Raw genomic sequence first — 54,803 nt, forward strand, 5'->3', positions numbered from 1 at the left:
CCTGCTCTGGCCGATGCCGCCGGAGCTGCCCCGCTACGCCTGGGAGACCACGCTGCGCTCGGTCGCCGACGTGCAGAGCGAGACCAAGGACGAGGAATTCCGGCGCAGGATGCTGGGCACGTCCCGCGCGGAGATCCTGGCGGTGGAGAAGCCCTCCTGCATCGCCGCGCGCGACGGCCGCATCTACGTCGGCGACGGGGTGCGCCGCCACATCGTCGTGTTCGATGCCGCGCGCCGGCGCGTCTTCCAGTTCGGCATCCGCCCGCCGGGCACCCTGTCCAAGCCGGCAGCGATCGCCCTCGACCGCGACGGCCGCGTGTACGTGGCGGACACCACGCTGCGCCGGGTGTTCGTGTACGACGCCCTGGGCCTGCACCAGATCACCATCGGCACCCCCGCCGAACTGCAGCGGCCGACCGGCGTGGCGGTCAGCAGGGACGGCAGCCGCATCTACGTGATCGACCGCGCCGACAACGACAGCGACCTCCACCGCGTGCTGGTCTACGGCGCCGACGGCAAGCTGCTGCAGGAGATCGGCCGGCGCGGCAAGGGCGAGGGCGAGTTCAACGTGCCCGTGCAGGCCACCGTCACGCCGGACGGCAACCTGCACGTGCTGGACGCCGGCAACTTCCGCGTGCAGAGCTTCGATGCGCAGGGGCGCTACCTGCGCAGCTTCGGCCAGGTCGGCAACGGGCTGGGCCAGTTCGCCCGCCCGCGCGCGCTCACCTGCGACGACGCCGGCCGCCTGTACGTCACCGACGGCTCCTTCGGCAACGTGCAGATCTTCACCGACCGCGGCGAACTGCTCTTGACCATCGGCCGCGCCAGCACCCGCGACCGGCCGGGGCGCTATGGCCTCATCAGCGGCGTGGCGGTGGACAACACCGGCCGCATCTACGTGGCCGACCAGCTGTACCAGAAGGTGGACGTGATCCGGCCGGTCCCCGAAGCGGAAGGCAAGGCCCTGCAAGCAAAAGCGCGCGGCTGAACCGCGCGCTTTTCCCCCTCTCGCACCTCGCGCGCGTGGCGCGAGGCGCACTCCTCATTTGGTGTGGCAGGTCAGGCAGAGATCGCTGCCCGAGTTCGACACGCGCAGGAAGGTCGGCGTGAACTGGCTGCCGCGGCCGGCGCTCGGCACGCCGTGCGGGTCGTGGCAGGAAGCGCATTCGACCATGTAGCCCTCGCCGCTGTCGTACAGGCGCACTTCGGTGGTGTCGGGCGTCTGGTCGCCGTCGTTGTCGAACCAGCTGACGCCGGTGCGCGTCGCCGTGGGGCGCTTGAAGTCGGTGTTGGTGACCGGCGGGTAGCTCACGCCGACCGGATGGTCGTTGCGCAGGTCGGTGCCGATCACGAACCGGGCGTCCGTCCGTCGCACGCGAGCCGAGCGCGCCGGCGTTGCGCGAGTGGCAGGCGAGGCAACCCTCGTTGCCCGTGGTGAGGGCCATGTGCCCCGGAGCGTCCGCCAGGTTCCAGGTGTCGAGGAAGGCGTTGCTCTGCGCGGTCTTCTGGTCCTTGTTGTAGCCGCCCGAGCCCGGCATGTTGATCACCGAGTCGATCGCGACCTGGCCGTCATGGCAGGTCAGGCAGGCGATGGAATTCGGGCCCGGCTGGCGCACGGTCTGCGTGAGCGTGGTGGTGCCCAGCTCGTTGTAGGTCGTGTAGGTGGTCGCCTTGATGGTGCGGTTCCACAGCGGGATGGCAACGGCTTCGTTGGCGCCGTGCGGCGTGTGGCAGTAGACGCAGACTTCGCCGTAGTTGTTGCGGTACGGGTCCATGGCCGTGGACATCGTGCCCTGCGTCATGTTGTGCCGGGTGTTCCGGATCGAGTCCCGGTTGGTGAACTTCGTCGGCACGTCCCCGCCGCCCATGCCGCGGCGAACGACGCCGCCAGCAGAACCAGCATCACGACCTTCACCAGCCCCTTGCTTGCCAAGCCCATGCTGTCCCTCCGGAAAACTTTTTGGTAACACGGTGCTGCAACCCGCGTGCCGGAGGGCCCCGCCAGGTTTGCTTTGCGTCAAGGTTTGCGGACTTGGAGCCTGCGCAGCAGCGGCGCTTGACATGGCGCAGTCGCGGCCGGGGCCGGCGGAACGTGGCGGCCCGGGGCGCATCTGCGGCCACGGCGACGCCTTGTCTCCTGCAAGAGAGAAAGCGCCGCTGCCGCTTTCCTGATCTCGGGAACCGAACGTAACCAGTTGCTGCGCGCCGCCCCGCCTCAGGCGTCCAGTTCGGGGTAGTGGCGGAAGATGCCTTGCGTGTTGAACGGGATGCGCCGCTCGCTCGCCAGGTAGGCGGCCAGCCGGCGCTGGCGCGGCACGCCTTCATGCAGCGCGGCGACCAGCGGGGTCTTGCGCAGCGTGCGGCGCGTGGCCTTGGGCAGGGCATACAGCAGGCCGTCGACGACCTGGAACAGGGACAGGTCGGCATACGTGAGGCGGGCGCCGACCAGGCGCGGCACCTCGCGTTGCGCATTGCCGGCATTGCGTTGCAGCACCGCTTCGCACCAGCCCAGGAACTTTGGCAGCCGGGTGCGGCGGAAGTCTTCCGAGCGGCGCAGCGCTTCCTTCTTCTGGTCCTCGTAGTAGAGGCTGCTGGCGATGGGGTGGTGCAGCTCGTGCACCTCGGCCACCAGGTCGGCCAGCGTCAGCTGGACCTGGTGCAGCCACAGGCGGTCGGCTTCGCCCGCCGGCGCCAGCTTCAGGCGCGGTCCGAGGTACAGCAGGATGGCCGCGGTCTGGCCGATCACCTTCCTGCCGTCCACCAGGAAGGGACACGCGAAGGGCGGCCGCGCCACCGATGCATCTTCCAGGTAATGCAGCATCGCCGGCAGGCCGGCGCCCTCGTCCTCGTCGCCGCGCGCGACGTCCACGTAGGGCGCGCCGGCGGCTTCCAGCGCGAGCCGCACGAATTCGCCGCGGCCCTGGATGCCGGGCCAGTAGTGCAGTTCGTAGGCCATGCGCCAGCGTAGCAGAGGCTCCGCGCACGGTGGCCGCCCCCGCCGTGCCCTTAACATGGTGGCTGCACAAGGAGTAGCCCATGAACGGTGCCAGGAGCCTGGTGGAGACCCTCATCGCCGCCGGCGTGGACACATGCTTCGCCAATCCCGGGACGAGCGAGATGCACTTCGTCGCCGCGCTCGACCAGAGCGCCGGCATCCGCTGCGTGCTGGGCCTGCAGGAGAACGTGGTCACCGGCATGGCCGACGGCTACTGGCGCATCGCCGGCAAGCCGGCCTGCACGCTGCTGCATTGCGGCCCCGGCCTGGCCAATGGCCTCGCCAACCTGCACAACGCGCCGCGCGCGCAGCGGCATCGTCAACATCGTGGGCGACCAGGCGACCTACCACCGGCCTTTCGACGCGCCGCTGACGGCCGACACCGACGCGCTGGCGCGCGCGGTCTCCGGCTGGCTGCGCACCAGCGCGCGCGCGCAGGACGTGGGGCGCGACGCGGCCGCGGCGGTGCAGGCCGCGCGCACGCTGCCCGGGCAGGTGGCCACGCTGGTGCTGCCCTCGGACGCGTCGTGGAACGAAGGCGGTGTCGTCGCGCAGGCGCTGCCGGTGCCGGCACCCGCGCCGCTCGATCCCTCCGCCGTCGACCGCGCGCGCGCGCTGCGCTTGGGCGGCAGGGTGCTGCTGCTGCTGGCCGGCCGCGCGGTGCAGGCCGAGGCGCAGGGGCTCGCATGGCGCATCGCCAGCGCCACCGGTGCGCGGTTGATGGCGGACTTCGTGAACCCGATGGTCGCGCGCGGGCGCGGCCGGGTGCAGCTCGAACGCGTGCCCTACAAGACCGAACTGGCGATCGAGGCGCTGGCAGGCTTCGAGCACATCATCCTGGTCAACGCCAAGGCGCCGGTGGGCTTCTTCGCCTATCCCGGCCTGCCGTCGATCCAGTACCCGCCCGACGCGCAACTGCACGTGCTGTCACGGCCCGAGCAGGATGCGGTCGCCGCGCTGCGCGCACTGGTGGAGGTGCTGGGCGCACCGGAAGCGGCCATCCCCGACGCCGGCCCGCGACCGCAGGCGGCCAGCGGCGAGCCCACGCCGGAGAAGCTGGCGCAGACCGTCGCCGCGCTGATGCCCGAGAACGCGATCGTCTCCGATGAAAGCGTGTCGTATGGGCGCGGCTTCTACCGGCACTCGCACGCGTCACCGCCGCACGACTGGCTGCACCTGGCCGGCGGCGCCATCGGCGACGGCCTGCCGGTGGCCACCGGCGCCGCCATCGGTGCCGGCGGCCAGCGCCGCGTGATCGGCCTGCAGGCCGACGGCTCCGCCATGTATTCGCTGCAGGCCCTGTGGACGCAGGCGCGCGAACGGCTGCCGGTCACGACCATCCTGCTGAACAACCGCAAGTACGGCATCCTGGTGGGCGAGTACAAGGGTGTCGGCGCCACGCCCGGGCCGACGGCGCTGCGCATGCTGGACCTGGGCGACCCCGACCTGCAGTGGGTGCGCCTGGCCGAGGGCATGGGCGTGCCCGCCGCGCGGGCCACCACCATGGAACAGTGCGCGGACCTCATGGCGCAGAGCTTCCGGCAGCCGGGGCCCTTCCTGATCGAGCTGATGGTTTGAGGTCCGCGGCGCTGCCGGCCCTGCAGCGTGCCCGTGCGGAGCCTCCGGCCCGAATCAGCGCGCCTTGGCCTGCAGCGCCTGCAGCGAGAACGTGTAGCTCACCTTGTCCAGCGGCTTATGACACGCCAGGCACTCCGCCTGATTCACCCCCGCCCGCGCCTTCTTGTCCGGCGTGAAGACCGCGTAGTTCCACTCGTCGTTGCGCAGCAACTCCGGGATGTCCTTGCCCCATCCTGCGGCCCGGCCCATGACCGCGTAGGCCAGCAAGCGGTCCCGCTCGTAGAAGCCATCGCCGCCGACCACCGGCTTGCGGTCGGGGCCGAGCTTCGCGGCGTGCTGCTCGAGAACCAGCACCGAGCCGTCGGGCAGCGGCTTGCCTTCACGCGCGGCCTGCAGCGCCACCGCGTTGGCGTAGAGGTAGCGCACCTGGTTGATGTCCGCCCGGTTCACGGTCTGGTACATCGTGAAGCCGTTCGGGTAGCCCTCGGGCAGGGTGGCACTGGTCTTGGCCAGGGTCGGCAGGAAGTCGGACTTCGCGCTGGACACGCCGGCCCCAGGCAGCGACGAGAAGTAGGCCGCGACGTTGGCCATGTCCTCCGCACTGAGCTGCGCCGCGATGGCCCCCATCACCGCGTTCTTGCGCGAGCCGTCCTTCAGCGCCCGCAGCTGCGACTGCAGGTAGGCCGCCTTCTGGCCGGCCAGGTTGGGGATGGTGTCGCTGACGCTGACGCCGTTGACGCCATGGCAGGCGGCGCACACTGATTCAGCGCGCGCCTTGCCCGCGGCGAGGTCTTGCGCTCCGGCCAGCGGGGCCATCGCAGCAGCCAGCACCAGCATGCCGGTGCGACCGAGGGGGACGACTTCATGGGCGCCTCCTTGTGGGTGGACGGACTGTACGCGCTCAGTCACGGATCAGGTGCGCCAGCAACGCTATGCCACGAGCCCGGAGAGGATTCTCTGCGCGACGGCACGATCATCCAGGTACGCCACGATGCCGTGGCGGTTGTCGGTGTAGTTGTCGACGTCGTTCTTGTTCTCGATGGCAGGCGTCACCGGAAAATTCGCGGCGTCGAGCGGGTAGAGGGCGACGACGTCGCGGGGATCGAACGCGTTGTACCAGGACGCGACCGCGGGCCGGGGATAGCGGATCGGGCGGAACCGGTCCCGGATCGCACGCACGCCCAAGGGGCTTCCGACCGTCACGTAGAGCGGCACCTGGAGCGCACGCCGGTCGTTGACGAGGACGCTGTAAGTGACGACCGAACCCAGCGAGTGGCCCACGACCACGGTCGGTTCCTCCGTGAGCTGCGCCGCGACCAGCCTGTCGATGGCGTCGCGCACGGCGGGCCGCGTCACATAGAGGAAGACGTCGCGGGTGAAGAGTTCCAGCGAAGCCTGGTTCATGCCCCGGCCGTTCTTGTCGATCGCCCGCAGCACCGCCTGCACCCATTTCCAGTTCAGCGGCCCGCGCTCCTGGACGGGCCCGTCGAATTCGGAGTTCACCTTTTCTTCGGGAATGCCGGCGCCCTGGCGGATCGATTCGGCCATCTCGTACTGGAACTTCAGGAACTCGTCGTTCTGCTCGCCCCGTGCCTGCACGTCCGACGTGAGCGGGATGTCCATCTGGCGGGCATAGGCGTCGAGCAGGTCGCCGTAGAAGGGAAAGGCGACCTCGACGCGCGGCGCGAGGGCCGAGCCGGATTTCGCGGCGCCGCGATGGAGGGCCGCCACCCACTCCTGCTGCAGCTTGACGGGATCCTTGCCTTCCTGCGCGCGGCCATGGACCAGCAGCAGGCGCGACGCTCGCACCGGTTGTGCGCGAGGCGCCCCGACAAATCCCGAGAGCGCCATCGCCGAGAGGCCGGCGATCACCTGCCGCCTGTTGTTCATGGCGCCTCCTCCTAGACCCGCAGCCGTCCCGACCGGAGGGCGTCCAGCAGCAGTCGGGTTCCCTGCGGCTCCAGGGTCGTCCAGAGGGCGGGCCGCAGGTGGTCGCGCAAGGCCTCGATTTCCTTGGGCAACTCGACATTGTTGACACGCAGCAGGGCCCAGCCCTGCGCCAGCATCGGGCAGAACGGCGCGCAGGTCCGCAGCGTCGCCTCCTTCTTCGCCAGGGCGCCGGAGAGCATCGCCGTGTCGAACAGATCGAAGCCGAGGTCGCCGCGCATGATGCCGCGCACGGAAGCCACGCCGCGCTGCTGGCCCGCTTCGGAGTAAGCGTATGCCGCGTAGAGCCCGAGCGTGGGATCGACATCCTTCATCATCCGCACCGTATCGGCCAGGCGTGCCCCGGCATTCCTCCCGCCGCCTTCCTCGCGTTCGATCCGGAAGACGCCGAAGCGCGCCGCCGTCGCGACCGAGGCGTGCAATTCGACCAGGCGCCTCGCGTCATAACCCCCGTGCCGCGGGACGTAGCTCACGTTGATGACGCCATTGCGAGCGACTGCGATGTTGCCCGCGAAGCCGTGCAAGGCGGCCACCAGCGTGGACGATCCGTCGGCGAACTGGATCAGCGCGCTCGCGGCGCGGCCGCGCGGCACGTTGACGGCAACGGCCTGGTCGCCGATGCGCTCGAAGGGCCGCGGCGGTCCATCCAGGATCAGGAAGGCCGAGTCGATGGGCTGGCCCGAGACCAGGAAGCCGGTCGTGAATGCGCTGGGCAGCCTGCGGGCAAACGCCTCCAGCTCGTTCATCTGGCCCGCGACCTCGGACTGGGCCTTGGAAAATCCGGTCTTCGTGTCGAGGTCTCGGGTCGCCTGCCGATACGCTGCGAGCTCGGTGTCCTTGCGCGGGCCCACCTGCACGATGCCCCGCAGGCCGACATCGCCGAGGTTGGCCGCCGCGATATGCCGCAAGCCCGTGGCCGTGCCGGTCGAAGCGGCCATCGTGGTCTTCGCGGCCTTCGCGATGTAGATGTCGTCGTCCGACGTGACCTGGGCGTCGGGCCGCTGGTTCAGCTGGATGTTGATCCGCTGCGCCCGCAGCGGGACCTCGCGCTCGAGGAAGCGCTTGAGCCGCTTGTTCGGAACGACGTCCACGCCCCCGACCTTGCTCACGATGTCCGTGGGCGCCTCGGCGAACGCGGACAGCAGCGTCGTCGTGTAGATGCCGGCGTAGTTCCTGGTGCTGTCGGTGATCGCGGCTTCGAAGGAGGGGTCGCCCACGAGCGTCGCCAGGAACTGGTCCACGTCGGACGGCTGCACTGAGCCCGAGGTCGGGAAGATGATGCCGCCCCGGATGGCCGACAGGCCGAGGCTGCGCGGGGTGGACCGGCAGGCATCGGAGATGAAGACCACATTCGGGATCCCCGAATAGAGGCGGGCCAGCTGCACGCTCTCGCGCAGGCTCACCGACTGGTTGGGATTGCGCGTCGCGTCCGACAGCAGCCAGTACTCGACGTACTCGGCGGCCAGGCCGTGCCCGGCGAAGTACACGACGAGCTGCTCGATCGTGCCCTTGCGGATGAAGCCGTCGATCGCGGCAAAGATGCGGTCGACCGTGACCGGCGTGTCGTCGTCGACCAGCGCTGCCACGTCGTAGCCCTCGGCCTTGAGCAGCGTCTCGACCTCGCGGGCCCCCGACGCGGCGGCCCGCAGCTTCGGCAGGTCGCCGGCCTTGTCCACGCCGATCACCACTGCGGCCCGCTGCCTGGGCCGCGGTTGACTCCACGCCGGTCGAAGCGGCGCAAGGCCTGCGAGCGCACCGGTCAGCACGAGCGGACGTCGTTTCATGGCGGGACCCTCCTCCTGCGCCTGCGACGCTCCCCAGGGCACGGGGCCCGGGGTCACCATCACGGGCGGGGTTCGTTTCGCAAACTACTGACCGTGCGGACGCTTGTCAAGCCGTGGCGAGGAGTCGCCCTTGTGCGCCGTAGCAAGTGCGTGCGATGCCTGCCGTCGTTGGCGCCTTCGCCGGCGCTCAGGACAGGATCCAGCGCGCCAGTTGCCGGGCTTCCCGTTGGTTGATCTGCGGCCGCTCGCTGCCATCGGGCATCCTCGCAGTGCCCCAGTGGGGACCCAGGTTGGCACTGCTGCCCATGCGGATGACATCGACGAGCTTGCGTTCGGGCGACTTCATGCGCTTGTACACGGCCTTGATGTCGCGGAAGGACGGGCCGATCACATGCTTGTCCACCGCGTGGCACTGCATGCACTGCTTCGCCTCTGCCAGCTTCGCGTTCGCAAGCGCGGGGCCGGATGCGCCCGCCGCGAGGAAGAGGGCGGGGAGCAGCATGAGCTTCATTGGTGACTCCAGCAGTGGGGGCTTGAAGGTACTCCGCGCCCGCAGGTGAGTTTGACGGTCCTCAAGGAAGCGCTGTGTGGGGAAGTCCTTTGCCTGGTTGTCAAACAGTCCTGGGACCGTTTCCCGCTGCCGATGCAGGGAGCCCGAAGACGCGATCGAAGGCCCACGTGAACACGATGGCGTAGACGAAGAAGAACACGAGAAGGCCGAGATTGGCCACGAACGCGGCTGCCGGGGAGATTTCCAGCCAGAGCGACATGACTGGAACGAGCATGAAGACCAGGCCGCCCTCGAAGCCGGCCCCGTGGGCAAGCCGCCTTGCGAACGAGCGCCCCCGCACGCTTTGCCGCGACTCCCAGCGCTCGAAGACCCAGTTGAAGGCGTAGTTCCACGTCAGCGCAATGGTGGACAGCACGACGGCCAGTCCGAATGTGGATGTCTGTGACTTGTCGAATGCAAGACTCAGGGCAGGCCCGACGAAAGCGATGGCGATGACCTCGTACAGGACGGCTTGAAGGATGCGGCGGGTTGTGGGTGACATCTTGGGCGAATCGGGAGGGCGAGCGCGTTGCGCGACGCAGCGCAGGCTGGTTCCTGCTGCAGCAAGGTTACAGGGGTTGCGGTGCAAGTGCAGTCGAAGGGGCGAGAAGCCCCGGAGTGCATGGGTGGTCGTGCGGCAACACCCGTGTCAGGGCTGCTCCTGGCCGGAAGCTGCATCCACTGCGGCCGCGAGCAGCCACGCGCTTGCCAGCTTCCGATCAATCCTTGATCAAGCCGCCCGCGAGAACCACCAGATCCCAAGGATCGCCGCACAGTGCGTCATCACCGTCGACCAATAGATTGTGCGGAAGCTCGCCTTGGCCGACTTGTGCCGTAGGACCTGCTGTGCGAACCAAGCGCCGCCCCATCCGCCGGCGAGGCTCCACAGGTGCAGGGTGACCTCCTTGATACGCCAGTGGCCGTTCTGCGCCGCGTATTTGTCGTGCCAGTAGGCAAAAAAGGCCCCGAGGTTCAGCAGGACGGACGCAGGGAGCACCCACCAAGGGACCTGCCGCTGCCAAGCGAGCCAGGTCAGGCCCGAGCCATACGTCACCATGAGCAGCAAGGCCCACCATGCACCGGAGTGCGGCGCATGTGCCGGCCGGCGGGTTGCCTGCTTTCGTGCTGCCGGTCGCGTGGCCTCGTCGCGAGCCTTGCTCGCGCGGGGTGGTGCCGCCGCTTCCACTGCTACTGCGCGCGGCCCCTTGCCGCCGACGTGGACGTCTTCGAAGGTGACGCGCAGGCCTGGGCGCGGTGTTTCACCAGCGCTGGAGCGGTAGTCGCGCACATGCACGAACACGTCCTGTGCTACCGCGCCGCTGCGGATGAACCCAAATCCCTTGGCGTCGTCCCAGCGGACGATCGTTCCTTCTTTACGCATGTGTGCAGTGGAGGAGAGTTTCCGCTGGCAATCTTATCGTTGCATCGACCGGCTGAATCCGCAGCCGGGTGCAGCCCTCGCGTCAGCGGCCGACGACTGCCGCCAGCTCCCAGGTTCCGGCCTGTTCGTCGCACCGCAGCACATAGCTGCCCTCGTCGGTATCCACCTTCCACCAGCGCTGGGTGGCGCCGTACCACCTGTCGCTGACCGTGCGCACCTCGACGCGCCGGGATCCGAACCAGATCACGCTTGGTTCGGGGTCGCTTGTCGCTGTCGTGGTTTCAACCCGGATCATGTGCTGAAGGTAGCGCATGTCCGCTTCCGACCCTCTGCTGTTCCGTCGCTGCGCCTACCTGAGCGGCAGCAATGCAGCGGTTGCTGCCCATCGTCGCCCACGCCTGAACTCACGCTTTCGGTCATATTGCATTCATTCGCGGCGCTGCGGTGCATCCCCCACAGCGAGCGGTATCGAGACTGCTGACTTAGCCCTGCGCATCGGTGGAACGAGGGATCTCGAGATGCCGCTGGCGCACGGCTCAAACGGGCACTCTCGACTCACAGCTGCCGTCGTCCACGAAGAACTGGAGTGGCCAACCGCCGGAGTATCAATCCGTCGTTCGTAGCAGTGCCAGCTTTCCGTGATCAGCGGTTTTGAGTGGAACAGCGCATTGCAGCAGCAACTTTGGATGCCATAGGCACCAGCCTTCGGAACCCCGGATCATGCCGGGCACTCCGCCTCCGTGTTTGATCGCTCCACCGTTCAGCACAATAATTCGCGCATGGCGAAGCCCCCACGTCTCTACAAGTACCAGCCCTTTTCCCCGCGGTCCATCGAAAACCTGAAGAACCAGGTTGTCTACTTCGGTTCACCGCGAGCCTTCAATGATCCTTTCGATTGCGCACTGTCGCCTCAATTAAAGGTGCCAACTGACGACGATCTGCGAAAGCTTCGTGACCATTGGCTAGCCACCAAGCCGTTCGACGAATCACAGCGAAACGCGCTCAAAGCAATCCCATTCGACGAACTCCGAAGCAATGTCACACAGACAGTACGAAAGACGCTGAGGGAGAGTGTCGACAAGTTTTCAACGACGCAGGGGGTCACCTGCTTCGCCGAACGACCGAACAACTTGCTCATGTGGTCGCACTATGCAGACCACCATCGCGGCTTCTGTCTTGAATTTCGCACGGACGTTCCCGACTTCGGCAAGCTGCGTCAGGTCACCTATTCGGACCAAATGCCAGAGATTGATCCCGTTCGAATGCTCATTGATGACGAGTACGAAGAGTTCCTGAGCCTCTTTTGCACGAAGGCACAGGACTGGCAGTACGAACGGGAATGGCGGGGATGGCACAAGGAAGCTGGAACCGCGTATACCTATCCCGCAGAAGCGCTCACAGGCGTTTACTTCGGCGCAAGGGCATCGTTCACCTCTTTCGAAATCGTGGCACTGATCTTGGCCGGCCAGAACGAGGAGGTAGGCCTATGGGAGGGCTCCCGCAGCGAGGACTCTTTCTCGATTGTTTTCGAGCAAAAGACGTACACGTCGTACTTAAACGCAAAGCGCCGTGGACTCATTCCGTGATGAGACTGCGCACGCGGCACCTCGCTTCCGAAGAAGCCGTGCCAGTAAGTCAGCCAGAGGTGAAGAAGCGCCCATATGCGACTGAAATTGGATGATCTGCGGCAGATCACCGCAAGAGGCGAATGGAAGGCATTGGCCGCGTCCGTCGCCGCGACGGACACAGCCGTGTTGCGACGCGAGGACTTCGAAACGTACTGGATCGAAGCCGGGCACCAGATCCGCGAGCAAGTGGACGATGATCGGGCGCTGATCCGCCTACTTCGGAAGATGTTGCCTCCGTACTCCGGCCCTGGTTTAGACCTTTATAGGGGCGAAAACGTCAACAGATGGCGTGCGGGGCGCCTAGGCTTGGCATGGACGCTCGACGTGGAAACGGCGCGCATGTTTGGGCGCGGGCTCAATGCATTTTACGGCGGTGGAGTCTTACTACGAGCGCGGTTTGAGGCTCCCGCGATCCTTAGCGCGCCATCCGAGCACAGTCGATACCTCGACGAAGGTCAATTCACCGTGGACCCATTCGCTGGAACGGGTATGGTGGTGATAGAAGTCTACCCAGAAGTCACATAGGACAAGACATGCCGCATCCTGGCTTTCGCATCTTCGTTTTGGGTGCAGGCTTTTCAAGGCCAGCAGGCCTGCCGCTGGCCAGCGAACTTTTCCCGCTCGTCAAGAACTCCATCGAGGAACGCCATGGGCGGGACACCAAGTTCCATAAGGACCTGGCGGACTACATTCGATACAAGAAATTGGCGGACGGCGAGGAAGTACATGAGAGCGCAGTGGACCTAGAGGCGCTGCACTCGCATTTGGACATTGAGCACTTTCTTGGTCTCCGCGGCAGCGACACTTGGAGTAAGGAGGGCAACGAATCACAACTCATGATCCGCCGTGCGATCGGGGAAGTCATTCATCGGCACACGCCAGCGCTAGACAAACTGCCGTCCGCCTACTATCGGTTCGCGGAGAATCTTTCTTTGCACGATTGGGTGCTGACGCTCAACTACGACCTCGTTCTCGAACGTGCCCTGGAACATGTCGGAAAACCCTATCGACTGTTCCCACACCGGTTCGTGGACGTTGGAGAGCACTTGAACGTGGTTGATTCGAGCAAGGAAGAGGTCATCTTGCTCAAGCTGCATGGCTCCGTAGATTGGTTTCATAACGCGAGCTTCCTCGAACAGCGTGCCTCGTTAGGGCCTCGAACTGCTGCGGGCCCAGTAGTACACGAAGTCTTTGATTTCCCGGAGCGCTTCGGAGTGTCTCCGCTCGTCGAGGGCCCCCGCCAACCGGATGATCCGCTTCGGCATGTGCAGCGAATCAAGAACTGCGATGCGTTCTACCGATCCTCTCGCGGCTTCGACGCCCCTTTCATTCTTTCTCCGTCACACGTCAAATTCGTGTATGCGCAGCCCTTGCTCAGCTTTTGGCATGGGATGGGACAGTCAGGAGGTTGGAACCTAGGCCTGAATGTGATCGGCTTTTCCTTGCCACAGCATGACGAGTACATCCGCGTTGGTCTGTACCAGATGATCCGAAACTTCCAGTTTTACTCATGGGACACGAACTTCTTCGGGCACCACAAAGATTACGTGAAGTTCGTGGACTTCCAAGCTTCGAGGGATGGGATGAACAGGTACCTCAAACGGTACGCCTTCTCCGAACCAAGTAGGTCCGCCTTTCTGTTTGCCGGGTTCGGTGACGATGCCGTTGAATTTCTGTTCACCCAACAGCGGCCCGCACCAACGAACATCGTAACCGGTGCAATCGGTTGACGCCGCATTGCGAGGCCCCCGGATGTCTCAGCCGCTCTGCATGCACGCCTGCAGGGCGGCTGCGCGTGCCTTCGGTCCAATTGACGGCCAATTGGCTTGCGGAAGCCGGCTGCCAGGGTGCGCTTGCCGCGCGCCGTTCGATGCCCGGTATCGATTGCACGTCAACAACATTGTTGCCGCGCACCACTTAGGTGATTGTCGGGCGGCTTATTCCAGCCAATAATCCGCGACAACGGAGGGGACTGCCATGGTGCGAGGTTGGACCGCAAAGGCCCATGTTGCGTTGGTACGCGCAGCGTGAGCGACTTTACTTGGCACTACTTGTTGCCGCTGACGCCACTCGTAAGCCGCTTCTTGGTGGCTGCATCGTGGCACAGGCTCATGGCGAAAGCTCTCCCCGAAGCCGCGCAGGAACGCGATTTCCAGCGCGCGACGATTCTCAGCCTCGCGGGATTTAGTTTCACGGCCGCCGCTGGACTAGCAGTGCTGGATGCGCGAACCCGGTTGGGGCTCCAGCTTCCCATTTGGTTCGTCGCGGTGAGCTTTGTGGCTTACCTCAGCGCTCACAACATGCAGGCATACAAGGCGACTTGGCTTCAAGACCAAGTGGCGACAGCGCTGTCAGAGGCAGGGAGCCTCTCCTTGAACTTGGCGCTTATAAGTCTGCTGCTCAGTGCGAACAAGCCCGATGAAGGGCTCGCCTCCTGGTTCAAATGTCTGGTGACGGTTGTCGCTCTAAGCGCATGGGCCGTGGATCACATTGCGAGGCTATACATCGAATGCACGTACTTCGGCGCGGCAGCTGAGGAGGGCTCCAATGAGCACGCGTAAGCCACCGTCAGAAGGAACGGGTGCGAAGAAAGCGCCAGCGAAGAAGGCAGGAGCGAAGCGCCCTGCGGCGAGGAAGACGACAGCGAAGCGTCCGGCGGCCAAGAAGACGACAGCGAAGCGTCCGGCGGCCAAGAAGACGACAGCGAAGCGCCCGGCGGCCAAGAAGGCAGCAGCGAAGCGCCCGGCAGCCAAGAAGGCAGCCGCAAAAGGTTCCTCATGGGGAATGGCTTCGGGCCGAACACCGGCGAAGCGCTCCAATGGGGGCATTTCGTTGGGCCGTTCGGAGTCAATCGCAACTTTCGTGAGGTGTGACGTGTGCGGGCTTCGTTTTCCGCGAGGTTTGTCATGTCCGCGGTGTGCTTAGCGTGTTCGTCGCGGTGTTGGCCCAAGAGCCCATCTTCGGCGCCTACGCCATGGACTGCCAATTCAAAGAAGACCTGACGCGCGCGCGTGCTAGCAACGTGGTGAGGGACGCTCGGACATGACGCCCAGCTTCGTCTTCTTGGATACCAGCGTGCTGGATGGACAGCAGTACAACTTGAATTCCACCGCGCTGGTTTCGTTCATCCCAGTCGCGAAGAAGCACAAAATTACCCTCTTGCTCCCGCACCCGACCGAACAGGAAATTCGGCGGCACATCAAAGAACGGGCGAGGGAGGCGCTGACTCGCCTTGGCACGGCCTTCCGCGAAGCGCGGAAGAGCGCACCGTTCCTGACAGGGTGGGAACACTTCCCGGAAGACGTGTCAGACAAGGTGGATGAGGCGGTGCGCGTCGCCCTTTATGAGTGGAGACTTTTTCTCGGCAGATTCAATGTAGAACGGCTTGACTACGAAGCCATCAACTTGCGTGATGTGATGCACTGGTACGACACGCTCACGCCCCCTTTTCGGGAGGGCAAGAAGCGGAAGGAGTTTCCCGACGCCTTTGCACTTGCCATTCTTGCGGCACATGCCGCTGCGACGGGAAAGATCATTGCCGTCGTTTCCGAAGATGCTGACTTCCAACTGGCATGTGATCGCTATCACTCGCTGCTCTACTTCAAGTCCCTTCCTGCCCTGACTGAAGTACTGCTGGCTGACCCCTCGGAGATTGAAGCACTTCGCGCGGCAGTGCTGGGCGATCCGTCCCTCTTGGAAATCGGCATTGCAATCCACGCCACGGAGAGCTTTCTTTCCTTCCACATTGACAATCGCTATGACGTGCATGAATGGAAGGTGGCCCAAGCCAGGATCACCGACATGCGGGTCGTGGCACTAGGCGTTGGAGAATGCAAGGTCACCTTCGAGGCGGAGATTGATTTTGAAGTCCATCTTGGATGGAGCGAGTGGGATGAGGCGACTGAGGAAACTACTTCCGAAAGCGACTGGTTCATCGAAACGCATCCCTTCAGCGGCGCAGCGAAATTGGCACTTGAGGCGAACAAGCACATTCGAAGTGTTCCCTTGGTGTCCCTGAACGAACACCTTGTCTCTTTTGAAGAAACACCGCGCAGGCGATAGATGCATCAGAGCGGCACCGATCATCGGACGAAAGTAGTGCAGGCGTTCTGCAATGAATGCGTTTGGGCCTGCAGCATCCGCACGCACTTCGCCGACTTGTTTGAGTTCAACGAGGCCAGAAGATCGTTGCTCAGGGAAGCTGCCAATACGTTCTTTGGCGACTTGAACATCCTGCTGGTTGAATACATCATTCTTCAGCAGTGCAAGTTGACGGACCCTGCAGACTCCGGGAAGGGCAAGGAAAATCTCACAACCGACTACATCCTTTCTCTCGGATGGATGCCCTCCACGCAGGCTCGCCTTCAGACCGCGAACACACGCCTCCGCGCGTATCGAGACAAGATTGCTGACGCTAGGCGAAAGCTTATTGCGCACGCGGACCTTCGCTCGCATTTGCTGGAGGTGGGGCTCGGTATGGTGACGCAGTCCGAAGAGACTGCGTTTTGGGACGATCTTCAGGAATTTGTCGACGCGGCTCACGGCGAGGCAGTGGGCGGACCGTTTCCCATTCATGCGAGCATGCCGGATGGCGATGTGGCTAGTCTTGTGCACGTTTTGCGCGATGGGGTGGACTACGATGACATCGTGAAGGAACGCCCTGACCTGAGCATCTCCCGTTATGGAAAGCGCCGCTATGGCGATGTATAGCCGGTGCTGTATAGGTGTTGAAGCCCGCCCGCAAGGGTTCCTTGTTCCTGACGACCCCCGCATGCCGACGAATCCCCCGGCGGGGTCCTTCGACAACCGACTGTCCAGTGTCCGCAGCGCCGACCGGGCACACCGCTATGTCGGTGTTGGTCCCTGCATCAACTCAAGGGACTTCTAGTGCCAATCACACCCCAGTGGTGTCTCGCCTGCGAGCTAGCTGGTGTGTGGCCGTCTCATTGGCATTGTGTGGTCAAACCCGCAGTTCGCCTCTAGCAGGACTGCGCGGATTGACTCACAGCCCCAACTGAGAGGCGCAAATTGGCACCAAGGTCCAGCGCTGCTCAGCACAGCCAGCTTAAGGCAGTCAGCACCCTGTGGACTCGCAATCCGCCGGTTCCAGGCGTCTGCTTCTGGCAGCAGCTGACATTCGGCGCCCAAAGCCCGACTGGCAGCACTCAGTCTCAAGTGGTCCACTGGACAAGGTCCACCGCGCAGCGGGAGCAGCCCTCGGCAGGTGCAATCGCCCCGTCGACTTTCGAGCCATGGGCGTCCTTGGAATGCGGGCCCGGGAAGTGGATCGCGAGGCCTTGGTTGATGGCGCGGCCGTGGGCGGCGCGGAAGGGGCGGTAGGTCGCTTCGCGCGGATGGAGCGCGCGGCCGTCGAGGCGGGCGAACATGCCCGCCTTTCTCAGTGTAGCCGGACCGTCGCGTCGACCAAGGCATGCACCAGCATGCGTGACTGCCGGTCGCTCGTGTAGCGCTCGCCGGCGGCGAGCACCGTGTCCTTGCAGTCCCCGTCGTGGGTTATCCAGACGTCGCCGCGCACGACTTCCAGCCGCAGGCCCTGCGGCTCCGGCAGCACCATTGTCGCCCCCTTCTGCAGGTGCTGCACCGCCGCGGGTGCCGGCGTGATGCTGGCGCGGCCCGGCGGCAGGAAGGCCTCAAAGGCATGGAGGACATGGAACAGGGAGGTCTGGGCGGCTCGCATGGCTTTCTCCGGCGGGTTGGCGATGGAGAAAGTCTGGTCGGCCGGGCAGCTCTCCGATAGTGTCAGGATTACGGTAGGTCGCCTCGGCGGCTACGGTGGCCGTACCGTAGTTGCTAGCGGGCGAGCAGCCCGGCGCCTGTGGCCCGGTGCACCGCTTCCGCCCGGGTCCCGCAGGCCAGCGCCTTGAGGGCCCCGGCCACGTGCATCTCCACTGTGCGCGGGCTGAGCTGGAGCACGCGGGCGATCTCCTTGTCGGTGCGGCCCGCCGCCACCAGCTGCAGCACTTCGCGCTGGCGCTCGGTCAGGCGGGCCGTTTCGACGGCCGCGCTGCCCAGGAACTCGTGCAGCGCGGCCTTGACCGTGGGCCAGCCCGGGTCCCCAAACAGCGGCAGGTGATTGTCTCCCTCGACGGGCAGGAAACGCGCTCCCGGGACGAGGGCGGCCAGACTGCGGCCCTGTTCGAAGTAGATCAGGCGATCCCCGCGCATGTGGAACACCAGGGCGGGACAGCGCACGCGGGTCGCGTCGCCCTTGACGTTGATGGAGAACATCGCCCGCAGGCAGCGCACCGCGGTCTGCGCATCAGCAGTGAGGTGCTGGTAGTCGTCGAAGGCATTCTTTGCCTCGGACGAGGCGTGGGGCATGAACTTGTTGACAAACACCTGCCGGAACTCGGGCGAGGCCCCACCCCAGCCCAGTTCCGCCACCTTGAGCAAGGTCTCCGCTTCCTCGCGGATGCGCGGGTCAGGCTTGCCGGTGGTGAAGTAGGAGGTCGCGAAGCCGCCGAACAGCACCAGCCGGCTGACCCGCTCCGGATGGCGCGCCGCATAGGCGACCGCGATGGCGGCCCCCTGCGAAATGCCCAGCAACGGGAAGGTCGGCAGGCCCAGCGCATCCACCACCGTCTCCAGGTCGCGCACCCAGGCGTCGAAGGAGATGTCGTCCACGCGCCGGGCGGACAGGCCGCAGCCCCGCGCGTCGTAGGTGACATAGGTGTGCGAGCGCGCAAGCTCCTCGATCCAGTGCCGGTTGAAGGGACTGGTGGCATCGGCCTCGATGTGGGTGAGCCACGTTGCCGCCTTCACCAGCGGCGGCCCGGTGCCGTAGAGCCCCATGGCCAGCTGTACGCCGTCGGGCGTGGTGCAAAAGCGGATGTCCTGGGGGGTGTCACGGCCGCAGTGTCGCGCCAATCAAAAAGGGCCGCAACTGCGGCTAGCCGCGCTCAAAAATAGTTGGTAGGGCGCCGACGGCCTTCGGCACCCAGATGCGTCTTGTGGCCCCTACGGCCTCTTGACATGGCTGACCCTGTGCCCTGGATGGCGCCGCTGGCCATGGCCGCATGCAGATTGCCGTCCGGGCCGAAGGCCAGGTGTTCGGGGCCGACCTGCTTGCCGATGTCCATGGCATGGCGGGGATCCCTCCAGCGAGACCGCGCATTGTTCAGCAAACCGCGGTTGCCGGCAAAGGGCGATGCGCCCCCGAACCTTCCGGCCCGCATCTTCTGTCAGGACTCTCCTACCGCAGCCTCAGCCATTGGCGCGCGACCGGGCCGTGGCCCCTCCCCATACGATTTCCGTCTCGCAGCATGCCAGTCCGGGTGCGGCATTCCAGTTCCCCGCGTTTCGAGAGATGGAGCATGAGCAAGCAATCGCCCACCGAACTTTTGTCCACCGGAATTCCCGGCCTCGACGTGGTCCTGGGCGGCGGCCTGGCGCCCAACCGCATCTATCTCATCGAAGGTGAACCCGGCACCGGCAAGACGACGACCGGGCTGCAGTTCCTGCGCGAGGGCGTGGCCCGCGGCGAGACGGTGGTCTACATCACGCTGGCCGAAACCGGCGAAGAGCTCAGTGCGGTCGCCGCCTCGCACGGCTGGACGCTGGACGGCATCCTGCTGCACGAGGTCCTGCCCACCGAGGACCTGCTGCGGGACGACCAGCAGTACACGATGTTCCACCCGTCCGAAGTGGAGATGGCCAACACCACCCAGCTGATCCTTTCCGCCATCGACAACAACAAGCCCACGCGGGTGGTGCTCGACTCGTTGTCCGAGCTTCAGCTGCTGGCCGACACCCCGCTGCGCTACCGCCGCCAGGTGCTGGCCCTCAAGCAGTTCTTCGCCAAGCGCAATTGCACCGTCATGCTGCTGGACGACCGCACGGCCGCTTCGGCCGACCTCCAGGTGCGAAGCATCGCCCACGCCGTGATCCAGTTCGACCTGGCCGTCAAGGACTACGGGGCCGAACGCCGCCGCGTGCGCGTCATCAAGTACCGCGGCCGCAACGCCATCGGCGGCATGCACGACTACAACATCACCCAGGGCGGCATCGTGGTGCACCCGCGCCTGGTCGCCGCCGAGTCGCGCGTGCTGCGGGCGGCCGGCCAGGTCACCAGCGGCCTCGAGCCCCTGGACAACCTGCTCGGGGGCGGCCTGGAGCAAGGCACCAGCACGCTGATCGTCGGCCCGCCCGGCACCGGCAAGTCCTCGCTGGCCGCGCAGTTCGTCTCGGCCGTCAACAAGGAGGGTGGCAAGGCCGCGATGTTCCTGTTCGAGGAGTCCAAGAGCAACCTGCTCAATCGCGCCGACGGCCTGAACATGGACCTGCGCGGAGCCATCGCCGCCGGCCAGCTGACCATCCAGCAGGTCGACCCGGCGGAGCTGTCACCCGGCCAGTTCAGCGCCGCCGTGATCAAGGCGGAGCGCGACGGCGCCAGGATCGTGGTGATCGACAGCCTGAACGGCTACATGAATGCGGTGCCGGACGAGAGGTTCCTCACCACCCACATGCACGAGCTGCTGACCTACCTGGGCCAGCGCGGGGTGGTCACCATCCTGGTGGGCATCCAGCAGGGCATGCTGGGCGGCCCCATGTCCAGCGCCATGGACGCCAGCTACCTGGCCGACAACGTGCTGATGCTGCGCTATTTCGAGGACGACGGCGAAGTCAGGCAGGCGGTGTCGGTCTTCAAGAAGCGCGGCAGCATGCACGAACGCACCATCCGCCGCTTCAGCATGTCCAGCAAGGGCATCGAGGTCGGCGAGGTGCTGCGCGGCTACCGCGGCATCCTGACCGGCGTGCCGGTGCCGCGGGCCATGGCGGCGAACACCGACGAAGCGCTGAAAGCCAGGTAGTGGAGCGGCGCATCCTGATCTATCCCGCGGTGGCGCAGGACGGCCTGCTCGCCAGCAAGGTCCTCACGTCCGTCGGGCTCGAGACGCTGGTCTGCAACGGCAGCGAGGCGGTGTTGGCGGCGCTCGCCGAAGGGGCGGGCGCCTTGCTGGTGGTGGAAGAGGTCATCGCCGGCGCCGCCATCCAGCCGCTCAAGCGCTTCGTCGAGGCGCAGGCCGCCTGGTCGGACCTGCCGATCATGGTGCTGACCAAGCGTGGCGCCGATTCGCTGGAGGCGCAGCGGGCCGTGGAGCACCTGGGCAACGTGACGCTGCTGGAGCGGCCGGTGCGCACCATCGCCCTGATCAGCGCCGCGCATTCCGCCCTGCGGGCCCGCGAGCGGCAATACCAGGTGCGGCTGGCGGACCAGCGCAAGGACGAATTCCTGGCCACGCTGGCCCACGAGCTGCGCAACCCGCTGGCGCCGATCCGCACCTCGATCTCGATCATCCGCCGCCTCGAGCCCGTGGCCGAAGTGCAGAAGCTGACCGAGATCGTGGACCGGCAGGTCGTCCACCTCACGCGACTGGTCGACGACCTGCTCGACGTGGCGCGCATCACGACCGGCAAGGTGGCCCTGAATTCCACGCACACGACGCTCTCGGCGTCGTCATCACCCATGCGCTGGAGATCGCCACGTCCTCGGTGCAGGAGAAGCAGCACCAGCTCGAGGTGGCCAAGCCGTCCGAAGACTACGCCCTGGACGCCGACCACGCGCGGATCGTGCAGAGCGTGGCGAACCTGCTGGTGAACGCGGCCAAGTACACGCCGCCGCACGGCCACATCAGGCTGGCCGCCTCGGTCGAGGGCAAGGTGGTGACCTTCCGCGTGCGCGATGACGGCCGCGGGCTGGAGCCCGCCTCGCTGACGCGCATCTTCGAACTGTTCGCCCAGGCCAAGTCCCCCGACGAACCCCTGAGCGGGCTGGGCATCGGGCTGAACCTGGCGCGCAAGTTCGCCGAGATGCATGGCGGCAGCATCTCGGCGACCAGCGAGGGGCTGGGCCGGGGCAGCGAGTTCATCCTGACGCTGCCCGTGGTGGTGGGCGTGGAGCAGCAGGAGCCGGTGGGCGCGCCGCAGCCGGTCGACGATGGCGGCGCCGGCCGCCGGGTGCTGGTGGTCGACGACAACAAGGACGCCGCCGACACCCTGGAGGCCTTCCTCACGATGGAAGGCTTCAGCGTTGCCGTGGCCTACGACGGCGAGGCGGCGCTGGAGAAGATGCAGTCGCACGTGCCGGACGTGGTGCTGATGGACATCGGCATGCCGCGCATGGACGGCTACGAAGCGGCGCGCAAGGTCCGCGCCGCGGGCCGGCCGGTGCGCCTGATCGCCCTGACCGGCTGGGGCCAGGCGCTGGACAAGGTCAAGGCGCAGGAGGCCGGCTTCGACCACCACTTCGTCAAGCCCGTGGATCTGGCGACGATCATCGACGTGCTGAGGGCTTGAAGCGCTACCCAGCCGGAACCGTTCGGGGCGCTCCGCGATGAACATGCTGATACCGAATGGATTCGGCGTCCGGCAAGGAGAAGGGCGGTTTCGGCGAAAATTTCGGCCTTTGGGAACGAACACGGGCACATGAACACTTCAATGATCAAGGGAATGGCCGTCGGTGGCATATGGTGGTGCTCGGCGCCGGTGCCGTCAGCGGCTACAAGGCGATGACGAAGCCGCAGTTTGCCGAAGTCGTCGCCGTGAAGGATCTCGTCGAGACAGTGGTCACGCCACGGCAGAAATGCGAAGACGTCCAGGTGCAGCATCAGGCCCCCGTGAAGGATCAGCACCGCGTTGCTGGAACGGTGGTCGGCGGACTGGCGGGTGGACTGCTGGGAAGCACCATCGGAGGCGGAAGTGGCAAGACGATCGCTACCGTTGCGGGAGCCGCCGCGGGCGGCTATGCCGGCAACCAGGTCCAGAAGACCATGCAGGAGAGGGATGTCGTCACGAAGACCGAGCGCCGCTGCAAGACCGTGAACGAAAAGTCGCAGAAGGTGGTCGGCTACAACGTCACGTATCGCCTCGACGGCAAGGAGGGTGTTGCGCGGATGTCCTTCAAGCCCGGCCCGAAGCTGCCGGTGAAGGACGGGCACGTGGTCACGATCCGCCCTCCGGCGGCAAGTCCTAGTCAGGCAGAACGGCTCGACTTCTCGAGCCGGCTCGCCACGTCGCTTCCGCGGCGCGCGAGGCTGACCCAGATATCTCGGCCACCGCGTTGTCACGGCAGTTGCCGCGCCGGGTGCTCGGGGCTCCTCCACGCTCCTTCAGGAAGTCGACCGGCAGCCCTCACCGTCGCGTTGCCGGTGGCCGTACAGCCGAGCTTCACTCTGATCCTGGGGCGCTCACCGCCCCACCTTGATCCCTTTGCATCTTGTAGAAGCCAGCGCGATGTGCTTAAGTACTGCAAGACTTTTCCCCGATGTACGCGGTATAAGAATTCGCGTCGGGGACGACCAGATGTAAAGAGCATGGAAGCCAAGGTGGGCGGCGTCGGGGGTTCGCAGACCACGAGGAGGCAACCCATGCGCGCGCAAGTAAGAACTCTTGAGAATGGCGAGCATTTCTCACCGCGGCGATCGTTTCTCCAGATGCTCGCCGCCCAGGGGGTGGCGATCCCCGCGGCCTATTTCGCCGTGCAGCGCGATGCGCGCGCGCACCAGCCGGGCGAGATCTACAGCACCGAGCGTGCGAGCGCAGGCCAACGCCACATCGTCCGCGAGTTCGCCGAGCCCTACATCGAGCTGATCCGCCTGCTGCGGCAGGCCGCCGAGATCGAGCACGCCCTGATGGTGCAGTATCTCTACGGAGCGTTCTCGGTGAAGCCTCAGTACGCCGGGATCGTCGGGTCCGGCCTTCCGAACTCGAGCGACCTGCTCGGCGTGGCAGCCATGGAGATGCAGCACCTGCGGGATGTCAATTACCTGTTGATCGCGCTTGGCGCCGGTCCGGTCCTGGAGCGCCAGGGTTTCCCGTTCGAGCCGGAGGTGTATCCCTTCGAATTCAATCTCGAGCCGCTCACCGAGGCAAGCCTCGCGAAGTATGTGTACTGCGAAGCTGCGTCGGGCAGCCTCGATCCCGAGCGGGCGAACGATGCCGACCGCCGCTTCCTGGCGAGCCTCGATCGCGCGCTCGGCGGGAATGCCCGGCCCAATCACGTGGGCAGTCTCTACGACGCCGTCATCCATACCATGGGCGAATACATCGCTTCCGCGCCAGGCACGGAAGCCAAACTCACGCCTTGGCTCGGGAAGCTCGAGAAGATCAAGGTCGAGGGAGAGGAGGGCCACTTCCAGTTCTTCCGCAGCGTCTTCATGGCGACGCACGAGGGCTTCAAGGGGCGCCGCGATGCCTGGAGCCACGCCAGGAACGACGCCGCGTATCCGTCCTATCCCTTGCCGGTCAACCCCACGGCATTTATCGGGGAACAGAACCTGATCCGCAACCCGGAGGCTCTCGGCCTCGCGTGGCTCGCAGATCTGCACTACTGGCTGATCCTGCTGCTGGCCGAGGCGTCGTACGCAGAAGACACCTCGGACTACGCGGCGCTCGCCAGGATCCAGATGCTGGGCCCGTTCCTGTCGTTGGCGCGGCACCTGCCCAAGCTCGGCGCCGGGATTCCCTTCGATCCCCTGGTCACCGGCTACGGCCCCTGCCCTTCCGGCCCGGGGCGCATCGACTTCCTCTCCTGCATGGTGCGCGAGACCGATCGCCTGGCAGCCCGGCTGAAGGAGCGGCTCCCCGACGACTACCCGGTCGGACTGGGTCAGATGATGCTCGGCGCCTTGAACGACAAGCGCGCTGCCTACGCCAGGCCCCCGGGCCGTGGCTCCTGAGGGGCCGCGATGCCTGCAGAGAGCAGCCGCTTCATGCGCAGATGGTGGATCGACGAAGCGACGGTCCTGGCCGGGAGCAATCCGAACGACGGTGACCTCTCGGCACTGCGCGCCGAGGGATTCGGCATGGCCGTGTCATTGCTCGACGCAAGCCAGCAGCGTCCGAATTTCGATCCGGGGTCGGCCGCCGGCAGGGGCTGGATGCTGTACACGATCCCGATCGACCAACGGGCTGCCGCGCCGACGCTGGTCCAGGCCTGTGAATTCGCTGCGTTGCTCGGCGCCGTGTCGAACGTGACGAAGAGCCTCGTGTTCTGCAGCGACGACGTGGGGCGTCCGGCCTTCATGGGGGCGGTCTACTGGATCGCGAAAGGCATCCCGGTGAGTGCGGCCATGGCCCGCGTCACCCTGAGCGCACGCGTGGACATCACGTGGCACGAGAGCTCGGAGGAAGTTCTTCGCAGCTTCGGAAAGCTTGGCTGGCGCATCCGTTCCTGAGAGGGGCGTGTCTCAAAGAAGACCTTCGTGCTGATTCGGGGTGCCTCGGTGCAGGAGAAGGAGCACCAGCTCGAGGCGGTCAAGCCCTCCGAGCGCGATCGCGTCGCTGTCAGGTGCGTGCCGCCAGCCTGATCACGGGCTTGTCGTCCTCGGACGATGCGGCCGCAGCAGTCCCCAAGGGTCGCAACTGGCCCAGGATGGTCGCGCCATTCTGCATCTCCAGTGCTGCGTACTGCACTTCGCCTTCGATCCTGGCCTTCGGCTGCAGCTCCAGCAGTTCGCGGGCTTCCACGGGCCCCTTGACCGTCCCGTTGATGATCACATGATCGGCCTTGAGGCCGCCTTCCACCACGGCGCCTTCGGAAATGACCAGGAGGGTGCCGCCCTCGGAGTTCGCGTGGATGGCACCGTAAACCTCGCCGTCGACCCTCAGGCCCTCGCCGAACTTCATGTTGCCGTGAATCTGGGTGCCCTGGGCGATCAGGCTCTTGATGACGGCAAGGTCTTTCTTTCCAAACATGGGAGCGCTCCTCGGGGATGTGGGCTACACAAGCAATGGGAAGAATGCTGCCGAGGCGGCATGGTGCGTGGGGGTGGTCGGCTGCGAGAGTTTGCGTCGGACGGCTGCCTGCGTGAGAGCAGGCGGACACGCCCAGGCCCACCCAAGGGTCTCCCCGCTGCCGTCAACACCGATTGACGCCGCGCCGCGCCTGTCGGTAGTCTCGCCCGGTCCCAACGCACCCACTCAGGAGACACGATGCGTCTGTTGTCCAAACTCGTCCCCGGGCTCGTCCTGCTCTGCAGCGTGATGGCCTTCCCGGCGGCCGCGCAGTCCGACTTTCCGAACAAGCCCATCCGCTGGATCGTTCCCTATCCGCCCGGCGGCACCACCGACCTGCTGGCCCGCCTGATGGGGCAGCACCTGTCGCAGAAGCTCGGGCAGACCATCGTCATCGACAACAAGGCCGGCGGCGGCAACAACATCGGCACCGAGCTGTCGGTGAAGGCACCGGCCGACGGCTACACATGGCACCTGGTCAATCCGGCCAACGCGATCAACGCCACGCTCTACCCGAAGCTGAACTTCAACTTCCTGGACGACATGCAGCCGGTGGCCGGCATCATCCGCGTGCCCAACGTGATGACGGTGACCAAGAACTTCCCCGCCAAGACGGTGGCCGAGTTCATCGACTACGCCAAGAAGAATCCCGGCAAGGTCAACATGGCGTCCTCAGGCGCGGGCACCTCGGTGCACCTGTCGGGCGAGCTGTTCAAGTTCATGACCGGCATCGACATGAAGCACGTGCCCTACAAGGGCGCAGGCCCGGCGATCAACGACCTGATCGGCGGCCAGGTCGACGTGCTGTTCGACAACATGCCTTCCATCATCGGCCACATCCGCGGCGGCTCGCTGCGCGCGCTGGCCGTGACGAGCGCGCAGCGTTCGCCGGCGCTCGACGTGCCCACCGTCGCCGAGACCGTGCCGGGCTACGAGGCGAGCGCCTGGTTCGGCGTGGCGGTGCCCAAGGGCACGCCGCGCGCCATCGTCGACCGCATCAACCGCGAGGTGAATGCCGCGCTGGCCGACCCCGCCATGCGCGCGCGCCTGGCCGACCTGGGCGGCGTGCCGATCGCCGGCACGCCCGAGCAGTTCTGGGCCATCCACCGCATGGAAACGGAGAAGTGGGCGAAGATCGTCCAGTTCTCCGGCGCCAAGGCGGACTAGGCCGCCTGCCAGAGCTGCCGCATCGCCTGCACGAAGCGGGCGGTAGGCAGCGCCGACTGTACGTCGCGCCCGGCGACCACCACGCGCTGCATGCGCGCGCCGGGTGAGGAGAACACCAGGGCGTCCAGCAAGTGCTCGTTCCCGACGCCCGCGAGAGCGGGCGTTTCCATGTCAGGCACGATGAAGTCCGCGCGCTGGCCCACGGCCAGCCCGCCCAGCGCCAGTCCCGCCGCGGCACTCGCGCCACCCAGTGCGCCCTGCAGCAGCGTCGCCGCCGTGCTCTCCTGCGCACCGCGCGCGCCGCCACGTTGCGCTGGCGCAGAACGAGCCGCTGCGAGTATTCCAGCAGGCGCAGCTCCTCGCTCCAGCTGCGCGTGACGTGGCTGTCCGATCCGATCGTCCAGGTGCCGCCCGCGGCCAGCCAGGCCGGCAGGTCGAACACGCCGTCGCCCAGGTTCGCCTCGGTGGTGGGGCACAGCACGATCGATGCTCCGCTGCGCTGCACGGCCTGCAGTTCCGCGGCGCTCGCCTGGGTTGCATGCACCAGGTTCCACTGCGCATCGAGCGAGGCATTGCGCAGCAGCCATTCGATGGGCCGCAGGCCGTGGTGCTGCAGGCAGTCGTGCACTTCCTGCTGCTGCTCAGCGACGTGGATGTGCACCGGCATGCCCGCGGCTCTCGCTTCGGCCGCGCATTCGCCCAATGCCGCCTCGTCCACCGCGCGCAGGGAATGCAGCGCGATGCCGGCGGTGAGCCGCGGCGTGGCGGACCGGCGCACGGCCTGCGCGATGCGCAGCACCGACTCGGGTGTCGAGGCGAAGCGGCGCTGGTCCGGGCGCAGCCCAGGGGCACCGAAGCCGGACCGCATGTACAGCGTCGGCAGCAGGGTCAGGCCGATGCCGGCCTGCTGCGCCGCGCGCACCAGGGCCTGCGACATTTCCATGGGGTCGGCATAGGGCTTGCCGCCCGGCTCGTTGTGCAGGTAGTGGAACTCGCAGACCTGCGTGTACCCCGCGGCCAGCAGCTCCGCGTAGAGGAAGGTCGCGATCGCCTCCAGCTGCGGCGGCGTGATGCGCAGCGCCACCGCGTACATGCGGTCGCGCCAGCTCCAGAAGTCGTCGTGTCCGGGGACGCTGCGTTCCGCGAGGCCGGCCATCGCGCGCTGGAAGGCGTGGCTGTGCGCATCGACGATGCCGGGCAGCGCGGGCCCGGCCAGCGTTTCCGCGCCGGCGCGCCCGGCGGCGGGACAGTCTTCGCGCACTTCCTGCCAGCAGCCGTCGGCGCCGGCGACCAGCAGCACGTCGCGCGCCCAGCGTCCGCCGACGAAGGCGAGCGGCGCATGGAAGCGGCGGGCTTCAGCCATGGAGCTTGCGGCAGGCTGCCAGCGCGGCTTCGACCATCGCGCGCACCACCGGCTGCACCTTCGCCGCCTGCGCCTCTTCGTAGTTCCACGGCGGGGCTTCGCGCATGTACAGGTACTGGCACATCTCCAGCTGCACCGCGTGCACGTGGTCGGCGGGGCGTCCGTACTGGCGCGTGATGTAGCCGCCCTGGAAGCGGCCGTTGACCACGTGCGTGAACTGCGGATGGTGCGCGCCGCCGCCGCGGCCACGGCCTGCGTGATGGAGGGATCGGCGCTGCGGCCGTCGGCGGTGCCGATGTTGAGGTCGGGCAGGCGGCCTTCGAACAGCCAGGGGATCTCGGCGCGGATGCTGTGCGCGTCCCACAGCAGCACGAAGCCGTGCGCCGCCTTCAGGCGCGCGATCTCCTCCTGCAACGCCTGGTGGTAAGGCGCCCACCAGGTCGCGCGCCGCTGCGCCTTCTGTTCCGGCGAGAGCGTGAAGCCCTCGCGGTAGAGAGGATCGCCGGTGAAGAAGCGGCTCGGGCACAGCTCGGTGTTGGAGGCGCCCGGGTACATCGGCGTGTCGTCGGGCGGCCGGTTCAGGTCCACGACGTAGCGCGAGACCGTGGGTTGCAGCACGCTGCCACCGAGATCGCGGGTGAAGGCGTACAGGCGGTCGAGGTGCCAGTCTGTGTCCTCCACCTCCAGCGCGCGCTCGACGAAGTCGGAGCGCAAATCCGCGGGGATCTCGGTACCCATGTGGGGGATGCTCACGAGCAGCGGCACGCTGCCGCGGTGCAGGTGGAAAGTCATCGCAGGCGTCCTTGAACGTAGGTCGAGCGCACGGGATTGGCGCCCAGCGCGTAGGCGAGCTGCGCGGGGCTTTGCACGTCCCACAGCACGAGGTCGGCCCGCAGGCCGGGCGCCAGCGCGCCGCGATCGGCGAGGCCCAGCGCGCGGGCCGCGTTGCGGGTGACGCCGGCGAGCGCCTCTTCGGGGGTGAGGCGGAACAAGGTGCAGGCCATGTTCAGCATCAGCAGCAGGGAAGTGCAGGGCGAAGTGCCGGGATTGCAGTCGGTCGATACCGCGATGGGAACGCCGTGGCGGCGCAGCAGGTCCACCGGCGGCACGCGCGTCTCGCGCAGGAAGTAGAAGGCGCCGGGCAGCAGCACCGCCACGCTGCCGGCCGCGGCCATCGCGCGCGCGCCGTCCTCGGACAGCCATTCGAGGTGGTCGCTGCTCAGGGCCTGGAAGGATGCGGCGAGGGCGGCCCCGCCGCTGTCGCTCAGTTGCTCGGCGTGCAGCTTCACCGGCAGCCCGAGCTGGCGTGCCGTGTCGAACACGCGGCGGGTCTGCGCGGCGCTGAAGCCGATGGTTTCGCAGAAGGCATCGACGGCGTCCACCAGCCCTTGCGCATGCAGGCTCGGCAGCATCGCGCACACCGCGTCGACGTAGTCGTCGGAGCGGTCCTTGAATTCGGGCGGAAGCGCGTGCGCCCCGAGGAAGGTGGTGCGCACCGTGAGCTGCTCCAGCTCGCCCAGGCGGCGCGCCACCCGCAGGCACTTGGCCTCCGCTTCCTCGGACAGGCCGTAGCCCGACTTGATCTCGAGGGTGGTCACGCCCTCCGCCAGCAGATCGCGCAGGCGGCGGCGCGACTGCGCGAGCAGGTCCTCCTCGCTGGCGGCGCGCGTGGCCTTCACCGTAGAGACGATGCCGCCTCCGGCGCGCGCGATCTCCTCGTAACTCGCGCCCTTCAGGCGGGCCTCGAACTCGCCCGCGCGGTCGCCGGCCCAGACCAGGTGGGTGTGGCAGTCGATCAACCCCGGGGTGATCAGCGCGTCCTGCGCGTCGTGTTCGACCGCGCCGGCGCGCAAGGCCGCCGGGAGATCGCCGCGCGGGCCGACCCATGCGATGCGGCCGTCCTCTTCCACCAGGGCGCCGTCCTCCACCAGGCCGTACGGTGCCTCGGCACCGGCCTGCAGCGTCGCGATCCTGGCGTTCACCCACAGCTGCCGGCTCATGGCGAGACCTCCATCCACAGGGCATGATCGGAGACCAGCGTGCCGGCCACAGCCTGGTCCAGCTGCACCCATGCCAGGTGGCGCGGCGGAACCTCGAAGCGCTGGCCCGCCGTTTCGAGCTGCGCGAGCTCGCGGTGGCAGTACACGGCCAGCAGCTGCCCCTCGCTGGCGCTGAAGCTGCGCCGGCCGCGCACCCGCCACATCTGCGCGCGGCCCGGCGGCGCCATCAGGTTGAAGTCGCGCGTGCTGTCGACGAACAGGGTGCAATGCACCGGGCTGGCGCCGTCGAAATTCAGCGGCGGGTCGGCGCGCGTGAGCAGCCGCTCCTTGCCCTGCGTGTGCAGGACCACGCCACCGCCATCGACCACCGCGAACCAGCGCTCCACGCCGTCGAAGCGCGAGAAGTTGCAGGCAGCGGTGATGTCGGCCACCGACATGCGGATCCTCCAGCTTTCCGCGTCGGGCAGCGCCAGCAGCTCGCGCGTCATGCCGCGGCCGTTGCGCCAGGGCTGCGGCACGATCGCATCGAGGTCGACCAGCTGCCAGTTCATGCCTGGAACTGCCCGCTGAAGCTGTAGCGCGAGCCCGGATAGAGCTGGCGCGCCACGCTGGCCACGTGCGCCCCGCTGACGGTGCGGCGCATCATCACGAGGCAGGGATCGCCGTTGCCGATGTCGAGTGCGCGCGCTTCCTCCGGCGTGGGCAGGGTCGCCTCGATGGTGTAGCTGGCCTCGGTCAGCGGCGCATGCTGCAGCAGGTGCGAGGTGGGCGACACCTGGGTGAAATCCGTCTGCAGGTAGCCGGGCGCCGCCTGCGGATTGACGTAGCGGTCCTCGTACTGGATGGGCACGCCGTTTTCCAGGTGCACCAGCACGGTGTGGAACACCGGCGCGCCCTTGCGCACCCCGAGCGAATCGGCCAGGGCGGCCCCGGCCTTTTCCTGCGCGGCCTTGACGACGCGCGTGCTGTGCACGTGGCCGCGCGCCGCCACCTCTTCGTGGATATCGCGGATGACGAGCTGCGAGGAGATGCGGTGCAGCTCGGCCACGCGGGTGCCGGAGCCTTGCACGCGCGTCACCAGCCCTTCCGTGGCCAGCTCGCGCAGGGCGCGGTTGGCCGTCATGCGGCTGATGGCGAAGCGCTCGCTCAGCGCGGCCTCGCTGGGCACGGCGTCGCCCGGCTTCCACTCGCCGCGCGCGATGTGCTGCCGGATCCAGCCCTTGACCTGCTCGTAGGCAGGCCGTTCGTCCTTTGCCATGGCTGCGAGCATACCCCCGTTGACACGGCTTGTATAGACAACTATGCTGCGCCGGCATCGTGGGTTGTATAGACAACTCGACCGCGCCGCATTCCAGGGGAAACCGCCATGTCCGACCTCTCGCAAACCTCCTTCCTCGGCGCCGGCCCGCGTCCGGTGCGCGCGCCGCAGGGCACGGCCCTGAGCTGCGCCAACTGGCAGATCGAGGCGGCCTTCCGCATGATCCAGAACAACCTGGATCCGGCGGTCGCCGAGAACCCCGACGAGCTGGTGGTGTACGGCGGCATCGGCAAGGCCGCGCGCAACTGGCCGGCCTTCGAGGCGATCCTGGCCACGCTGCGCACCATGCAGCCCGACGAGACGCTGCTGGTGCAATCGGGCAAGCCGGTCGGCGTGTTCCGCACCCACCCGGGCGCGCCGCGCGTGCTGATCGCCAATTCCAACCCCTGGTGCCCAAGTGGGCCACCTGGGAGCACTTCAACGAGCTCGACCGCAAGGGCCTGATGATGTACGGGCAGATGACCGCGGGCAGCTGGATCTACATCGGCACCCAGGGCATCGTGCAGGGCACCTACGAGACCTTCGCGGAAGCGGGCCGCCAGCATTACGGCGGCGACCTCGCGGGGCGCTGGGTGCTGACGGCGGGACTGGGCGGCATGGGCGGCGCGCAGCCGCTGGCCGCGTCCTTCGCCGGCGCCTGCTCGCTCAACATCGAATGCCAGCAGTCGCGCATCGATTTCCGCCTGCGCACCAAATACCTGGACAAGCAGGCGAAGGACCTGGACGAGGCACTGGCGCTGCTGCAGCAGCACACGGCGCGCAAGGAGGCCGTGTCCATCGGCCTGTGCGGCAACGCGGCGGAGATCGTGCCGGAGCTGGCGCGGCGCGCCCAGGCCGGCGGCCCGCGGCCCCACATCGTGACCGACCAGACTTCCGCGCACGACATCATCAACGGCTACCTGCCGATCGGCTGGAGCGTGGCGCAGTGGCAGGCCGCGCAGAAGGACCCGGCGCAGCACGCCCGCCTGAAGCAGGCGGCCGGTGAATCCTGCGCCGTGCACGTGCGCGCGATGCTCGCCTTCCACGCGATGGGCGTGCCCACCGTGGACTACGGCAACAACCTGCGGCAGGTGGCGCAGGACTTCGGCGTGGCCGAGGCCTTCGCCTATCCGGGCTTCGTGCCCGCGTACATCCGGCCGCTGTTCTGCCGCGGCGTCGGCCCCTTCCGCTGGGTGGCGCTCTCGGGCGACCCGGAAGACATCCGCAAGACCGACGCCAAGATGAAGGAGCTGTTCCCGCAGAACCGCCACCTGCACCGCTGGCTGGACATGGCCGGCGCGCGCATCAGCTTCCAGGGGCTGCCGGCGCGCATCTGCTGGATCGGGCTGGGCGAGCGCCACCTCGCGGGGCTGGCCTTCAACGAGATGGTGAAGAGCGGCGAGCTCAAGGCGCCCATCGTCATCGGCCGCGACCACCTGGACAGCGGCTCGGTGGCTTCGCCCAACCGCGAGACCGAGGCCATGCAGGACGGCAGCGACGCCGTGAGCGACTGGCCGCTGCTCAATGCGCTGCTGAACACCGCCAGCGGCGCGACCTGGGTCAGCTTCCACCACGGCGGCGGCGTCGGCATGGGCTATTCGCAGCATGCCGGCGTGGTGATCGTGTGCGACGGCACGGACGAAGCAGCCGACAAGATCCGGCGCGTGCTGTGGAACGACCCGGCCACCGGCGTGATGCGCCATGCGGACGCCGGCTACGACATCGCCCGCGAATGCGCGCACGAACACGGCCTGAAACTGCCGATGGTGGGCTGAGCGTGACTGTGGAGGTGCTCGTCCCCGGGGAACTGGACATCGCGCAGCTGCGCCGGCTGGTGGACACGCCGGAGCTGGCCGTCAAGCTCGATCCGCGCTGCCGCGGCGCGATCCGCGCCAGCGCGGAGATGGTGCGACGCGCCACCGAAGGCGACGCCCCGGTGTACGGCGTCAACACCGGCTTCGGCAAGCTGGCCACGCAGCGCATCGCGCGCGAGGACCTCGCGCTGCTGCAGCTGAAGCTGCTGCGCTCGCACGCCGTCGGCGTGGGCGAGCCGCTGCCGCAGCGCGTGGTGCGCCTGATCCTGCTGCTGAAGGCGGCCAGCCTGGCGCGCGGCTATTCCGGCGTACGCGAGGAGGTGGTGGACGGCCTGATCGCGATGCACAACCGCGGCGTGCTGCCCGTGATCCCGGCGCAGGGCTCGGTGGGCGCCTCGGGCGACCTCGCGCCGCTGGCGCACCTGGCGCTGCCCCTGATCGGCGAGGGCGAGGCCTGCTTCGAAGGCGTGCACATGCCGGGCGGCCAGGCGCTGGAGAAGGCGGGCCTCAAGCCGGTGCAGCTCGGCGCCAAGGAGGGGCTGGCCCTGATCAACGGCACGCAGGTCTCCACCGCGCTGGCGCTGGACGCGCTGCTCTCGGCCGACAAGCTGTTCGAAGCCGCGGTGATCACCGGCGCCCTGACGCTCGACGCCGCGCGCGGCAGCGACGCGCCCTTCGATCCGCGCATCCACGCGGTGCGCGGGCAGCCGGGCCAGATCGACTGCGCTTCCGCCTACCGTGCACTGCTGGTGGGCAGCGAGATCCGCCGCTCGCACCTGGAAGGGGACGACCGCGTGCAGGACCCCTACTGCCTGCGCTGCCAGCCGCAGGTGATGGGCGCCTGCCTGGACCAGATGCGCTACGCCACGCAGGTGCTGGTGCGCGAGGCGAATGCCGTCACCGACAACCCGCTGGTGTTCGCCGACCCCGGATCCAGTCCGGGGCAGGCTTCGGGCCACATGGTCTCGGGCGGCAATTTCCATGCGGAGCCGGTGGCGCTGGTGGCCGACGCACTGGCGGTGGCGATCGCGGAGATCGGGGCGATCTCCGAGCGCCGGGTGGCGATGCTGGTGGACACCGTGGTGTCGCGCCGCCGCCCTTCCTCACGCCCGAGCCGGGGCTCAATTCCGGCTTCATGATCGTGCACGTCACCGCGGCGGCGCTCGCCTCGGAAAACAAGTCGCTGGCGCACCCGGCCAGCGTCGACAGCCTGCCCACCTCCGCCAACCAGGAGGACCACGTGAGCATGGCGACCTTCGCCGCGCGCCGGCTGCGCCCCATGCTGGCGAACAGCGCCCACATCGTGGCGATCGAGCTGCTCGCCGCCGCGCAAGGCATCGAATTCCTGCGGCCGCTGGCCAGCGCGCCGGCGCTGGAGGCCGTGCTGCGCCTGGTGCGCAGCGTGTCGCCCGCCATGATGTCCGACCGCAGCCTGGCGCGCGACATGGAAGCCATGCACCACCTGGTGGCGGCGGGCGACATCGGCCACGCCACCGAGCGGCAGATCCCGGAGCTGCAGGCCTTGCGCCTGGCATGAGCCCTGCATAGAGTCACACCCATCCCATCCCCGAGGAGCATCCCATGAAGAAGCTGTTCACCGTCACCTTGCTGGCCTTCGCCGCCGCAGCGTCGCAGGCGCAGGAAACCAAGGTGGCCATCGGCCTGTCCGGATGGACCGGCTTCGCGCCGCTGACGCTGGCCAAGGAAGCCGGCATCTTCAAGAAGAACGGCCTGGACGTGACGCTGCGCAAGATCCCGCAGAAGGACCGCCACCTGGCCATCGCCTCGGGCGACGTGCAGTGCGCCGCGACCACGGTGGAGACCTGGATCGTGTGGAACGCCAACGGCGTGGCCACCACGCAGATCTTCCAGCTGGACAAGTCCTACGGCGCCGATGGCATGGTGGTGCGGGGCAACATCGCCAAGATCAGCGACCTCAAGGGCAAGACGGTCGCCGCCAGTGCACCCGGCACGGCGCCCTACTTCACGCTGGCCTGGATGCTGAAGAAGAACGGCCTGTCGCCCAAGGACGTGAAGGTGGTGAACCTGGAACCGCAGGCAGCGGCCAACGCCATGATCGCGGGCACCGCGGACCTCGACGCCGCGATGACCTACGAGCCCTATCTCTCCGCCGTGCGCGCCAAGCCGGAGGCCGGCAAGATCATCGCCACCACGCTGGACTACCCGATGGTGATGGACACCTTCGGCTGCACGCCCAAGTTCCTCACCGAGAACCCGCGCGCGGCCAAGGCGCTGGCCGACAGCTACTTCGAGGCCCTGGAGATGATCAAGCGCGAGCCGAAGAGGAGCTTCGAGATCATGGGCGCCGACGTGAAGCAGAGCGCGGACCAGTTCGAGGCCAGCCAGAAGTTCCTGCGCTGGCAGGACCGCGAGGCCAACCAGAAGTTCTTCGCCGGCGAGCACGCGGCCTTCAGCAAGGAAGCCGCCGACCTGCTGCTGGAAGCGGGGATCATCCGGCAGATCCCGGACCTGACGAAGCTGGCCGACACGCGTTTCCTGAAGTGACATGAAGCCGCTCGCGCCCGTCGAACCCGGTACGCGCGTCGCGCTCGGAGTCGCCTTCTTCGTGCTCTTCTTCCTCGCCTGGGCGGCGGTCACCTTCGGCGGGCTGGTGCCCAAGACCTTCCTCGCCGACCCGGTGCAGATGGTCCGCTCGGGGTGGACGCTGCTCACCGAGCACGGCTTCCTGCGCGACATCGGCATGACCGTGTGGCGCGTGCTGGGGGCTTCGTCATCGCGGCGGCCCTGGCCGTGCCGCTGGGCGTGCTGATGGGCGCCTACAAGCCGGTGGAGGCCTTCTTCGAACCCTTCGTGAGCTTCGCGCGCTACCTGCCCGCCTCCGCCTTCATCCCGCTGCTGATCCTGTGGGCCGGCATCGGCGAGGCGCAGAAGCTGGCCGTGATCTTCATCGGCTCCTTCTTCCAGCTGGTGCTGATGATCGCGGTGAGCGTGGGCAACACGCGGCGCGACCTGGTGGAGGCGGCGTACACGCTGGGCGCGCTCGACGCGGGCATCGTCAAGCGGGTGCTGCTGCCTTCCAGCGCGCCCGAGATCGCCGAGACGCTGCGCATGGTCCTGGGCTGGGCCTGGACCTACGTGATCGTCGCCGAGCTGATCGGCGCCTCCAGCGGCATCGGCCACATGATCACCGACAGCCAGTCGCTGCTGGCCACCGACCAGATCATCTTCGGCATCATCGTCATCGGCCTGATCGGGCTGGTCACCGACTTCGCCTTCAAGGCCTTCAACCGGAAACTGTTCCCATGGGCCCAGATCGGACGATGAGCATCCTGCAGGTCTCCGGCGTCGCCAAGACCTTCCCGGGCCGCGCGGGCGGCACGGTGGCCCTGGAGGCGACCGACCTGCTGGTGCAGGAGAACGACTTCATCACCATCCTCGGGCCGTCCGGCTGCGGCAAGAGCACGCTGCTGCGCATGGTCGCGGGCCTCGACACGCCGACCACGGGGATCATCTCGCTGGACGGCAAGCCGGTGCACGGGCCCGGTGCGGACCGCGGCATGGTGTTCCAGAGCTACACGCTGTTCCCCTGGCTGACGGTGCTGCAGAACGTGTGCTTCGGCCTGCGCGAGAAGGGCATGCCGCTGCGCGAGCAGCAGGACATCGCCCGCCGCTTCCTCGCCAAGGTGGGGCTCTCGGGTTTCGAGAACCACTTCCCCAAGCAGCTCTCGGGCGGCATGCAGCAGCGCACCGCGCTGGCGCGCGCGCTCGCCAACGATCCGCGCATCCTGCTGATGGACGAACCCTTCGGCGCGCTGGACCACCAGACGCGCGAGCTGATGCAGGAACTGCTGCTCGGGATCTGGGAGTCCGAACGCAAGACGGTGCTGTTCGTCACGCACGACATCGACGAGGCCGTGTTCATGGGCAACCGCGTCGTCGTGATGAGCGCGCGGCCCGGCCGCATCAAGTGCGACCTCCCGGTGCCGCTGCAGCATCCGCGCCATTACGCGATGAAGACCACCCCACCCTTCATGGAGCTGAAGGCGCGGCTGACCGAGGAGATCCGCGTCGAGGTGCAGCGCGCGGCCGGCCTGGTGCCAACGGCCTAGGCGCCGACGGCGCGCTTCGCCTGCGCCACCGCCTCGCGTTCGGCCACCTTCACTTCGACCACCGGCGCGCCGGTGGCGTCGAAGAAGGGCGTCTGCCGGTAGGCGCCGCGCGCGCGGGCGGCCAGCAGGCGCAGCATCAGGCGCGCCAGCCGCGCCATGCCGGCGAGCTTGCCCACGCGCGGCACGGGCCCGTGCGCCGAGCCGGTGTTCACCTGCAGCTGCACGGCGGGGAAGGAGGTCTCGATCGGCTGCGGCCGCTCCAGGCAGCTGTGCACCATGCCCGCGTAAGGCAGCTTCCAGTCGCGCGGCGTGTTGGCGATCGGCGTGCGGCAGCAGCCCGCGTACCAGCGCAGCAGCCCGCGCGGCGACAGCGACAGGCAGGCCAGCCACTCCTGGCCGGCGGTCAGGCGCACATTGTTGGATTGCATGGCGACGATGTCGGTGCCGCCCTGGGCATCGAGCACGCGCTGCGGCTCGCCCAGCAGGTGCGCGTAGGCCTGGCAGTCCCGGCAGTAGCACACCGCGCGCAGCACGGGCGCGGGCTGCGCGATCTCGCCCTGCAGCTTGCCGCAGCGGCACTGGAAGCGGTGGGCCATGGCGCGCTCAGGCGCGGGCGCGCGCCTTGTCCAGGATGCGCGACACCCGCCGCGGCCCGCCCTCCACGTGCTCCACGAGGTTCAGCCGGGCGTAGCGGAAGGCATCGAGCACCGCCAGCATGTCGTCGCCGATGTTCTGGTCGAGGCCGCGCAGCGTGACCAGGGGCAGGGGCTTGTTGTTCCAGATCGCGGTGACGAAGGACACCACGTCGCGCGAATGGCGCGGGGTGCGCTCCTCGGCCAGCCGCAGCAGCCGGTCGAGCGCGGAGAGCCCGAGCTCGGTAGCGCTGTGCGCGCTGATCTCCTCGGACATCAGGCGGGCCCGTTCGAGCAGGGTGCCTTCGTGGTCGACGCGCATCCGGTCGCCGCGGCCGACGACCAGCTGCACCCGGTTGATGCGCTCCAGGCTCGCCTGGTGCTGCCGCTCCCGTTCCGCCTTGCCCATGGCACATCCCCTTGCTGGGCGGGCCTGCCGGCGCGGGCCCGCGGTGTTCCCCTTGTACTTCAGCCGGGCCGAAAGCGTAAGCGGAGATGCCCGCAGTGCGTTGCGCCCGGCTCACGGCGCCGCATCGAAACCGAGCCGGCGGTAGCGGATGCGATGGCCGCGGACGTGGTCCACGCCCGTGAATTCGTTGGCCGACTCGAACGAGATCTGGAAGGTGGCGAAGGGCAGCCGCAGCCGCGAGGGCGGCTCGCCGTTCATCGAGGTGTATTTGCGCTTGAGGTTGGTGCCGTCGTAAAGCCAGGTGCCCTCGTGCGCCTGCCGGGTCAGCCGGCCGGCGGCGTCGACGATCTCGACGTCCTCGCGGAAGGTGCCGCGCGACTGCAGCGAGAGAACGCGCCGCACGCGCACGCCCTCGTTGCCGTACTCGCGCTCCCAGGTGCCGCGCAGGAGGGCGGTGTGTCTTCGGCGGGCTGGTCGGGCACCGGGTCGTGGAAGCGCGCGAACAGCGCCCCCAGCGCCAGCAGCGCGATGGCGGCGAGGACGGGCAGGGACACACGGGGCATGGCGGCACGGCGAGCGAAAACCAGTATGCACGACCCCCGACGGCAGAGCATGCGCGGACGCTCGCGTCACAATGGCACGCGCCATGAACCACTTCGCTCCCGTCGCACTGCCACACGCCAGCCGCCTGGTGAACCACGGCCCCACCGTCCTCGTCACCAGCGCGCACGGCGGCCGCCGCAACGTGATGGCGGCCGCCTGGTCGATGCCGGTGGAGTTCACGCCGCCGCGCATCGCGGTGGTGATCGACAAGAAGACCTTCACCCACGAACTCGCGATGGCCGCGGGCGGCTTCGGCCTGTGCCTGCCCTCGCAGGCGCTGGTGGACCTGACCTACGCCGTCGGCAGCACGAGCGGCCGCGACGGCGACAAGTTCGCCCGCCACGGAATCGAGGCGCGCCCCGGTCCGGTGCTCGGCATGCCGGTGATCGAGGCCGGCTGCGCCGCCTGGCTGGAATGCCGGCTGATCCGCGAGCCGCACGCCGAGGACGCCTACGACACCTGCTTCGCGGAAGTGGTGTCCGCCGCGGCCGACACGCGCGTCTTCACCGGCGGCCACTGGAACTTCCGCGTGGACAACGCCGGCCTGCAGACCATCCACCACCTCGGGGCGGCCACTTCGTGCGCTCCGCCGGTTCGGTGCGCGCGCAGCCGCTGCAGGACGCGCGCTCTTGAGCCGCCACCGCATCTACCTCGCGGGCCCCGACGTGTTCCGGCCCGACGCCGCGGCCCACGGCCGCCGGCTGGTGGCGCTGTGCGCGCAGCACGGCTTCGACGCCGTGTTCCCGCTGGACGAATCCCTGCCCGCGGGCCTGCCCGGGCCCGAGGCGGCGCGGCGCATCTACCAGGCCAACCTCGCGCACATCGAGGCCTGCGACGCGGTCGTCGCGAATCTCGACTTCTTCCGCGGGCCGGAGCCTGACAGCGGCACCTGCTTCGAGCTCGGCTACGCCGTCGCGCGCGGCAAGCCCGTGGTCGCCTACCTGCCCGAACAGGGCAGTTTTGCCGAACGCATCCGGCGCCGCCATCCGCAGGCGGTGCGCGAAGGCCTGCTGGATGCGGCCGGCTGGCAGCTGGAGGAATTCGGGCTGCCCCTGAACCTGATGCTGGCGGTGCCCGCGCGCATCGTCGTCGGCGACCTGGGCGCCGCGCTGGCGGTGTTGCGCACCACACTGGCCGCGCCGCCAGGCCCCTAGAACGCGACGTTCGTCGGCGCGCGCCGGCCATGCGACGACGCGCGTTGCGTGCCCCGCGGGCCTCCTCCTATAAGGAACGTTCGTCGTGCGGGAGGGGCACACATGCTGCGTAGAGCATCCGTTCTGCTGGGGATGGCGGTCCTGCTGTCCCTGGTCATTCCGCTGGAGGCCTTGCTGAAGCACAGCGGCGTCGACGCCGCGCTGGGCATGCGCGACCTCGAACTGGTCGCCACCTGCGTGCTGCTGGCGCTGCTTCCGGCGTTCGCGCTGTTCCACGACGCGCAACTCGCGCGGCGCATCCCGCGCTGGAACATCTGGGTCGCCGTGCTGGCCTTCTGCTCGGTGCTGTTCCTGCTGCTGCACCTGCCCTGGACGCTGGGGCTGGCCGCCGTCTATGCGAAGCAGGCGCTGCCGCCGACGATCCCGCATGGCGCGGTGATCAGCGCCATCGAACTGGCCGCGCGCCTGGGCGTGTTGGTCTCGCTGGTCGGCGTGCTGGTGAACCTGGACTCGATCCCCGACGAGGACGCGCCGGTGAAGCGGAGGAAGAAATGAAGCGCCTGTTCCTCGCCCTCACGCTGCTGCTGATGTCCTTCCTGGCCGCGCTCGACCACCTCGACGCCTTTCATGCGCTGGTGGCGCGCATCGGCATCCAGCGCTGGATGACCGAGCTGGTGCTGGCCGCCGCCGCCGTCGCCCTGTTCGTGAACGCCACCCACCTGCACCGCCGGCTGCTGTTCCCGCGCCGCGGGCTGCGGCTGCTGGCCGCCGGCCTGGGCGTGTACGCGATCGCGCTGGTCGCGGCCACCGGATGGCTGTCCCGGGCCGTGGACTTCTTCGTGATCGACACCAGTGGCGCATGGTCGGCCGTGGCCGACGTCGTCGCCGACCTGGGCGCGCAGCCCGTGTTCCTGACCGCGCAGGTGCTGCTGGTCGTCGGCGCGGTGCGCGCCCTGAGCAACCTGGTGCCGCCGGCGGAATTCGAAGCGGACTACTGATCCCAGGCTGCTAGGGCAGGAGCACCGTGCGGCCGCGGACGCGGCCGGCCGCCAGTTCGTCCAGCACCTCGCTGGCCTGCCGCAGGTCGCGCGTGGTCACCGGCATCGGCGGGATCGCGCCCTGTTTCGCGATCGCCAGCAGCTCGCGCAACTCCTCCAGGCTGCCGACGTAGGAACCCATGAGCGTGATCGCCTTGAGCGACAGCATCGCCGGCACGATGGTGGTGGCGCCCCCGAGCAGGCCGACGCAGACCATCCGGCCGCCCTTGCGCAGCGAGCCCATCCCGAAATCGAAGCTGCTGGCGGAGCCGACGAAGTCGACGACCGCGGCCGCGCCACCTGAAGTTGCCTTGAGCAGGGCCTTCTGTGCGCCCTCGGCCCGCGGGTCGATCACCTCGCGGGCGCCCGCGGCGCGCGCCAGTTCCCACTTCGCCTGGTCCGGCTCCGCCACGATGGGCGCGACGCCGCAGACCTGCGCCGCCAGCCGCACGCCGGAGAGGCCGACGCCGCCGGCGCCCACCACCAGCAGCGGCTCGCCTTGCGCGAGCCGGCCCACCTTCTTCAGTGCGCTGTACGCGGTCAGGCCCGCGCAGGCGAGCGTGCAGGCCTGCGTGGGCGGAATGTCGCCGAAGTCCAGCAGGTAGCGCGGATGCGGCACCAGCACGTGCGTGGCGAAGCCGCCGTCGCGCGCGACGCCCAGCGCCTGCGGCGCGGTGCACAGGTGCTCCTGGCCCGCAGCGCAGAGCGCGCAGGCGCCGCAGCCGATCCAGGGATAGACCAGGCGGTGCGCGCCGATGGCAACGCCCTGCGCCTGCGGCCCGCAGGCGACCACGGTGCCGGTGATCTCGTGGCCCAGCGTGCGCGGCGGCTGCACCGTGCGCGCCAGGTCCAGCCGGTTGCCCTTGCCCAGGTCGAAGTGGCCATCGCGCATGTGCAGGTCGCTGTGGCAGGCGCCGCAGCCGCTCACGCGCAGCAGCACTTCCGGTCCCACGGGGACCGGTTGTTCGCGGATCGCCTCCACGAGGGGCTTGCCGAACTCCTGGACCTGGTAGCTGCGCACCCGCTCCACTAGAGGCCCTGGTGGCAATTCCCCATGCCCGCCTTGGACGAGCCGGTCACGGTGGGCACGCCGTCATCGGGTGCGAGCGAGGTGTCGCCCGCTGGCGCGCCGGGGTGGCTGTCGATGTCGCCGCGACCGGGATCACCGCCGCGGCCTGCGCCGGTTCCGCAAGGGTGCTGGTGGGCGAGGGCTCGACGAAGGCCGCGAGCGCGAACCCGCCGACCAGCGCCGCGCCGGCGGCCGCGACCCAGCGCGATCGCACCCTGTCGATGATGGGCGGCACGGGCGCGCCACCGGGTTCCGCTGCAGCCTGCTGTTGACGAAGCATGTAGCACATCGCCAGCTCCTTCCGTATGCGTGGGGGCAGTATCGGACCGCCCCGCCGGCGATGCAAGGAGTTCGTCCGGTTCAGGTGGCTTGCGGCGCCGCGTCCTCGCCCGGCGCGCCTTCGTCCTCGAGCTGCTGCAGCTGGTAGAGGCGCTGGTACAGGCCGCCGGGAATGTCTATCAGCTGGGCATGGGTGCCCAGTTCCGCAGCCCGGCCATGGTGCAGCACGACGATGCGGTCGGCGTCACGCACGGTCGAGAGGCGGTGGGCGATCGCGACCACCGTCACCTTGCCGCGCAGGGCGGCCAGCGCGCGCTGCACCACCTGCTCGGTGTCGGAGTCGATGTGCGAGGTGGCCTCGTCGAGCAGCAGGATGCGCGGCTCGCCCGCCAGCGCCCGCGCGATCGCCAGCAGCTGCTTCTGCCCGACCGACAGCCGCGCGCCGCCTTCGCCCAGCGGCGTGTCGTAGCCGCGCTCCAGCCCGGCGATGAAGCCGTGCGCGTGCGCCGCGCGCGCGGCCGCCTCGACCTGCGCGTCGCTCAGCGCCCGGCCCATCGCGATGTTCTCGCGCACCGTCGCCGCCAGCAGGAAGGGCTCCTGCGGCACCAGCCCGACGCTGGCGCGGAAGGTGTCCTCGGCGAGCGCCTCCAGCGGCACGCCGTCGATGCGGATGCTGCCCACCGGCGCGGAATAGAAACGCAGCAGCAGCGACAGCAGCGTGGTCTTGCCGCTGCCTGTGTGGCCGACGATGCCGTGGAAGCTGCCGGCGGGGATGCGCAGGTCGATGTCGTGCAGCACAGTCCGCCCCGGCTGGTAGCCGAAGGACAGCTGCTCGATCGCGATCTCGCCGCGGCCCACGCGGCCCTGGTCCGTCGCCACCGGCGCCTCCGCTTCGGCCAGGAGGGCCTGCACGCGGGAGGCGCCCACCAGCGCCTGCTGCAGCTGCGAGGACTGCATGGTGATCTGGATCAGCGGCTCCACCACGCGCGAGATGTAGCTGATGAAGGCGTACAGGATGCCGACCTCCATCGCGCTCAGCGCGCCGCCATTGGCGCGCAGCCCGAACACGCCCAGCACCACCGCGAGCAGCAGCACGTTGAGGAAGTCGAGCACCGGCCGCAGCAGCCAGGCGTTGGCGCGCAGCTCTCGCTTGCGCGAGCGGTAGTGCGCCATGTTGAGCGAGCGGAAGCGCTCGACGAAGCGCTCCGTGGCATTGGACGCCTGCAGCACCGGCATGCCGGCGATCGACTCGGCCACCTGCGCGTTCAGCTCGCTGCGCAGCTCGCGCGTGCGCGACACCGCCGGCGCCGACAGGCGCTGGTAGGCGAACACGATCAGCGCCACCGCGGGAACGAGCGCCATGACGATCAGCATCAGCCGCCAGTCCAGCCAGAGCATGGCGGCCATCGCGCCGGCCAGGATGATCAGGCTGTCGAGGATGACGAACAGCACCTGCACGTACAGCGTCTTGACCGCCTCGGTGTCGTTGGTGACGCGGCTCACCAGCTGGCCGGTGATGGCGTGGTCGAAGAAGGGCATGGGCAGGCGCAGCACGTGCCGGTACACCTCCTCGCGGATGCGCTGCACCGAGCGCATCGCCACGCCGGCCAGCCGCACCAGCTGCCGGTAGCGGACCCAGCTGGCCAGCGCGCCGGCGAGCAGGGCGCCGAGCAGCAAGCCCGCAATCTGCGGCAGCGCCGCGTCGCGCGGCAGCAGGTAGTTGTCGATGAAGTACTTGCCGGCCAGCGGCCCCAGTGCCTCCAGGCCGGCGGCCAGCAGCAGCCAGGCGATCCCGTGCAGCACGTGGCGGCGCTCGGGCGCGGCGGCGCGCAGCAGCAACGCGGCGGCGGCGGACAGGAAGCGGCGCGGCGCGGTCGCGGCAGCGGTGCGCGCCTTGGCGATGGCCTCAGTCCGCATCCAGGCTCGCCTGCAGCTGCTGGTAGCGCCACTGGCGCGCGTACCAGCCGTGTCCCGCGGCCAGCGCCGCGTGCCTTCCTGTTCGGCGACGTGGCCCTCGCGCAGCACCACGGTGTGGTCGGCGTCGGCCACCGCGCTCAGGCGATGGCTGACGATCACCACGGTGCGACCCACGCGGGCCTCGCGCAGGTGCGCCAGGATGCGCGATTCGGTGTCGGTGTCGACGGCGGACAGCGCGTCGTCCAGCAGCAGGAGCGGTGCGTCGGCCAGCAGGGCGCGGGCGATCGCCACGCGCTGGCGCTGGCCGCCGGACAGGGTGACGCCGCGCTCGCCCACCGGCGTGTCGTAGCCTTGCGGCAGCCGCAGGATGTCCTCGTGCACCGCGGCCAGGCGCGCGACCTGCTCCACTTCCGCGCGCGTGGCAGCCGGCCGCGCCAGCGCGATGTTCTCGGCCACCGAGGCGGAGAACAGGAAGGCCTCCTGCGGCACCCAGGCGATCGCGGCGCGCAGCGCATCCAGGCGGTAATCCTGCAGGTCGACGCCGTTCCAGCGCAGCGTGCCGGTGCCGGGCGCGTGGTGCCGCATCAGCAGCCGCAGCAGCGTGGACTTGCCGGCGCCCGTGGGACCCACCAGGCCCAGCGTGCGTCCCGGTGCCAGTTCCAGCGACACGCGGTCCAGCGCGGGCCGCGCCTGCGGGCCGTAGGCGAAGCGAACGTCCTCCAGCGCGATCGGACCCGGGACCACGCGCTCCACGGTGCCGTGGTCCTCCACGCTCAGCGGCGTTTCCAGCACCGGTTCAAGCCGGGCCCAGGCGGCGCGTCCGCGCTCCACCAGCGACAGCACCCAGCCGGCCGCGAACATCGGCCACACCAGCTGCCCCAGGTACAGGCTGAAGCTGGTGAGCTGGCCCACGGTCAGCTCGCCGCGCCACACCAGCCAGCCGCCGCCGGCCAGCACCAGCGCCGTCGCCGCGGAGAAGGTGATGCCCACCGCCGGTTCGTACGCCGCTTCCCAGCGCTGCGCCGACAGGCTCGCCTGCGCCGCGCCGGACGCCAGCTGGCCGAACTGCGCTTCGCTGCGCGCCTGCAGGCCGAGCGCGCGCACGGTGCGCACGCCGGCCAGCGTTTCCTGCACGTGGTCGTTGAGCGCGCCGAAGCGCTCCAGCGACTGCCGCGAGGCCTCGTGCACGTGGCGCGAGATGCGCCAGAAGGCCAGCCCCATCAGCGGGAAGGGCAGGATCGCGACCAGCGCCAGGCGCCAGTCCACGCCGAGCGACATCATCGCCAGCACGAGCACCAGCGTGAGCGTGCCGTCGAAGCCGGCCAGCACGCCTTCGCTGGCGGCCATCTCCACCGCGTCGATGTCGTTGGTGGCCAGCGCCATCAGGTTGCCGGTGCGCCGCTCCTGGTAGAAGGACGCGCCTTGCAGCGCCAGCCGCGCATACAGGTGGTCGCGCAGCTCCACCCCCATGCGGTAGGCGGCGGAGTAGAGCTTCAGCCGCCAGCCCACGCGCAGGAAATACACCGCCGCGCCGGCCGCCAGCAGCCAAGCCAGTTCGCGCAGCAGCGCATCTCGCGGCAGGCGGTTGGCCACCAGGCCGTCCACCACGGCGCCGATCTGGCGCGGGATCCAGACGATCATCAGCGCGATTCCGAGCAGCATCACCGCCGAGACCGCATAGGCCCCGCGGTGGCGCAGGATGAAGCGGCCGATCAGTCGGTAGAGGGACATCGGAAGAAGGCGTTCAGCTCCGCGCCCGACGCCGCGCCGGCAAAGCCGTCGAAGCTGCCTTCCTGCGCGATCATCTGCGCCGCGCGCATGAAGCCGGCCCAGGCGCTGCGGGCCAGCGCGCCGCCGACGCTCACGCGCCGCACGCCCAGCTGCTCCACGTCGTGCAGGGTGAGGTCGGTGGTGAAGCCGATCAGCAGGTTCACGGGCTTGGGGGCGACCGCGGCCACCACGGCGGCGATCTGTTCGCGCGTCCGGATGCCCGGCGCATAGAGGCAGTCGGCGCCGGCTTCGGCATAGGCTTTCAGGCGCCCGATCGCGTCGTCCAGGTCGGGCCGGCCGACGATGAAGTTCTCCGCGCGCCCGACCAGCAGGGTCTCGCCGCCGGTCTCGTCGATCGCGGCGCGGGCGGCGCGGATGCGTTCGACGGCGGTCGGGATGTCGCGCAGCGGCTCGTGCGGGTCGCCGGTGGAGTCCTCGATGGACAGGCCGGCCACCCCGGTGTCCACGGCCAGCCGCACGTAGCGCGCCACGCCGGCGGCGTCCGTCCCGAAGCCGTCCTCGAAGTCGGCGTTCACCGGCAGTTCGGTCGCATCCACCATCTCGCGCAGGTGCACCAGCACTTCCTCCGGGCTCATGTCACCGTCGGCCTTGGCGTGGCGCCAGGCGGCCCCCGAACTGGTGGTGGCGAGCGCCTTGAATCCCAGCTTCTCCAGGTAGCGCGCGCTGCCGAGGTCCCAGGGATTGGGGATCGCGAAGCAGCCGGAGGCATGCAGCTGGCGGAAGGCGCGCCGGCGGGCGGAGATGTCGTGGGGCGAGGGCATGGATCCTCCGGGGCGGGTGCGGACGAGGACCGCATTCTGCTCTGTCCGCGATGTCCCTGCGCCGTGCGTGCGGCCCCGGCCGACGGACACCGGCGCGCAGCGCCGACGCGGACCGCACAGCTTCCCGCTTACCGTGGAGCATGGATCCCAGGCGCGGCCTCCTGCTCGTGGCATTGTTCGTGCTGCTGCATTCGTCCACCGACGAACTGCTTCGGCCGCCGCCTGCCGCGCCCGCTTCGCCGCCCGCCGCGGTGACCGATCCGCAGCCGCCGACGCCCGGCGAGTTGCTCGCGCGCAGGCGCCTCGTCGTGCCGGTGGCGGGCACGCCGCCTGCGAAGCTGCAGGACAGCTTCGGCGCGCGCCGCGGCATGGGCCGCAAGCACGAGGCCATCGACATCATGGCGCCCTGGGGCACGCCGGTGCTGGCCGCGGACGACGGGCGCGTCGAGAAGATCACCAGCAACCGCGGCGGCGGGCTGACGATCTACCAGGTCGATGCCTCCGGACGTTTCGTCTATTACTACGCGCACCTCGCGGGCTATGCGGAGGGCCTGAAGGAGGGGCAGCCGGTGCGGCGCGGCGACGTGATCGGCTACGTGGGCGCGACCGGCAATGCGAGCCGCAATGCGCCGCACCTGCACTTCGCGGTGCTGCTGCTCACCACGCAGAAGCGCTGGTGGGGCGGCGAGGCGATCAATCCCTATCCCGCCCTCGCGCAATCCGCGGCCGTCACCACCGCCAGGCGCTGAGCTTCTTCGCGACTCAGCAGCGCGACACGCGGCGCAAACGGGTATTTTTCGACCTGCGCGCGAACGATCGTGTAAGACACTGAACTCTTTCGGGTAGGAGGGCCTCCTACCACTTCATGTTTGATGGAGGCCCTGCTCAGATGTGGAAGTCCGGTGTCATCGCCCTCATGGCGGCTGCTGCGTTCAGTCCTTCCTTCGCCCAGAACGATGAGTTCGAGAAGGGCATGAACACGATGTGGGAAGTGCTGTGGCACCAGAGCGGCACGCCCACCCGGCTGGTCCGCTGGGAGCAGGACCTCAAGGTCCGCGTCTTCGGCGTGGACGTCGCCAGGCACCGGAAGTCCACCCTGCAGGCGCTGCGCAACGCCGCCGACGTGGCCGGCGTGAAGGTCATCGACGTGAGCGACCAGCCCGATGCAGCCCAGCAGGCGAACGTGAGCATCGAGATCACGCCCGACACCGCGCTGGCCGACAACCAGCCCTGCGAGACGCGGCTGAACTTCCGCACGGAGACCCGCCTGGACTCCGTCACCATGCAGATGCGCACCAGCGAAGCCTGGCGCTGCGCCTACCACGAGTCCATGCACGTCATGGGCGTGCGCGGCCACCCGGAAGGCGACACGGTGCTGAGCTATTTCGCCAAGTCGGTGGACTCGCTGCAGCCGCTGGACAAGGCCATGCTGCGCGCCTGGTACTCGCCGCGCGCCCGCGGCGGCATGACGCCCTTCGAGGTGCTGCCCATCCTGGCCGACGAGCTGGTGAAGATCATGCCGGACAAGGCCAGCGCCATGAAGTCGCGTGATGCCTTCCTGAGCCGCACCGTCGCCGAGATGCGCGAGTTCGCCGACGGCCGGGGCGACGTGCCCACGATCGTCAAGCAATCGGGCAAGTCCTCCGCCGAGGCCATCCGCTACGGCCGCATGGAGATGAGCTACTTCCTGGGCATCGCCTACCAGGAAGGCGTGACCGTCAAGCAGGACCCGAACCAGGCCGTGCAGTGGCTGCAGCGTGCGGCGAGCATGGGCAGCCGCACGGCGCAGGCACGCCTCGGCGCCGGGGCCTTCGCGCAGCGCTGATCAGCGCCGCGCGCCGGCGCCCTTGCGGCGCGCCGTCTTCGCCGCACTCTGCAGGAAGCTCGCCAGCGCCGGGTTCTGCAGGGCCGGGTTCCACACCAGCAAGGCCGGCGCCGCCACCGGCGCGCCGGCGAAGGGCACGAACTTCACGCCGGCCACGCGCGAGCTGCCCAGCGTGCGCGGCACCAGCGACACCCCAGACCCTGCGCCACCATCGCCACGATGGTCAGCCACTGGCGTGCCGCATGCACGGTGCGCGGGTGGATGCCGGCGCGGCTGAAGATCGCGATCACGTTGTCGTAGTTGGCCGGCGAGACCTCGCGCGAGAACATCACGAAGCTCTCTTCCGCCAGGTCCTTCAGCTGCACCCGTGCCTGCTTCGCCCGCGGATGGTCCTGGGGCAGGCACAGCACGAACTCGTCGTCGGCCAGCGCCAGCGATGCGAGCTGCGGCGGCACCGTCGCGGCGTTCAGGAAGCCGGCGTGCAGCTGGCCGTGCAGCAGCGCCTCCAGCTGCTCGGTGGTCGAGAGCTCGCGCAGCACGACCTCGATGCCCGGCGCGGCCACGGCGAAATCCCGCACCACCCGCGGCAGCTCGCGGTACAGCTGCGAGCCCGTCATGCCGATGTCCAGGCGGCCGCGCATGCCCTTGGCCACCGCCTTGGCGACGCTGCCGGCCCGTTCCACCCGCTCCAGGATCTGGCGCGCCTCCTCCAGGAAGGCGGCGCCGGCCGGCGTGAGTTCCACGTGCTTGCTGCTGCGCAGGAGCAGTTGCACGCCGAGCTCCTCCTCCAGCGCCTTGATCGCGGAACTCAGGGGTGGCTGGGTGATGGCCAGGCGGCCGGCGGCGCGGCCGAAGTGCAGTTCCTCGGCGAGCACCGTGAAGTAGCGCAGGAAGTGCAGTTTCAAGGGCTTGGGGCGATGGGCGTGGGACGGCAACGATTCTAGGAAAGGATCGTCCGAGCCGGAAAATGAATTGGACGCGAATGGTCGGCCGGCGCACGATGCCTCCTGCCGGCCCCCGTCCCGGCAAGGCATTCCGAGGAGACAAACCCATGAGATTCATCGCCCGCACGCTGGCCGTGCTCGCCCTGGCCGCTTCCACCGCCGCCGTGGCGCAAGGCTATCCCGCCAACCCGATCACCCTGGTGGTTCCCTTCGCCGCCGGCAGCGGCACCGACGCGGTCGCCCGCATCGTCGCCAAGCGCCTGAGCGAGCGCGTCAAGCAGCCTGTGCTGGTGGACAACAAGGCCGGCGCCAGCGCGCAGATCGGCGCGCAGTACGTCGCCAAGGCGAAGCCGGACGGCTACACGCTGTTCATGACCACGAACACTTCGCATTCGGCCAACCCGGCGCTCTTCACCAACCTGAAGTACGACCCGATCAAGGACTTCACGCCGGTCACGCGCGTGGGCGAGCTGCCCTTCGCGCTGCTGGTGAACGCCGGCTTCCCCGCCAGGAACCTGAAGGAACTGATCGAGCACGCGAAGGCGAATCCCGGCAAGCTCTCGTACGCCACGCCCAACAGCACCTCGCTGGTGGCCTCCGAAACCATCAAGCGCATCGCCGGCCTCAACGTGGTCGCCATCCCCTACAAGTCCAGCCCGCAGGCGCTGACCGACCTGGTGGGCGGCCAGGTGCAGATGTACGTGGCCGACCTCGGCTCCACCATGGGCATGATCAAGGGCGGCAACGTGCGCGCGATCGCGGTGACCACGCGCGCGCCGCTCAAGAGCATGCCGGGCGTGCCGCCGGTGGCCAGCGAAGTCCCGGGCTTCGACCTGACCTCCTGGAACGGCATCTTCGGTCCCGCCGGCATGCCGCGGCCCATCGTCGACCGCCTCAATACCGAGCTGCTGCAGGTGCTGGCGGAGAAGGACGTGCAGGACCAGCTGGCGCAACTCGGCTTCGAGGTGTGGCCGAGCCGGGACGCCGACGAATTCGCCAAGTACGTGGCCGACCAGCTCACGCACTGGACCACGCTGATCAAGCAGGCCGGCATCCGGCCGGAGTGAGCATGGCGCAGCAAAGCAGCCCGCCGCGGCCGGGGCCGCTGGCCGGCGTCCGTGTCCTGGACCTCACCTCGGTGATCATGGGGCCCTTCGCCACGCAGATCCTGGCGCAGCTCGGCGCCGACGTCATCAAGGTCGAGAGCCCGGAGGGCGACAACATGCGGCACGTCGGCCCCATGAACGGGCCGGGCATGGGGCACATCTTCCTGCATGCCAACGGCGGCAAGCGCAGCATCGTGCTGGACCTCAAGCGCGAGGCAGGACGCGAGGCGGTGCTGAAGCTGGCGGAGAACTGCGACGTCTTCATCAGCAACGTGCGGCCGAACGCGCTGGCGCGGCTGGGCCTGGACTACGAGGCGCTGCGCGCGCGCAACCCGCGCATCATCCACGTGAGCTGCTGCGGCTTCGACCAGGAAGGGCCGGACGCCGCGCGCCCGGCCTACGACGACCTGGTGCAGGGTGCCACCGGCGTGCCCTGGCTGATGCAGCAGTACGGATCGCCCGAGCCGGCCTACGCGCCGACCACGCTGTCGGACCGCGTGACCGGCCTGCATGCGGTCTACGCGGTGACGGCGGCGCTGTACGCGCGCAGCCAGAGCGGCGAGGGGCAGGCGGTGGTGGTGCCGATGTTCGAGGCGATGGCGCAGTTCATCCTGGGCGACCACATGGCGGGCCTGACCTTCGAGCCGCCGCGCGGCAACGCGGGCTACGCGCGGCTGCTGACGCCGCACCGCAAGCCCTACGCCACCGCCGACGGCATGCTGTGCGTCCTGATCTACAACGACAAGCACTGGCGCAGCTTCTTCGCGGCCATCGGCGAATCCGAGGGCCTGGGGCGCGACCCGCGCTTTTCCACCCACAGCGCGCGCGCGGCGAACATCGACGCCGTCTATGCCGAGGTGTCCCGCATCATGCGCACGCGCGGCACGGAGCAATGGCGCGAGCTGCTGGACGCCGCCGACGTGCCCAACATGCCGATGAACAGCCCGGCCGACCTGCTGGTGAACCCGCAGCTGCGCGCCACCGGCTTCGTGCAGGACGCTGTGCATCCTTCCGAAGGCGCGATCCACGTGCTGGCGCATCCCACGCGCTGGTCCGCCACGCCGCCGGGGCGCAGCTTCGAGCCGGCGCCGCGCCTCGGGCAACACACGGTGGAACTGCTGCGCGAGGCCGGCTACCCGCAACGGCGGATCGACGACATGCTGGCCAGCGGCGCCTGTGCCGCGGGAGACTGAAGATGAAACCGAAATACCTGGTGCGCACGGCCGACGTGCCGAGCTACACCCCCGCCAACCACCACCACACCTTCAACCAGCGGCTGGTCGGCCCCGAAACGGTGGGCGCGAAACAGATGGAAGTGCTGCTCGGCACGCTGCACAAGGGCGGCGGCGCGCTGCCGCATGCGCACCCGGGCATCGAGCAGGCCTGCCACCTGCTGGAAGGCACGGCGCACGTGCAGGTGGCCGGCGAGTCCTTCGACATGGTGCCGGGCGACACCTGCTTCTTCCCGGCCGACCAGATGCACGTGTTCACCGTCACCAGCGACACCCCCGTCAAGCTGCTGGTGATCTACAGCCCGCCCTACGGCGAGTCGCCCGACAAGGTGATCCGCCCGAAGCAGGCCTGAAGGAGGCGCCATGGACTTCAGCCTCGGCGCCGAGCAGGAACAGATCCGCGATGCCATCACCAAGGTCTGCGCCCCCTTCGATGCGGACTACTGGCTGCGCAAGGACCGCGAAGGCGGCTTCCCCGACGACTTCCACCAGGCGCTGGCGAAAGCAGGCTGGCTGGGCATCGCGATGCCGGAGGAGCACGGCGGCGCGGGCCTGGGCATCAGCGAAGCCGCGCTGATGATGCACACGATCTCCGCGACCGGCGCCGGCCTGTCGGGGGCATCGGCGGTGCACATGAACATCTTCGGCCTGCACCCGGTCGTGGTGTTCGGCACGCCCGAGCAGCGCAAGCGCTGGCTGCCGCCACTGATCCAGGGCAAGGACCGCGCCTGCTTCGCAGTCACCGAACCCAACACCGGCCTCAACACCCTGAAGCTCAGGACCCGCGCCGTGCGCGAGGGCGACCACTACGTGGTGCACGGCCAGAAGGTGTGGATCAGCACGGCGCAGGTGGCCAACAAGATGCTGCTGCTGGCGCGCACCACGCCGGTGGAGGAGGCGCGCGGCACCGAGGGACTGAGCCTGTTCTACACCGACCTCGATCGCAGCAAGATCGAGGTGCGCGAGATCGAGAAGCTCGGTCGCAAGTGCGTGGACTCCAACCAGGTCTTCATCGACGGCCTGCGCATCCCGGTGGCGGACCGCGTCGGCGAGGAAGGCAAGGGCTTCAGCTACATCCTGCACGGCATGAACCCGGAGCGCATCCTGATCGCCGCCGAGGCCGTGGGGCTGGGCCGCGCCGCGCTGCAACGGGCCGCCAACTATGCCGGCGAGCGCGAGGTGTTCGGCCGCCCGATCGGCAAGAACCAGGCGATCCAGCACCCGCTGGCCAGGTCCTGGATGGAACTGGAGGCGGCCCACCTCATGGTGCAGAAGGCCGCCTGGCTGTACGACCAGGGCCTGCCCTGCGCCGCCGAGGCGAACAGCGCCAAGTACCTGGCCGCCGAGGCCTGCTATGGCGCCTGCGAGAACGCGATCTTCACGCACGGCGGCATGGGCTACGCGAAGGAATACCACGTGGAGCGCTACCTGCGCGAGGCCTGGATCCCGCGGCTGGCGCCCGTCAGCCCCCAGCTGATCCTGTGCTTCATCGCCGAAAAGGTGCTCGGACTGCCCAAGTCCTACTGAGCGGCTGGCGGAAACGTAGAATCCAGCTCCCTCCCGAAGTCCCCGCCGCGCCGCGCGGCGCGCCACCGCCATGACGATCATCCTGTCCCACCAAGTGCTCGACGAGCTGCTGCAGAAACACCGCGTGAAGCCGAACGACCTGGCCGGGATCGATCGCCTGTTCGGCGGCGCCGACGGCTACTACTGGTACCACACCATGCGGCACATGTGCCCCAAGACCGAGGTGATGGCCTGGGCGAACGAGGAGGACATGCGCAAGGCGGTGCAGGCCTACGAGAACCGCAGCGCCGAGGAGGACGAGGTCAAGCCGCAGGAGCTGAAGGAGGCGCACGTCGCCGCCATCTCCAGCCTGATGTCGGTGCCGCGCTAGCCGCGCGGCCGGCCGCATTGCCCGCGATGCGGCACGTCGTCCCCGGGCACGAGGTCGAGTTCAGCGCCATCCGCGCCCAGGGCCCGGGTGGCCAGAACGTGCACAAGGTGTCCAGCGCGGTGCACCTGCGCTTCGACATCCGCGCCTCTTCGCTGCCCGCGCACGTGAAGCACAGGCTGCTGTCGCTGGGGGACCAGCGCATCACCAAGGACGGCGTGGTCGTGATCAAGGCGCAGACCGCGCGCAGCCAGGAGCAGAACCGGGCCGAGGCGATGGCGCGCTTGCAGGAGCTGGTGGACCAGGCCTCGCACGTGCCCCTCGTGCGCAAGGCCACCAAGCCCACCTACGGGTCGAAGCAGCGGCGGCTGAAGGAAAAGAGCGTCCGTTCCCAGGTGAAGGCCGGGCGCAGGAACGAGCCGCCGTGAGCGATCAGGGCGCGGCCAGGCCGTGCCCCTTGAGCACCGCCTGCGTCTCCTCGCTGGCCAGCAGGATCAGCAGCGACAGCGCCGGCTGCGAATTCGACGCCGTGGTGGACACCGCCGCCGCATACATCCCCGCGCTGCGCGGCACCGCCGGATCGCGCGCCACCGCGATGATCGAGCCGTCGGACACCGCGCCGTCGCTGCCCAGCGCCTCCAGCAGCGCCGGCGGCAGCACCGCCAGGTCGAAGGTCTCGCCCGCGCGGATGCGCTGGGCGACCGCGTCGACCGGCGCGCTGATCACCACCATCTTGTTGCCGGTGCGCTTCTCGAAGACGGGCGCCATGGCGGCCAGCACCGGCTTGAGCGCGGGCGCGG

Annotated in this window: 55 protein-coding genes and 8 pseudogenes (2 of these 63 cut by a window edge); 32 read left to right on the forward strand and 31 right to left on the reverse strand. The window is 68.5% G+C overall.

The features are described from left to right. Positions 1–988 carry the 3' portion of a 6-bladed beta-propeller gene (locus tag HK415_RS21850; protein WP_171562856.1) on the forward strand. 110 nt of this gene lie to the left of the window's left edge, so 988 of the gene's 1,098 nt are visible here — the last part of the coding sequence; its start codon lies beyond the left edge, outside the window; it ends in the stop codon at positions 986–988. A 54-nt stretch (positions 989–1,042) separates the two neighbouring features. Here HK415_RS21850 and HK415_RS26700 read toward each other — a convergent pair whose 3' ends face one another. Together HK415_RS26700 and HK415_RS21860 are read right to left on the reverse strand one after the other, a co-directional pair. Continuing rightward, entirely contained in the window at positions 1,043–1,351 is a 309-nt protein-coding gene (locus HK415_RS26700) for a cytochrome c3 family protein (RefSeq protein ID WP_216369854.1), read from the reverse strand. An 864-nt stretch (positions 1,352–2,215) separates the two neighbouring features. Beyond that, the gene (locus tag HK415_RS21860) at positions 2,216–2,956 is read right to left on the reverse strand and encodes a glutathione S-transferase (RefSeq protein ID WP_171562859.1); all 741 of its coding nucleotides are present in this window, start codon (positions 2,954–2,956) and stop codon (positions 2,216–2,218) included. An 80-nt stretch (positions 2,957–3,036) separates the two neighbouring features. Here HK415_RS21860 and HK415_RS21865 point away from each other — a divergent pair. After that, positions 3,037–4,573 (forward strand): annotated as a pseudogene (locus tag HK415_RS21865) (acetolactate synthase large subunit). 54 nt (positions 4,574–4,627) lie between these two features. Here HK415_RS21865 and HK415_RS21870 read toward each other — a convergent pair. From HK415_RS21870 to HK415_RS21900, 7 genes are all read right to left on the reverse strand, one after another. Then, a complete protein-coding gene (locus HK415_RS21870; protein ID WP_171562862.1) occupies positions 4,628–5,410 on the reverse strand; it encodes a cytochrome P460 family protein in 783 nt (260 codons plus the stop codon). Positions 5,411–5,503: 93 nt separating this feature from the next. Continuing rightward, positions 5,504–6,463: an alpha/beta hydrolase gene (locus tag HK415_RS21875; protein ID WP_171562865.1), complete on the reverse strand. Its 960-nt coding sequence runs from the start codon at positions 6,461–6,463 to the stop codon at positions 5,504–5,506. Between the two features lie 11 nt (positions 6,464–6,474). Next, positions 6,475–8,304 carry a caspase family protein gene (locus tag HK415_RS21880; protein WP_171562867.1) on the reverse strand — a complete coding sequence of 610 codons (1,830 nt, stop codon included), beginning with the start codon at positions 8,302–8,304 and terminating at the stop codon, positions 6,475–6,477. A gap of 187 nt (positions 8,305–8,491) precedes the next feature. Continuing rightward, complete coding sequence (locus tag HK415_RS21885; protein ID WP_171562869.1) at positions 8,492–8,815, reverse strand: c-type cytochrome; 324 nt, start codon at positions 8,813–8,815, stop codon at positions 8,492–8,494. A 100-nt stretch (positions 8,816–8,915) separates the two neighbouring features. Continuing rightward, on the reverse strand, positions 8,916–9,356 hold the full coding sequence (locus tag HK415_RS21890) for a PACE efflux transporter (RefSeq protein WP_171562871.1): 441 nt from the start codon (positions 9,354–9,356) through the stop codon (positions 8,916–8,918). Positions 9,357–9,584: 228 nt separating this feature from the next. Continuing rightward, positions 9,585–10,235, reverse strand: coding sequence for a DUF1294 domain-containing protein (locus HK415_RS21895; RefSeq protein WP_171562873.1), 651 nt, complete (start codon positions 10,233–10,235; stop codon positions 9,585–9,587). A gap of 82 nt (positions 10,236–10,317) precedes the next feature. Then, positions 10,318–10,548, reverse strand: coding sequence for a hypothetical protein (locus tag HK415_RS21900; RefSeq protein ID WP_171562875.1), 231 nt, complete (start codon positions 10,546–10,548; stop codon positions 10,318–10,320). Between the two features lie 466 nt (positions 10,549–11,014). Here HK415_RS21900 and HK415_RS21905 point away from each other — a divergent pair, with 466 nt between their 5' ends. The 7 genes from HK415_RS21905 (at position 11,015) to HK415_RS21935 (ending at position 16,573) form a co-directional block, all read left to right on the forward strand. Continuing rightward, positions 11,015–11,821 carry a DUF2971 domain-containing protein gene (locus HK415_RS21905; protein ID WP_171562878.1) on the forward strand — a complete coding sequence of 269 codons (807 nt, stop codon included), beginning with the start codon at positions 11,015–11,017 and terminating at the stop codon, positions 11,819–11,821. A gap of 75 nt (positions 11,822–11,896) precedes the next feature. Further along, on the forward strand, positions 11,897–12,388 hold the full coding sequence (locus tag HK415_RS21910; RefSeq protein WP_171562880.1) for a hypothetical protein: 492 nt from the start codon (positions 11,897–11,899) through the stop codon (positions 12,386–12,388). A gap of 8 nt (positions 12,389–12,396) precedes the next feature. Next, the gene (locus HK415_RS21915) at positions 12,397–13,593 is read left to right on the forward strand and encodes an SIR2 family protein (RefSeq protein ID WP_171562881.1); all 1,197 of its coding nucleotides are present in this window, start codon (positions 12,397–12,399) and stop codon (positions 13,591–13,593) included. 381 nt (positions 13,594–13,974) lie between these two features. Beyond that, the gene (locus tag HK415_RS21920) at positions 13,975–14,424 is read left to right on the forward strand and encodes a hypothetical protein (protein ID WP_171562883.1); all 450 of its coding nucleotides are present in this window, start codon (positions 13,975–13,977) and stop codon (positions 14,422–14,424) included. Beyond that, positions 14,411–14,788 carry a histone H1-like repetitive region-containing protein gene (locus tag HK415_RS27320; RefSeq protein ID WP_171562885.1) on the forward strand — a complete coding sequence of 126 codons (378 nt, stop codon included), beginning with the start codon at positions 14,411–14,413 and terminating at the stop codon, positions 14,786–14,788. Before HK415_RS21920 ends, HK415_RS27320 begins: the two co-directional genes overlap by 14 nt. Before the next feature lie 117 nt (positions 14,789–14,905). Beyond that, on the forward strand, positions 14,906–15,925 hold the full coding sequence (locus HK415_RS21930; protein ID WP_171562887.1) for a PIN domain-containing protein: 1,020 nt from the start codon (positions 14,906–14,908) through the stop codon (positions 15,923–15,925). Beyond that, complete coding sequence (locus HK415_RS21935; RefSeq protein ID WP_171562890.1) at positions 15,926–16,573, forward strand: AbiU2 domain-containing protein; 648 nt, start codon at positions 15,926–15,928, stop codon at positions 16,571–16,573. It abuts the gene before it with no gap. 461 nt (positions 16,574–17,034) lie between these two features. Here the strand turns inward: HK415_RS21935 and HK415_RS21940 are convergent, their stop codons facing one another. The 4 genes from HK415_RS21940 to HK415_RS21955 form a co-directional block, all read right to left on the reverse strand. Then, positions 17,035–17,250 (reverse strand): hypothetical protein, encoded by a 216-nt coding sequence (locus HK415_RS21940; RefSeq protein ID WP_171556307.1) that lies wholly within the window; start codon positions 17,248–17,250, stop codon positions 17,035–17,037. Between the two features lie 11 nt (positions 17,251–17,261). After that, on the reverse strand, positions 17,262–17,561 hold the full coding sequence (locus tag HK415_RS21945; protein ID WP_171562892.1) for a DUF2917 domain-containing protein: 300 nt from the start codon (positions 17,559–17,561) through the stop codon (positions 17,262–17,264). A gap of 113 nt (positions 17,562–17,674) precedes the next feature. Beyond that, positions 17,675–18,676, reverse strand: coding sequence for an alpha/beta fold hydrolase (locus HK415_RS21950; protein WP_171562894.1), 1,002 nt, complete (start codon positions 18,674–18,676; stop codon positions 17,675–17,677). Positions 18,677–18,783: 107 nt separating this feature from the next. Continuing rightward, entirely contained in the window at positions 18,784–18,963 is a 180-nt protein-coding gene (locus HK415_RS21955; RefSeq protein ID WP_171562896.1) for a hypothetical protein, read from the reverse strand. A 234-nt stretch (positions 18,964–19,197) separates the two neighbouring features. Here HK415_RS21955 and HK415_RS21960 point away from each other — a divergent pair, with 234 nt between their 5' ends. The 5 genes from HK415_RS21960 to HK415_RS21975 are packed head-to-tail and all read left to right on the forward strand — an operon-like array spanning position 19,198 to position 25,059. Beyond that, complete coding sequence (locus HK415_RS21960) at positions 19,198–20,694, forward strand: ATPase domain-containing protein (RefSeq protein WP_171562898.1); 1,497 nt, start codon at positions 19,198–19,200, stop codon at positions 20,692–20,694. Then, positions 20,694–21,482 carry a histidine kinase dimerization/phospho-acceptor domain-containing protein gene (locus tag HK415_RS25720; protein ID WP_309246791.1) on the forward strand — a complete coding sequence of 263 codons (789 nt, stop codon included), beginning with the start codon at positions 20,694–20,696 and terminating at the stop codon, positions 21,480–21,482. The genes HK415_RS21960 and HK415_RS25720 overlap by 1 nt, the downstream gene beginning before the upstream one ends. Continuing rightward, positions 21,377–22,180, forward strand: coding sequence for a hybrid sensor histidine kinase/response regulator (locus tag HK415_RS25725; protein WP_309246792.1), 804 nt, complete (start codon positions 21,377–21,379; stop codon positions 22,178–22,180). The genes HK415_RS25720 and HK415_RS25725 overlap by 106 nt, the downstream gene beginning before the upstream one ends. 56 nt (positions 22,181–22,236) lie before the next feature. Beyond that, positions 22,237–24,561: a ferritin-like domain-containing protein gene (locus tag HK415_RS24125; RefSeq protein WP_216369855.1), complete on the forward strand. Its 2,325-nt coding sequence runs from the start codon at positions 22,237–22,239 to the stop codon at positions 24,559–24,561. A gap of 9 nt (positions 24,562–24,570) precedes the next feature. Beyond that, on the forward strand, positions 24,571–25,059 hold the full coding sequence (locus tag HK415_RS21975) for a hypothetical protein (RefSeq protein WP_171562901.1): 489 nt from the start codon (positions 24,571–24,573) through the stop codon (positions 25,057–25,059). A 109-nt stretch (positions 25,060–25,168) separates the two neighbouring features. Here HK415_RS21975 and HK415_RS21980 read toward each other — a convergent pair whose 3' ends face one another. Further along, positions 25,169–25,579 (reverse strand): bactofilin family protein, encoded by a 411-nt coding sequence (locus HK415_RS21980; protein WP_171562903.1) that lies wholly within the window; start codon positions 25,577–25,579, stop codon positions 25,169–25,171. A gap of 237 nt (positions 25,580–25,816) precedes the next feature. On the opposite strand from HK415_RS21980, the gene HK415_RS21985 reads away from it, so the two are divergent. After that, positions 25,817–26,785 carry a Bug family tripartite tricarboxylate transporter substrate binding protein gene (locus HK415_RS21985; protein ID WP_171562904.1) on the forward strand — a complete coding sequence of 323 codons (969 nt, stop codon included), beginning with the start codon at positions 25,817–25,819 and terminating at the stop codon, positions 26,783–26,785. On the opposite strand, the pseudogene HK415_RS27325 reads toward HK415_RS21985, so the two are convergent. The 6 genes and pseudogenes from HK415_RS27325 to hutC all read right to left on the reverse strand — a co-directional run bounded on the left by HK415_RS27325 (position 26,782) and on the right by hutC (position 31,406). Beyond that, a pseudogene (locus HK415_RS27325) lies at positions 26,782–28,148 on the reverse strand (formimidoylglutamate deiminase). The gene HK415_RS21985 and the pseudogene HK415_RS27325 overlap by 4 nt on opposite strands. Further along, entirely contained in the window at positions 28,141–28,512 is a 372-nt protein-coding gene (locus tag HK415_RS27330) for an N-formylglutamate amidohydrolase (RefSeq protein WP_373684666.1), read from the reverse strand. The pseudogene HK415_RS27325 and the gene HK415_RS27330 overlap by 8 nt, the downstream one beginning before the upstream one ends. Next, positions 28,437–28,940: pseudogene (locus HK415_RS27335) on the reverse strand (N-formylglutamate amidohydrolase); the annotation flags it as partial. The pseudogene HK415_RS27335 and the gene HK415_RS27330, both read right to left, overlap by 76 nt. Then, positions 28,937–30,148 carry an imidazolonepropionase gene (hutI, locus tag HK415_RS22000; protein WP_171562906.1) on the reverse strand — a complete coding sequence of 404 codons (1,212 nt, stop codon included), beginning with the start codon at positions 30,146–30,148 and terminating at the stop codon, positions 28,937–28,939. The gene hutI and the pseudogene HK415_RS27335, both read right to left, overlap by 4 nt. Next, on the reverse strand, positions 30,145–30,699 hold the full coding sequence (locus HK415_RS22005; protein ID WP_171562908.1) for a HutD/Ves family protein: 555 nt from the start codon (positions 30,697–30,699) through the stop codon (positions 30,145–30,147). The genes hutI and HK415_RS22005 overlap by 4 nt, the downstream gene beginning before the upstream one ends. Further along, positions 30,696–31,406 (reverse strand): histidine utilization transcriptional repressor HutC, encoded by a 711-nt coding sequence (hutC, locus tag HK415_RS22010; RefSeq protein WP_171562910.1) that lies wholly within the window; start codon positions 31,404–31,406, stop codon positions 30,696–30,698. Before hutC ends, HK415_RS22005 begins: the two co-directional genes overlap by 4 nt. Before the next feature lie 108 nt (positions 31,407–31,514). Here hutC and hutU point away from each other — a divergent pair. From hutU to HK415_RS22035, 5 genes and pseudogenes are all read left to right on the forward strand, one after another. Continuing rightward, a pseudogene (hutU, locus tag HK415_RS22015) lies at positions 31,515–33,220 on the forward strand (urocanate hydratase). Then, positions 33,178–34,796: pseudogene (hutH, locus tag HK415_RS22020) on the forward strand (histidine ammonia-lyase). Before hutU ends, hutH begins: the two co-directional pseudogenes overlap by 43 nt. 44 nt (positions 34,797–34,840) lie before the next feature. Further along, entirely contained in the window at positions 34,841–35,785 is a 945-nt protein-coding gene (locus tag HK415_RS22025) for an ABC transporter substrate-binding protein (RefSeq protein WP_171562912.1), read from the forward strand. A 1-nt stretch (position 35,786) separates the two neighbouring features. Further along, positions 35,787–36,565: pseudogene (locus HK415_RS22030) on the forward strand (ABC transporter permease). Next, a complete protein-coding gene (locus tag HK415_RS22035) occupies positions 36,562–37,350 on the forward strand; it encodes an ABC transporter ATP-binding protein (RefSeq protein ID WP_171562914.1) in 789 nt (262 codons plus the stop codon). Before HK415_RS22030 ends, HK415_RS22035 begins: the two are co-directional and overlap by 4 nt. Here the strand turns inward: HK415_RS22035 and HK415_RS22040 are convergent. The 3 genes from HK415_RS22040 to HK415_RS22050 form a co-directional block, all read right to left on the reverse strand. Beyond that, a complete protein-coding gene (locus tag HK415_RS22040) occupies positions 37,347–37,946 on the reverse strand; it encodes a DUF6151 family protein (protein ID WP_171562917.1) in 600 nt (199 codons plus the stop codon). The two genes, HK415_RS22035 and HK415_RS22040, sit on opposite strands and share 4 nt — an antisense overlap. Before the next feature lie 7 nt (positions 37,947–37,953). Beyond that, positions 37,954–38,391 carry a DUF7673 family protein gene (locus tag HK415_RS22045; RefSeq protein WP_171562920.1) on the reverse strand — a complete coding sequence of 146 codons (438 nt, stop codon included), beginning with the start codon at positions 38,389–38,391 and terminating at the stop codon, positions 37,954–37,956. A gap of 111 nt (positions 38,392–38,502) precedes the next feature. Continuing rightward, positions 38,503–38,793, reverse strand: coding sequence for a hypothetical protein (locus HK415_RS22050; protein ID WP_171562923.1), 291 nt, complete (start codon positions 38,791–38,793; stop codon positions 38,503–38,505). A 244-nt stretch (positions 38,794–39,037) separates the two neighbouring features. On the opposite strand from HK415_RS22050, the pseudogene HK415_RS22055 reads away from it, so the two are divergent. The 4 genes and pseudogenes from HK415_RS22055 to HK415_RS22070 all read left to right on the forward strand — a co-directional run bounded on the left by HK415_RS22055 (position 39,038) and on the right by HK415_RS22070 (position 41,146). Further along, positions 39,038–39,627 (forward strand): annotated as a pseudogene (locus HK415_RS22055) (flavin reductase family protein). Further along, positions 39,624–40,148 (forward strand): nucleoside 2-deoxyribosyltransferase, encoded by a 525-nt coding sequence (locus HK415_RS24130; protein WP_216369856.1) that lies wholly within the window; start codon positions 39,624–39,626, stop codon positions 40,146–40,148. Before HK415_RS22055 ends, HK415_RS24130 begins: the two are co-directional and overlap by 4 nt. Positions 40,149–40,280: 132 nt before the next feature. Beyond that, a complete protein-coding gene (locus HK415_RS22065) occupies positions 40,281–40,703 on the forward strand; it encodes a hypothetical protein (RefSeq protein ID WP_171562932.1) in 423 nt (140 codons plus the stop codon). Beyond that, on the forward strand, positions 40,700–41,146 hold the full coding sequence (locus tag HK415_RS22070; protein WP_171562935.1) for a hypothetical protein: 447 nt from the start codon (positions 40,700–40,702) through the stop codon (positions 41,144–41,146). The genes HK415_RS22065 and HK415_RS22070 overlap by 4 nt, the downstream gene beginning before the upstream one ends. A 10-nt stretch (positions 41,147–41,156) precedes the next feature. Here the strand turns inward: HK415_RS22070 and HK415_RS22075 are convergent, their stop codons facing one another. From HK415_RS22075 to HK415_RS22095, 5 genes and pseudogenes are all read right to left on the reverse strand, one after another. After that, complete coding sequence (locus HK415_RS22075; protein WP_171562938.1) at positions 41,157–42,206, reverse strand: alcohol dehydrogenase; 1,050 nt, start codon at positions 42,204–42,206, stop codon at positions 41,157–41,159. 55 nt (positions 42,207–42,261) lie between these two features. Then, positions 42,262–42,543 carry a hypothetical protein gene (locus tag HK415_RS22080; RefSeq protein WP_171562941.1) on the reverse strand — a complete coding sequence of 94 codons (282 nt, stop codon included), beginning with the start codon at positions 42,541–42,543 and terminating at the stop codon, positions 42,262–42,264. 71 nt (positions 42,544–42,614) lie between these two features. Further along, positions 42,615–44,450 (reverse strand): ABC transporter ATP-binding protein, encoded by a 1,836-nt coding sequence (locus HK415_RS27340; protein ID WP_171562953.1) that lies wholly within the window; start codon positions 44,448–44,450, stop codon positions 42,615–42,617. Between the two features lie 291 nt (positions 44,451–44,741). Then, positions 44,742–46,181, reverse strand: a pseudogene (locus HK415_RS27345) (ABC transporter ATP-binding protein); the annotation flags it as partial. Beyond that, positions 46,163–47,002 (reverse strand): isocitrate lyase/PEP mutase family protein, encoded by an 840-nt coding sequence (locus tag HK415_RS22095; RefSeq protein ID WP_171562955.1) that lies wholly within the window; start codon positions 47,000–47,002, stop codon positions 46,163–46,165. The gene HK415_RS22095 and the pseudogene HK415_RS27345, both read right to left, overlap by 19 nt. 167 nt (positions 47,003–47,169) lie before the next feature. Here HK415_RS22095 and HK415_RS22100 point away from each other — a divergent pair, with 167 nt between their 5' ends. Continuing rightward, the gene (locus HK415_RS22100; RefSeq protein WP_171562957.1) at positions 47,170–47,751 is read left to right on the forward strand and encodes a M23 family metallopeptidase; all 582 of its coding nucleotides are present in this window, start codon (positions 47,170–47,172) and stop codon (positions 47,749–47,751) included. 224 nt (positions 47,752–47,975) lie between these two features. Next, complete coding sequence (locus tag HK415_RS24135) at positions 47,976–48,827, forward strand: SEL1-like repeat protein (protein WP_216369858.1); 852 nt, start codon at positions 47,976–47,978, stop codon at positions 48,825–48,827. Here the strand turns inward: HK415_RS24135 and HK415_RS26715 are convergent, their stop codons facing one another. Together HK415_RS26715 and HK415_RS22110 are read right to left on the reverse strand one after the other, a co-directional pair. After that, positions 48,828–49,010 (reverse strand): type 2 periplasmic-binding domain-containing protein, encoded by a 183-nt coding sequence (locus HK415_RS26715; protein ID WP_309246794.1) that lies wholly within the window; start codon positions 49,008–49,010, stop codon positions 48,828–48,830. Beyond that, positions 48,971–49,732 (reverse strand): LysR family transcriptional regulator, encoded by a 762-nt coding sequence (locus tag HK415_RS22110; protein ID WP_309246795.1) that lies wholly within the window; start codon positions 49,730–49,732, stop codon positions 48,971–48,973. Before HK415_RS22110 ends, HK415_RS26715 begins: the two co-directional genes overlap by 40 nt. A gap of 146 nt (positions 49,733–49,878) precedes the next feature. Here HK415_RS22110 and HK415_RS22115 point away from each other — a divergent pair, with 146 nt between their 5' ends. From HK415_RS22115 to arfB, 6 genes are all read left to right on the forward strand, one after another. Continuing rightward, a complete protein-coding gene (locus tag HK415_RS22115) occupies positions 49,879–50,838 on the forward strand; it encodes a Bug family tripartite tricarboxylate transporter substrate binding protein (protein WP_171562959.1) in 960 nt (319 codons plus the stop codon). A 2-nt stretch (positions 50,839–50,840) separates the two neighbouring features. Next, positions 50,841–52,070, forward strand: coding sequence for a CaiB/BaiF CoA transferase family protein (locus HK415_RS22120; protein WP_171562961.1), 1,230 nt, complete (start codon positions 50,841–50,843; stop codon positions 52,068–52,070). Between the two features lie 2 nt (positions 52,071–52,072). Continuing rightward, positions 52,073–52,462: a cupin domain-containing protein gene (locus HK415_RS22125; protein ID WP_171562963.1), complete on the forward strand. Its 390-nt coding sequence runs from the start codon at positions 52,073–52,075 to the stop codon at positions 52,460–52,462. 10 nt (positions 52,463–52,472) lie between these two features. Beyond that, positions 52,473–53,636 carry an acyl-CoA dehydrogenase family protein gene (locus HK415_RS22130; protein WP_171562965.1) on the forward strand — a complete coding sequence of 388 codons (1,164 nt, stop codon included), beginning with the start codon at positions 52,473–52,475 and terminating at the stop codon, positions 53,634–53,636. A 70-nt stretch (positions 53,637–53,706) separates the two neighbouring features. Continuing rightward, complete coding sequence (locus HK415_RS22135; protein WP_171562967.1) at positions 53,707–54,006, forward strand: hypothetical protein; 300 nt, start codon at positions 53,707–53,709, stop codon at positions 54,004–54,006. Between the two features lie 26 nt (positions 54,007–54,032). Beyond that, positions 54,033–54,431, forward strand: a complete 399-nt coding sequence (gene arfB / locus HK415_RS22140; protein ID WP_171562970.1) for an alternative ribosome rescue aminoacyl-tRNA hydrolase ArfB — start codon at positions 54,033–54,035, stop codon at positions 54,429–54,431. A gap of 4 nt (positions 54,432–54,435) precedes the next feature. On the opposite strand, the gene HK415_RS22145 is transcribed toward arfB, so the two are convergent. After that, on the reverse strand, positions 54,436–54,803 hold the 3' portion of the coding sequence (locus tag HK415_RS22145) for a substrate-binding domain-containing protein (protein WP_171562972.1). The gene runs 94 nt beyond the window's last position; the window shows 368 of its 462 coding nt (coding positions 95–462); its start codon lies off the right edge, out of view — the gene reads right to left on this strand; the stop codon is at positions 54,436–54,438.

Source organism: Ramlibacter montanisoli (assembly GCF_013087525.1).
Classification (GTDB): Bacteria; Pseudomonadota; Gammaproteobacteria; order Burkholderiales; family Burkholderiaceae_C; genus Ramlibacter; species Ramlibacter montanisoli.

Excerpts from the sequence above, each read along its gene's own strand:
- HK415_RS21860 (WP_171562859.1), bottom strand. The coding sequence starts at position 2,956 with ATGGCCTACGAACTGCACTACTGGCCCGGCATCCAGGGCCGCGGCGAA.
- HK415_RS21870 (WP_171562862.1), bottom strand. The coding sequence starts at position 5,410 with ATGCTGGTGCTGGCTGCTGCGATGGCCCCGCTGGCCGGAGCGCAAGAC.
- HK415_RS21875 (WP_171562865.1), bottom strand. The coding sequence starts at position 6,463 with ATGAACAACAGGCGGCAGGTGATCGCCGGCCTCTCGGCGATGGCGCTC.
- HK415_RS21880 (WP_171562867.1), bottom strand. The coding sequence starts at position 8,304 with ATGAAACGACGTCCGCTCGTGCTGACCGGTGCGCTCGCAGGCCTTGCG.
- HK415_RS21885 (WP_171562869.1), bottom strand. The coding sequence starts at position 8,815 with ATGAAGCTCATGCTGCTCCCCGCCCTCTTCCTCGCGGCGGGCGCATCC.
- HK415_RS21890 (WP_171562871.1), bottom strand. The coding sequence starts at position 9,356 with ATGTCACCCACAACCCGCCGCATCCTTCAAGCCGTCCTGTACGAGGTC.
- HK415_RS21895 (WP_171562873.1), bottom strand. The coding sequence starts at position 10,235 with ATGCGTAAAGAAGGAACGATCGTCCGCTGGGACGACGCCAAGGGATTT.
- HK415_RS21900 (WP_171562875.1), bottom strand. The coding sequence starts at position 10,548 with ATGCGCTACCTTCAGCACATGATCCGGGTTGAAACCACGACAGCGACA.
- HK415_RS21905 (WP_171562878.1), top strand. The coding sequence starts at position 11,015 with ATGGCGAAGCCCCCACGTCTCTACAAGTACCAGCCCTTTTCCCCGCGG.
- HK415_RS21910 (WP_171562880.1), top strand. The coding sequence starts at position 11,897 with ATGCGACTGAAATTGGATGATCTGCGGCAGATCACCGCAAGAGGCGAA.
- HK415_RS21915 (WP_171562881.1), top strand. The coding sequence starts at position 12,397 with ATGCCGCATCCTGGCTTTCGCATCTTCGTTTTGGGTGCAGGCTTTTCA.
- HK415_RS21920 (WP_171562883.1), top strand. The coding sequence starts at position 13,975 with ATGGCGAAAGCTCTCCCCGAAGCCGCGCAGGAACGCGATTTCCAGCGC.
- HK415_RS27320 (WP_171562885.1), top strand. The coding sequence starts at position 14,411 with ATGAGCACGCGTAAGCCACCGTCAGAAGGAACGGGTGCGAAGAAAGCG.
- HK415_RS21930 (WP_171562887.1), top strand. The coding sequence starts at position 14,906 with ATGACGCCCAGCTTCGTCTTCTTGGATACCAGCGTGCTGGATGGACAG.
- HK415_RS21935 (WP_171562890.1), top strand. The coding sequence starts at position 15,926 with ATGCATCAGAGCGGCACCGATCATCGGACGAAAGTAGTGCAGGCGTTC.
- HK415_RS21940 (WP_171556307.1), bottom strand. The coding sequence starts at position 17,250 with ATGTTCGCCCGCCTCGACGGCCGCGCGCTCCATCCGCGCGAAGCGACC.
- HK415_RS21945 (WP_171562892.1), bottom strand. The coding sequence starts at position 17,561 with ATGCGAGCCGCCCAGACCTCCCTGTTCCATGTCCTCCATGCCTTTGAG.
- HK415_RS21950 (WP_171562894.1), bottom strand. The coding sequence starts at position 18,676 with ATGGGGCTCTACGGCACCGGGCCGCCGCTGGTGAAGGCGGCAACGTGG.
- HK415_RS21955 (WP_171562896.1), bottom strand. The coding sequence starts at position 18,963 with ATGGACATCGGCAAGCAGGTCGGCCCCGAACACCTGGCCTTCGGCCCG.
- HK415_RS21960 (WP_171562898.1), top strand. The coding sequence starts at position 19,198 with ATGAGCAAGCAATCGCCCACCGAACTTTTGTCCACCGGAATTCCCGGC.
- HK415_RS24125 (WP_216369855.1), top strand. The coding sequence starts at position 22,237 with ATGGATTCGGCGTCCGGCAAGGAGAAGGGCGGTTTCGGCGAAAATTTC.
- HK415_RS21975 (WP_171562901.1), top strand. The coding sequence starts at position 24,571 with ATGCCTGCAGAGAGCAGCCGCTTCATGCGCAGATGGTGGATCGACGAA.
- HK415_RS21980 (WP_171562903.1), bottom strand. The coding sequence starts at position 25,579 with ATGTTTGGAAAGAAAGACCTTGCCGTCATCAAGAGCCTGATCGCCCAG.
- HK415_RS21985 (WP_171562904.1), top strand. The coding sequence starts at position 25,817 with ATGCGTCTGTTGTCCAAACTCGTCCCCGGGCTCGTCCTGCTCTGCAGC.
- hutI (WP_171562906.1), bottom strand. The coding sequence starts at position 30,148 with ATGAGCCGGCAGCTGTGGGTGAACGCCAGGATCGCGACGCTGCAGGCC.
- HK415_RS22005 (WP_171562908.1), bottom strand. The coding sequence starts at position 30,699 with ATGAACTGGCAGCTGGTCGACCTCGATGCGATCGTGCCGCAGCCCTGG.
- hutC (WP_171562910.1), bottom strand. The coding sequence starts at position 31,406 with ATGGCAAAGGACGAACGGCCTGCCTACGAGCAGGTCAAGGGCTGGATC.
- HK415_RS22025 (WP_171562912.1), top strand. The coding sequence starts at position 34,841 with ATGAAGAAGCTGTTCACCGTCACCTTGCTGGCCTTCGCCGCCGCAGCG.
- HK415_RS22035 (WP_171562914.1), top strand. The coding sequence starts at position 36,562 with ATGAGCATCCTGCAGGTCTCCGGCGTCGCCAAGACCTTCCCGGGCCGC.
- HK415_RS22040 (WP_171562917.1), bottom strand. The coding sequence starts at position 37,946 with ATGGCCCACCGCTTCCAGTGCCGCTGCGGCAAGCTGCAGGGCGAGATC.
- HK415_RS22045 (WP_171562920.1), bottom strand. The coding sequence starts at position 38,391 with ATGGGCAAGGCGGAACGGGAGCGGCAGCACCAGGCGAGCCTGGAGCGC.
- HK415_RS22065 (WP_171562932.1), top strand. The coding sequence starts at position 40,281 with ATGGCGGTCCTGCTGTCCCTGGTCATTCCGCTGGAGGCCTTGCTGAAG.
- HK415_RS22070 (WP_171562935.1), top strand. The coding sequence starts at position 40,700 with ATGAAGCGCCTGTTCCTCGCCCTCACGCTGCTGCTGATGTCCTTCCTG.
- HK415_RS22080 (WP_171562941.1), bottom strand. The coding sequence starts at position 42,543 with ATGTGCTACATGCTTCGTCAACAGCAGGCTGCAGCGGAACCCGGTGGC.
- HK415_RS27340 (WP_171562953.1), bottom strand. The coding sequence starts at position 44,450 with ATGCGGACTGAGGCCATCGCCAAGGCGCGCACCGCTGCCGCGACCGCG.
- HK415_RS22095 (WP_171562955.1), bottom strand. The coding sequence starts at position 47,002 with ATGCCCTCGCCCCACGACATCTCCGCCCGCCGGCGCGCCTTCCGCCAG.
- HK415_RS24135 (WP_216369858.1), top strand. The coding sequence starts at position 47,976 with ATGAACACGATGTGGGAAGTGCTGTGGCACCAGAGCGGCACGCCCACC.
- HK415_RS22115 (WP_171562959.1), top strand. The coding sequence starts at position 49,879 with ATGAGATTCATCGCCCGCACGCTGGCCGTGCTCGCCCTGGCCGCTTCC.
- HK415_RS22120 (WP_171562961.1), top strand. The coding sequence starts at position 50,841 with ATGGCGCAGCAAAGCAGCCCGCCGCGGCCGGGGCCGCTGGCCGGCGTC.
- HK415_RS22125 (WP_171562963.1), top strand. The coding sequence starts at position 52,073 with ATGAAACCGAAATACCTGGTGCGCACGGCCGACGTGCCGAGCTACACC.
- HK415_RS22130 (WP_171562965.1), top strand. The coding sequence starts at position 52,473 with ATGGACTTCAGCCTCGGCGCCGAGCAGGAACAGATCCGCGATGCCATC.
- HK415_RS22135 (WP_171562967.1), top strand. The coding sequence starts at position 53,707 with ATGACGATCATCCTGTCCCACCAAGTGCTCGACGAGCTGCTGCAGAAA.
- arfB (WP_171562970.1), top strand. The coding sequence starts at position 54,033 with ATGCGGCACGTCGTCCCCGGGCACGAGGTCGAGTTCAGCGCCATCCGC.